The organism is Moorella naiadis (nom. illeg.) (assembly GCF_051020825.1).
GTDB lineage: Bacteria > Bacillota > DSM-521 > Neomoorellales > Neomoorellaceae > Neomoorella > Neomoorella naiadis.
Genome location: NZ_JAXGFQ010000028.1, coordinates 1 through 44,356 on the forward strand (window position 1 = coordinate 1; position 44,356 = coordinate 44,356).

Consider the following 44,356-nt stretch of genomic DNA (forward strand, 5'->3'; position numbering starts at 1 on the left):
TTTTGCATAGCTTAATGATTCCCCTTTCATCCCACGGCACGAGGCCGTGGGTTTTCAGGGGGCTAATTTTTATAAAATTGATAGGACTTTGGCCGCACACGAGCTCCTGGTAAAGCCGCTGTATTTCAGCAGGCTTTTTTATTTCATGTGGGTTGTAGAAAATTTCGATGTTTTCCCGCTCGTAGGGCCCGTAAGAACAAACAACCCAGGGAACAACATTCTTGCCTGCTTTCAGGAAACCAGATTCTTCGAGATGTTGGGAAGGATGATATTTTTTGTGGGGGACAAATTTTCTAAGTTTCCTCCAGCCGTGTTTTTTGTGCCATTCCCAGATATAGTTGCCCAGCAAAGAAGTGGCTATGCCAGCCACATAAGAAGCGAGGTTATTGATCATGAAATCACCCTTCACGCTGAAAAAATATTTCAAAGCAATTGCGGCGGCTTTGTTCGGAGGGGCAGTTTTGTCGGCAGCAAACCGATATCTATCAGGGCTAATTGTAACACACTTTTTTCCTTTCCTGATAGGATTAGTAGTTGGTAAGATAATTTACGATAATCTGTTATGATGTTGTTAAAAATTATGTCAAAAATTAACAGAAGGGATGGTAATTTTGTCTAAGAAAGCAAAAAAAACTGAGATAAGAGAGCCGGAAACAAAAAAACAAGAGCCGGTAAAAGATGGGAAGGAATTGGCGGAAGGATGCCAGATGTTTTTCATTTTTGGCACCAAGAGGGAGTGCGCGCACTGCCTGTGGCTCAGGCTGCAGACCTGCCAAAGAGGACTTAGATATGTCCGCGTGGCGATGCCGGATAAATTGGCAGAAAAGATGCCGGAGGCTGTTTCAGCTGGCGATGGCGCTGCAGATATAGGAAGAGAAATAGTTGCCGGTTCTAATATAGTTGCTGCGGCTTCGTAAAGAAGGGGAGACAAAACGGTGCAAACTCAGGAATTTTCCTGGCTGGAAGGCTATCTCGGGCCGGACGGCCGCCGGCGCAAGATATGTCCGCTTTGCGGCCAGGAGACTGTAAACTGGCAAGGTGTCTGTCTAGCCTGCGGGTGGCGGGGCCGGCCGGTATGGATGCGGTCGCTGCGAAGGCACCACCGGCAGCGCGTAATAAGAAGGCGGTTTGGCATCCGGCGGTGGTCGTGGTGGCTGCCGCCGGGCAAAGACCCGCTGGTTAAAAAGCCCGGCAAGCTGGCCAAATGGAATATGTCCTGCAACTGCTGGTTATGCAAATGGAAAAAGAAATCCGGCAAAGAAAAGCCCAAATATGCTTTCAGGTTTGACGGGGAAGGGGAATCGTAAGAAATTATGTTTAAACGGAGCAAATCCAGTACGGCGCTGAAGCCGGAAGCCAAAAGCGTCGAATCCCGCAGTGTTAACTATAATACGGGAACTGACAAAAGAGTAAAAATTATAGGCCGGGAAGACGAACTTAATTTTTTTGCTAACATGGTATCCCCGACGGAATTGTTTACCCCGGACGGCATCAGGTTGTTTGAAAGGCACGTCCGGGTGAACGGCGTTTACCGGAGGAATTATATAATCAAAGCAATGCCGGAATACACCCAGGTCGGCTGGTTAGACGGCTTGTGGAACAGCGGCAACATAGACGTCTCGGTGCATTTTGTCCCGCCGCCCAGAAGGCGGGTTATAGACCAGCTGACCAAAAGACTCGTAGAGGCCAGTTCTCAGTACAAGCTGGAAGTCGTGAAAAGGGGGAACGTGTCTAACGAGCCTGACTTAAGGAGGGCTATAGAGGAAATCCAGGCATTACGCGATTTGCTTCATTCCGGCAATGACCGTATGCTTTACGCCTGTATGTTCGTAAGCGTGACGGCCAATAACGAAGAAGAGTTGAGGATACGCTGCCAGCAAGTAGAAGACGCCCTGGCGGCGGCCAACTGTAAAGCTGTCGTGTTAGAATTCTGGCAGGACGAGGCTTTTAAGCATATATTGCCTTTAGGGATAACGCCTTTAGGGGGGATAGAACGCTACCGGTACCACAATCTCCTGTCGGGTGGGGCTTCGACCTTGATGCCTTTGTTAACGGCTGATTTTAGCCATCAGGCAGGAGTATTTTGGGGCTATAACAGGCACACCCAGGCGCCGATTTTTTTTGATCCCTTCAGGAAAGACCTCTTCAACTCCCATATTTTCATCTTGGGGCAAAGCGGTTCCGGAAAGTCGGTGACGACCATGCTTTTAGCGTTACGGCAGGCCGTCCGGGGCATGACGGTTATTTTTTTGGACCCGGAAGGAGAGTATTACAGGCTTCTAGAGCGCTTCGGTGGGCTTTACGTCCGGCTGGATCCTTCAGCCGAAGCGGTCTTTAACCCTCTGGATATAGAGCCGGAATGGGACGAACAGGCGAAGACGGAGTACGTAGACGTTCCGGGAAAAGTGCGGGAGATAGCCGCGCTGCTTAGTTCCGTAGTCGAGCAGCGGGGCGAAAAGCTTAACATAGACGACGTGACCTATATTGAGGAGGCGATAAGGGAGGAATACGAAAGCAGGGGGATAACCAGGGACCCGGAAAGCCTGTACAACCCCGGCGGAAAAGAAACCGAAGAAGGGTTTGCTATAGGGAAAACCCGGAAAGAGATGCCCACCCTTTCAGATATCGCCAGGAGACTGGAAAGCAAAAAGGCGGACCACGTGGCGTTTTTGTTTAAGCCTTTCTTGAAAGGCGGCACGTTAGGATTTTTTGACGGGCTTACGAAAGTCGACCCGCAGGAAGCGAGGTTGATATGCTTTGATCTGAAGCCGACCGAAAAGGATGCCTTTTTACGGTATTACGCCACGCAGGTAATTTTTATGTGGATATGGGAACATTTAGTAAAAGGGCAGAGACAACGGTACAAGGCTCTGGTGGTGGACGAGGCCTGGACTTTCATGCGGCACCCTAATTCGGTGACCTTCCTGTTGAACGCCACTAAGCGTGGGAGAAAATACCGCACTTCCATGACGCTTACCACTCAATCTTTTAGGGATTTCAACACCGACGAAGGCAAGAACATCCTCGACCAGTGCGCGGCGGCCTTTTTGATGCGGGCCAAACCGGAAGAAGCGAGGCTTTTGGCCAATGCGTTAAACCTTTCGGAAGGCTGCGTTGATTTCGTCACAAGTAACGAGTGTGGGAAAGGCGACGGCATCCTTTACGTGCAGGGAGAGGTAGCGGCGGTGCACGTCAACCTTTCCAGGTGGGAAGCAGATATGCTGGGCGTGCCATTGGAGGAAGGATAGATGATCAATCCTGCGTTATATTCCAGCAAAATTTCCGAATGGGAGACTCCCGTGGAATTTTTCCGGAAGTTAGACAAAGAGTTCGATTTTACCCTGGACGTCTGCGCCCGGCCGGAAAATGCAAAATGTCTCAGGTTTTTCAGCTTGGAGCAGGACGGCTTGCGCCAGCGCTGGGCGCCGGAGGTGTGCTGGATGAATCCGCCATATGGCCGGGAAATTGGCCGCTGGGTAGAAAAGGCGTTTTTGGAGACGCAAAATGGCGCCGTTGTGGTATGCCTTCTTCCATCCCGCACGGATACCCGCTGGTGGCATCGATACGTCATGCGTGCAGCGGAGATAAGGTTTGTCAAAGGCAGGCTCAAATTTGGCAACTCAAGCAACGGTGCCCCGTTTCCATCATGCGTAGTAGTGTTTCGGCAAGGAATACTGGTACCAAGGATATCCTCCATTTTAAATCCCTAAAAGTTTAAAATTATTCAGAAAGGAGACCTGGAAATGTTGCGGATCAAAAATGCTTATAAAGCTTATCTAATGCTAGCCGTGCTGGCAGTATTTGCGGTTCTGGTGAATTACCTGCCGGCACCAGTGACTTTGCCTCGAAACTCTCAAGCTGAGATATTAAACCCTGACTGGCGGCCGGTGCCGGGCGAGAAGTTACTGCCTGCGGCCGGCCCAACCTGCCAGAGCGCGGGATTATTTTTTTGAGGTGAGACAGCATGTTTTCGCGAATACTCGCCGCGCCGATAGACGCCATAGTGCACGCCCTCCAGTATCTGTTTGGGCTGGATAAAGTGAGTACCTTGGTATATAACCTTGATCCGGCCAGCGGCGATGTTTTGACGGGCAATATCGGACCTTTTTACCCTTACGAATGGACGCTTATCGGCAGGTGGTACTTCGCGCTGGCGGGGTTTCTGGGCGCGTTTATTTTGCTTGCCATAGCGATCTCGGCGTATAAGATGGCCGTTCCCGGAAAAGATAACCCAGGCGAGCGAGCCGAGGCCAAGATGGGTATAGTTTATTCTGTCGGGGCCATCCTTGTAGTCATGGCCACGCCCCTATTCTTCCAGTTATTTGCCGCTATAAATAACAGCCTGGTAAATTTCTTTTATATGCTCGCCCACGGCGTGTTAAAAAACGAACTGGACCTGGTGGGGACTTTTGATGCATTGATTACTAACGATTGGAACCCCCTGGTGGCGGCGATAGTCAAATTTGCGGCCTGGGGGGCGGTGGTCGGCGTCAACATTTTGTACGTCATCCGCAAGATGATGCTGGTGGTGCTCTTGATCAGCACGCCGGTCCTCGCCGGGATGTGGGCCGCCAGCAGGTCAAAATACGTGATTGAAATGTGGGCCGGGGAAATATTAACCAACCTTTTCATGCAGACCGCCCACGCTATGGTTTGGACGCTGCTGCTGGTGTTTTTGAAAGTGTGGACTTCCTAAAAAGAAAAGAAAGGAAGAACAAAATTGCATGAAAGATTGTTTCAATTATCTTCAAAAGTGGCTGGCCGTTGGTATGGCTTTGCTGGTTGTAGCTTCTGGATTTGCGGTTGCCGGGGCCAGAATTTTGGCCCTAACAGCCGGAAGCACCGCATTACTAATTTTTTTAGCGATAGGGCTTTTAATGGCATTAACGGAATAATTATGTCAACTCTGCCCCATTTTAACCGGCAAAACTATTACCCGGGGGAGAAGGGCCGTTCAGGGGCCGAATGTGGGGCTTTGGGAGGCATTCTATGCGCGGGCGATAAACCCGTGGGTCTAAAAACATTTTTGCTTGACTTAATTAGTCATATGGGGTATAATCGAAGCGACAACAAAGAATTAGCCCCAGGGGGGGTAACAAAAAATCTTAACAAGTTGCCCCTCTGGATTAAGCATTGCCTGAAGCAAAATAAGGAAGGTGGTACGCGCATACCAGGATAAGGTTGTAGGGGGATGTCGTCGATCATCGGGGATTTTTGCATCATTGGGGGTCGACGACAAAAATAGCTACCAGAGCGACTAAAAATCCAGGAAAGACGCGGGTTTCAGGATGAGTTTGACGACTTCCTATGGTGGGATTGAAACGGAAGTAGACCGGGGACACAAATTCCCAGCCGCAATGGTTTGACGACTTCCTATGGTGGGATTGAAACGGAGGTAGGTATCCGTGTTGGCCCGGCCCTGCGGCAGGTTTGACGACTTCCTATGGTGGGATTGAAACACGCGGAAGGCGAGTACGAAAGCCAGGCCGGCAGGGGTTTGACGACTTCCTATGGTGGGATTGAAACACATCCATAAAGGTTTCGTATACCAAAAGGGCACTTTCGTTTGACGACTTCCTATGGTGGGATTGAAACAAACGCAGTAGCCATTGGCCGGATTGTGGAACCGGAGTTTGACGACTTCCTATGGTGGGATTGAAACCCTAACTGGCTGGCCTGGGGGATCAACGCCCGAGGCAGTTTGACGACTTCCTATGGTGGGATTGAAACAATATCCGCGCCGGTTCCCTGATCCGGGGTGTTGAAGTTTGACGACTTCCTATGGTGGGATTGAAACGCTGTATCTAACCCGCCGCCTTTTTCCATTTGCTGCATGTTTGACGACTTCCTATGGTGGGATTGAAACCCGAGCGGGGCATGACAGAGGAAGTATATAAAATGAGTTTGACGACTTCCTATGGTGGGATTGAAACTGGTGTATGACGACCTTACGGAAAATGATAAAAAGTGTTTGACGACTTCCTATGGTGGGATTGAAACAGGGCGAAGAATGTAGCATCGTCGAATACCCCTGGGTTTGACGACTTCCTATGGTGGGATTGAAACCGGAATACGCCGTGATAGTCCCTCCTTTCTTTCGTCAGTTTGACGACTTCCTATGGTGGGATTGAAACACCTGCCGCCAGAATACAGCGAAGGAGCGCTGCGGCGTTTGACGACTTCCTATGGTGGGATTGAAACCTGGCCTTTACCTGCGCTACCCAGGGTACACTGGTGGTTTGACGACTTCCTATGGTGGGATTGAAACTTATATTATCCCCTACCACCTCCCGGCTACCCCTGCAGTTTGGCAACTTCCTATGGTGGGATTGAAACCGAAGTTCGGCAGCAGGCCGCCTCAGGGGCATATACCGTTTGGCAACTTCCTATGGTGGGATTGAAACGCGCTGAACTTCGTAAACCCCCACCCCAGCCAGGATGTTTGGCAACTTCCTATGGTGGGATTGAAACTCGACACGGGTAGGACGGGGGCAGGCTGCGGCACCTGTTTGGCGACTTCCTATGGTGGGATTAAAATGCAGCAATGTAGGCGTAAAGCTCCCTGGTTGTGGGCCGTTTGGCGACTTCCTCTGGTGGGATTAAATAAACCCGCACGATTAACAAAATGACGCTTGACAAAATTGGTCGCAACGAGTATACTGGAGATAACAAACAAAGGCCAATGACCCAGGGGGGGTAACAAAAATCTTAACAGAAACCCTACCTGGGTTAAGTGCTGTCTTGGTGCTGGAGCGCGGGTCTAAAAAGCCCGTGTTTTTTTGTAAATAGCTAAAAGAAAGGGGGCGTGCGTAGAATGTTGTTCGGACTAAATTTGAACGAGATGCCCGAAGATCTGCAGTATGTCATGCAGCACGGGGGATACCAGGATATCGCCAACCAGGCGGGATGCGGTTTCGCATTTAGGCCGTTTGGGGGTTGGTGGGATGACGGCGAAAGCTGGTGGTAGTTGCGCCAACCGCGGTCGGGCCCTGGAAGAACTGATCGAGATGAGCAACGAATACTACCGCCGTGCGGGCGTGGCCGTCGTCCACCGCGTTCCGGCGGCATGGCTACCGATACGGGACGGCCGGGGCCGCATCGTGTCAGCCAAAATAGAGAAAAAGGCGGCCGTGGATTTCATCGGCCACGTCCTCATGCCGGGCGGGCGCGCTTTGCCCGTGGCGTTCGAAGCCAAAGAAGTGTCGAAGGGACGACGGTGGCCGCTGTCCAGGCTGGAAGATCACCAATACCAATACCTCGTCGATTGCGCCCGGACGGGGGCGGCGGCGTTTGTAATTATCGCGTTTTGGGAATACGACAGGTTCTTTATATTGCCTTTTGCCGCTTTGGAAGAGAAGGTACGCGCGTACCATTTTGGAAGGGCGGCTTCGGTAAAGATAACTGATGCAGCGCTAGAAGAAGTTTCTTTTCCTGATTACCTGCGGTCGATAATGGAAAATCCTGCAGATTTTCTTTTGGTTAGAGAGGCGCACGAGAAAAATTCGGCCTAAAAGGGGGATAGAAGTTCCGGGTTGAAAAACCCGGGGCTGAGGTTTTATGTCACGGTCGGTTTTAAAATCTTTGGCCCGGAATATATTAAAGTTATGCCTTTTGCTGGGTTTTATCCTGACGGCGCCGAATCTCGCAAAGGCGCTGGACAATGCTGCGGGGACAAATTTATTGAATCCCGACTGGCGGCCGGGACTGGTAGACGCGGGCCAACCGCCCGGTAATACTGACGATAGCAACTATCGGGTTGATTCAAGCCAACCTGCGGGTAATGTCGTTAATGACGCGAGCGGTAAAGCGCAGCAGGCTGCAGGCAATAAATATTTTGATCCTAACGCCGCTGGCAGTTTACAAAATGAAGCCCAGCAAATGAAGACCCAATTTCAAGGGAGCCAGCCGTCAGGGACAGGCAACGCTACAAATTCAAGTCTCGATTTTAACAATTTGATGAAAGATGCCCAGGGGAACCCCATCAGCGTAACCCCGGCAGGCAACAGCAATTTGCCGGACAGTTCAAGCAATGGGAACAGCTCCGGTGAAAGCGGCATCCATATCCAAATGCTGGACGCCTCAGTCGATATCCCCGCTTCTTCCCAGGCGAACGACAATAAAAAAGCCAAATTCAGCATGATTGCGACGCTGACCTGCATGTATTTATTTTTCCCCCTCGCTTCTTTCATCCGGAATATCATGATGGGCTTTTTGAATTTTCTGGGCGTGCCGGAAGAAAAGATAAGTAGTAAAGTAGGAGAAACCTTGTCCAGCTTATCCAATGTGACGGGCGCTGGGTTGAGAGGCGCGAGCAATTTTAAAAGCGGGACAAGCGGCGGTCCCCAGGCGCCCAAAGTGAACCCTGTCGGCGGAGGCGTGGTTGCGGCAGGCGGCATGCCCGGCGCATCTGACAGCGCAGGCCCGATAAAAGGCCCGGCTTCCGGAGGAGGCATATCCGCCGGCCCGGTATCCGGCGAGAATTCTGCAACAGGGTCATCTCAGATTCCTGGAGCCGGAGCGCAAGATGCAAGAGAAAAAAGCGACATATCGCCAGACATTGCGTCAGGAGCTAAAGTGCCCGGTATTGAAGAGCCGGGCAAACTTGCAGAAAAGTCGCCGGAAGAGAACCCTCTGCCTCCTGTCGCGACGCAAGAAATCGACGGCACCGGGCAAAAGCCCTGGGACGTGCCCGACCCTTCGAAGCTTACTCAAGACATGACCGCTGTCGACGATAAAAGCCACAAAATTTACAACGGCATATCGCAGCTGACGTCGATGGCCGACGGCTTTATGCCCGGCGCGGGAAAACTGGCGGCGACGGTAATGGCCAATGCGGCCACCGTGCCGCTTGCAGTAAAAGAAATAGGTAGCGGTATTAAACAGTTCAGGCAGGAAGGCGGCATGAGCTTCGGGGATGCGGTAAAAGCATATACGAAGACAAATGACGCCTTCGTGGGGACGGCGAAAATAGCCGGCGGTGTAGCCGGTTCCGCATTCGGCGTCGGGCCGCAGGCCCCGGTCGTCACCGGGATGGCGGGACGTGGTATGGTTGGGACTTATCGATACGGACGGAAAATAGGTAAAAGGTTGGGATTATGGGATGCCTAGTTAACCTTAAAGAATTTCCAGGAGTTGTTTGGCAACGAGGTAAATGAAAACTAACAGAACGCTAATTCGGATTAGCCAAACAATGCTTGTTAAGATAATAGAATTTTTAGCTATTAACTTCATAATTTCTAATAAGCCCCAGATGCCAGCAAGAATTAAATAATCGCGTATTGCTTGTTGTATAATAAATATAGCAAAATTATACAAAGTAGTTATTATAAGGTTTATAATAAAATCACCTGTTATCATTGTTAAAATCTCCTTTAAGAAAAAGAGGGATATAAAATTATGATTAATAATAGACCTTTTGTTAAAATATTATTTCAAGTGGCCGAATGTTTAACTGCCCTTTATTTTATGGTTATTCCTTTGTTTTTGTTTTACTGTACTTTAATATTACAGAAATATATATTAGACGCGGTTGTTGTTTTGATTATAAATTTTACCGCACTAATTTTGCGGTATTATCGCTCAACATATAAAAAAGCATTTCTATATGGCATAATAATGGGGTTAATTTTTAATGTATTTATAGTTATAGCCATATTTCATTTGCCTCTTAAATAAATAGAGATAGTGAAAGATAATTTTGCACATCAATTATACTATTAATTTGCAACAAAACTTGTTGAAATTTGTCGATATATAATCGTTTGCTGCGATTATTTTTTGGGGGGCGTTAGCGCCTGAAAAGGCAAGCATAGACGTGATATTTTATGGTTATCGGCGATAAAATACGCAATTTTTTAAGGTAAAAAGCAGAGAGCTGCAATTAATTAAAAACCTATGGTGAGATTGGAATGAGGATGCGGAAATATTTTCCTTCTCCGCCACTGTTACAATTAATTAATGGGCGTATCGCTGATACGCCTTTTTTGTTTGTTGGGATTTTAAGTTAGAAAGGGGAGCCTTGTTTTGCTGGAACGATTTTACCGGGCGGGGAAGTCGTGGGCCAAACGGAAACTGCTAAAAGCAATCCTTACCTTCCTTTTACCGTACTTACCAGTGCTCTTGCCGGTAATCGCCGCGTTTTTGGTAATCACCATGCTGGTGGCGGCGGTCTACGGTGCAATGGCCCCGCAGAAAGCGCTGGCCGGGTTAGACCCGAGCCCCCAGGATAAGGTTATGCAGGAGCAGTACCAGAAGTTATGCGACAAGTACAATATAGCCGATACCTGGGTGGTAAACGGGAAGATGGTCATGCCGGAAGACGGCGACGCCTACGAATCCTCGCCGCAGAAACCTTTTTACCCGGGCAAAGGCGCGGAAAATATTCATACCCTGGCCGACAGGTACGGGAACGACAAGAGAAACGTCTTGACCTGGGGTATGGTCCATTCGGCCGGTTTGTACTGGACTTTCATAAACGGCAAGGACGAGATACCCGATAAGGTGAAGGAGCAGGTAGCCAAAGACCTTCACCCTTATTTTTACTACAAGCTTTCGGCGGTCATAGTGTCGAGCATTGACGAAGACGGCAAAAGCCATACGGACATATCACCGGCGTATCTTCTGGTAGAAGCGTACACAATTCAGGGGCATTACCAGTATCATTACCAGTGGGTTTCGGAGACTCACGGCGAAGGTAAGAACGCCGTGACGATAACCTACGAGAAGTTGTCCGACACAAAACAAATTTTGCCTAACCCCTACCAGCGCCTGGACGACTATCTGAAGCAGCTGTATAATATTTCCGGGGACAGCATAACGGAGGATAGGATGGCTGTATGGGAAGCCAGCAGGGGGTTTAACAACCAAAAGGAATGGCTCAATTGGCTTCTGGGTGACCGGCCGATAGACGACTTCATATCCGGCGCTATGGTGCCGCCGGAGCTGATGGGTTATTTTCAAGAAGCGGAAACGAAATACGGGATACCCTGGTGGTTTTTGGCGGCGGTGGCTTTCAAGGAATCCTCCTTCGACCCGAAGGCGGAAAACCCCGACACGAAATGCTACGGCCTGATGCAGTTAAGCCCGTCGAACTGGAAAGAGAAAGCCCCCAAGCTCGGGTTCGATCCCGTCCAGGACAGGGACAACCCCCGGGCGCAAGTACTTGTAGGGGCTTTTATGCTGCACGAACTGGGTTTGGGAAGCAATGTAAACTGGAAGGGTAACTGGCAGGAGCAGGCGCTTCCGGTGCTGGCGTTTTACGGGGGCTACCGGGGGGCGAACGCCCTGCAGAGGTGCCTGGTTGATTACGCCCGGCCGATTTACGAATACGCGGCACAGTTTCAGTCTTTTACTTCCACGTGGCCCGTCCCTTCTTCCAGGCTGATAACCGACACTTACCACCCTGTAGCGACGGCTACGAGGAGGGCGCACCACGGTATAGACATCGCGGCTAATATAGGGGCGGAGGTGGTGTCCGTCTCGGCAGGCAAGGTGGTCTTCACGGGGTATGACTCGATTTACGGCAATTATATCGACGTGACGGACGGGATGCACCTTTACCGTTACGCCCATTTATTGCGGATACTTGTCAATCAAGGAGACAGCGTTACGCCGGGGCAGCTGATCGGCCTGGTGGGTTCTACTGGGAATTCTACCGGGCCGCATTTGCATTTTGAGGTGCATATTTTGCCTGGCGGGGGTACGATAGACCCGCTGCTGGTGCTGACGTCCGGGAGTCAATAAACTCAAATTAACAAATTTTAGAAAAGAAGGGGGCAGCGATGCCGTATTTAGCGGCGTTCATGTTGGCGGCTGCGGCCGGGGCGCATTATTTTCCCGGGCAGCCCTGGATAGGAGTGTTCTGGGGGGTGGTGAGTGAAGTTGTTTTTATGTTTTTCGTAGCTGAAGAGCGGGGGGTAAGCCTACCGTTGGTCGTGGCTTATTACGGGCTCACCCTGGTTTTGTTCCCCGAACACCGCTGGGTGTTTCTAGCGTCGCCCTTTTTGGCCACCGTTTATCTTATGGTTTTTGACATTTTTATGCTGCAGATAGCAGAGGAAGGCTTTTCTCTTCTAGGGTTAACCAAACCTTTGCCCTTCGCTGTATTGGTCGGCAATTATTTGTGGGTGTCTCCCGCATTCAGGAAATTTTTAGCGAAAACTAAACTGGTCACGGTAGTCTCCTCGTTAGTGTGCGTGGGATGCGCTATCTATTTGCTGGAGATGATCGCTCGATGAATGCCAACCAAAAACAAGATGAAACTTATCAATTTTGGGTTAAACTGGTTTTAGCGCTGGTGCCGTTCGCCTATTGGGGCTTTTATCTGAGTATGGAAGAAATATACAACCGCCCAAATATGCCGTTTTTTCTCGAACCCGCCAAATGGTATATAGTTGGCGGGTTGGCGTCGGTTTTCCTGAACGGGCCAACTACAGGCAGCGAATTGATCGCCGGCGCCGGGATAATGCTTTACCTGGGGGCTTATTTTTATTATCGCTGGATAATCCTTTTTTGCAAGGCCATCTATTCTTACCTGCCGCATTTGGCGGCAGCCCTGGCATCGCGCAACACGGGGTGGGAGGCGTTCCGGTTTGTTATCGCGATGATATTGAGCGGCGCGGCCGCCTTTTTGGCTGTGAAAATCGCGGCTCGTGCCGGCGGCTGGCATAAACGGCCCGCGGAAGCGGTTTTGGGCCGGCCGGCGTCAGAATACGCCGCTTCTCAAGAAGGCCAAAACGTCCAGGCGTCCAAAAAGGCCCCTGAGCCGGCCGCCCCGAATTACCAGATCCCCGGGGTGGATATATACATGAACCCCAGGCCGAACCCGGCTGCTTTAGATAAAGTTATAGGCCTAGAAAAAGCGAAGCAGATAGCTGTAAACGCCATCAAGATGGCGATGGACAGCAGGATTTACAAAGAGTACGGGCTGACGCCGCCGGGAGGGATGCTTCTCTACGGACCCCCGGGGACAGGCAAGACTTCCTTTGCCAGGGTGTGCGCCGAAGCTCTGGGGTGCGCTTTTTATGTAGTTAACGCCTCTTCTCTGACGGCTTCCCTGGTGGGGCAGAGCGAGCAGGCGGTGCGGAACTTGTTCGCGCACGCCAGGGCGCACCGGCCGGCGATAATCTTCTGGGACGAGATAGACGCGGTAGGGCAGAGAAGAGACGGCATGAATCTAAACCGCCCCAGCGATTTGATTTTGAACATACTTCTAGCGGAGATGGACGGTTTCAACGCGAAGGGAGAAAAGGGGGTCTTGGTGATAGGGGCGACTAACCGCATAGACGTCCTGGACGAAGCCCTTTTAAGGCCGGGCAGGTTTGACTTCAAAGTAGAGGTCGGCCTGCCGGGTTTTGAAGACAGGGTGAAGCTCCTGGAGTTCTTCCTGAAAGGCCGCAAGGTAGAAGGGATAACCCGGGAAGGGCTGAAAGAGATAGCCGAACATACGGAGGGATGGTCGCCGGCGGATTTAAAGGCTCTGGTGGACGAGGCTGCCTGGAGGGCGTTGGAGAGAAATGAACCGATCACCGTGGGCACGCTGAGGGTTGCCCTGCAGGAAGCTGCCGGGGAAGGCGGGAAAGGCAATGCTTGAGGCCAGAGAAAAACTTGTGTCGGTTTCGCCGAAAGATATTGAGCAACCAGTAGATCTGGGAAACAGATGTACTTTGCTAAATCATTTCGGGATGCAGCCATACTGGCACACAGAAGAAGAAGTAAGCGAATTTCTAAAGGACGCTTTCACCGATAAGAATACGTTGCCGTTATGTTTAAAAAGCCGCTGCGGGGAGTTTTACCAGAGGTTTTTGAGAGACGAAACCCCGTTTTTTGAACGCGATCCTATTTTTTTGGTCGAGTTTCAAGGGAAATTTTGGGTAGAAGAAGGCAAGCATAGGGTATGCCTGGCAAAGCGGATGGGAATTCAGCGTATACAGGCTTTCGTGCAAGATTTGGATAAAAATTATTACGCGCTGCTTCCCGGAATAGGGCAACCAGACATTTTCAGAAGCGAATATTTTTTTGTTGTGGAGAATACCCTGAAAGAAATAGGCGGTGACGTGTTGTTTTTGTGGGCGCCGGAAGTATCGCCTCTCAACTCTTTTGCCGACCCTTTCATGCGGCTGGATGTCATGAAGGACACGGGCGGGAAATGGGTACAAGTACTGCCTGGAGTAGAATATTCGGTTGCAGTTAGACGGGAAGAGCGAAGGCGTTGGTTTCGGGAAGCTGTAAGAAGCGTTTTTGTCAGCACAGAAGCAAAGGTAAAAGCAAATCACAAAAAAACCAGGATATGGTTGTTTCAAGCCCCAGCAGAAGAAACTTTAGGGATACAGTTCAAGTCCCCAGCGTATCTAACGCTTTATCGCTACGGCAGGTGGCGGAAATACCATGAGGATAGACTGGGGCGAAATTTTGAGAGGATTTTTTAAAAAAACGAGAGGGGGTTAAGGCGCGGCTGTGATCGCGCTGTTTATTATGTGGTTGGACGATTTAACGAGAGACGATACTTATGCTTTTTTGGTGATAGTGACCGATAACGAGGCTTTTGTCAGACCGATAATTGTAGGTGACGGCGGCATTTGCGAGGCTGTCAGAGAAGCATCTGAAAAATATCCCGGCTGCCGGCTGCGGCTGTTTACGAGAGACCACGACAGGAGATATTTTGAGCCTTATGTGCCGCCCAAAAGGATTTTTTAATTTAGACGGGGATTTTTCGACGCAAAGAAAGTTAAAAAGTAGAGAACAACTTTGCTCTGAAGCACTACATTGGCCCAAAAAAAGAACGGGAAAAACCCCGTTTTTCTTGTGGGCGAGAAAAGGCTGGATGACGTTTAAAGACTGCCCTTAAGGACAGCCTTTTCGCAACAAGTTTTAAATTAGGCTTAAAAAGCCACTAGTTTTTCTGGTATAAAACTAGGTGTATAAGAAAGGGGGAAGGTAGAAGCATGGATAATATTACCAAAGTTGCGAAAAACATTTTGTTCGGGATAAAAGATCCGGCCATATTAATAGGAACGTTATATGTTATTAGTTTTCTATTATTATGGCCTTTTTTGCAAAACTTTCATTTTGGCCCGCTAAATGAATATAAACTATTGCTTGTAAGTGTAATAGGAATAGTTTTGGTCCATTTGTTTTTGAATTGGGTTTATGTTTTAACTGTAGCGATCCCGATGACGATGGTCGTGATTTTATTTGTAGCAGGTGCGGCTATTTGGATTTTTGCTCCTACTTATACAGGGTTTATAGTAGGCGCTTTTTCTGTATGGGACTTTTTTATGGCCGGATTAAGTTCATTACCTTCTAACATAGTTTCTGGATTAGGCGAATCAGTTTCCAGGATAGGACAATTTATGATGATGTTGGCTGGTGGATTATGGTGGTTAGTGCAGAAAGCTAAAAGCATTGAGCAAAATGCTTTAGTTGTTTACCTTATCGGATTAGGAAGTTTTGGTTTCTTGTCAAGTTTAGTATCGACAGAAGCTTTGTTCGCCTTTCTTTTCTTTTGGATGATAGTCAACGCAAAAGTGCAAGGAAAAGAAGCGCCAAACATAGCCAATATATTTCGCATATTAAGCACTATCGCAGTGGTTTTTAAGGTTCCTTTTTTGCCTGTTCATTACCAGGGAATGGCTGCGGGCATATTGTGGCTATATAAAGCTGGATTAACAGGCACAATGCTTATGGGGATATGGAAACCAGAAAAATTGCTAGAATTTTTGCCGGAACAGTTCAAGCAATACGGGACAGTTTTGGTTAATACAGGAAAAAGAGCAATTAAAATTTAAATAGCTGCTGGCGCAAAAAAGTCATCAGCAGGATATAAGCTCAGGGCTGGTAACAAACCGGCCTTTTATTTTTTGAGGGGGTGGCCATCAAAGGTACGCGCATACCGTTGCCATAGTAGGGACAATTTGGTAAACTGTACTTGTCGCAAATCCAAGTAAGGGGGGTATGTTTTTTTGCAGGAAGTCCTCACGGAGGAAGAAGTGCAGGAAATTCTGGAAGAATTAAGGAAAATAGAGCAGCGGAACAAGGACGTAAATCAAAATGACAAGGAGGAATTTTTACATGAAGAAAATTAGCGTATTAGCCTTGCTTGCTATGATAATGACATTTGCCCTGGCTTTGCCGGCCCACGCTGAAATGGAGTACCGCTTCAGCGACAAAGACACCATCACGAAGGACTTTTCTTGGGGCCAGGACGACATCATCGAGGCCATCGACTTCGAGCTTTACGGTGGCTACCCTGACGGCACTTTAGGGCTAAACAACAACATGACCCGGGCGGAGTTTGCGGCGGTATTGAGCCGAATCGTGGACGCTGGCGGCACTCCGGGACTGAACTGGTACGACGGGGCGGTAGACGGTTTAGTTAAAGCTGGAGTTATCCCCGACAGGTCCGGGGACTGGGACGCGCCCATCACCAGGCTGGAAGCCGCTAAGTGGCTAGGCAGGCTGGCCAAAGTCTACCAGGTGGCGGTCAAGGACCAGGGGGCGACCTTTACAGACACTTCCGACCCGGACGCCATTTACGCCAACCAGACGGGATTAATGAAGGGCGTCAGCCCGGGCGTCCTGGGGGCCGGCCAGAACCTGCTGCGGGGCGAGGCGGCGGTCCTGCTGCTCCGGGTGGCTCGAAGTGTAGATAATAATTTGCCTTCTGACGACGAACTGATCCAGGCCCAAAAGGAAGCCATTGAGGACGTAAATGCCGACGCTATGGATTTCGAAGCCCGGCGTAACGTGGATTTGAGTTTCTATGATAAGCTCCCTTACAAGCGGGTGACCAGGAATTACTTTGAAGGTGCTCGGAAGGCTTTATATGCCGACCGAAATGATGGGAGAAAAAGTTACCAGGTAGAGGTTAAAGAAGCAAAAGTGGCGGAAAAACATAACTCTATAGCTATTGTCGTAAATAGGTTATGGAACAAAGAAAAAGGTTATGATATTGGAGTTGGGATATCTCGATTTAAAAAAGTTGATGGTCGTTGGATGATGACTCAAGGCGGAATCCCTGAAAATAGGGATTTAAAATACCTGCAACAAGTAGGCATAATAAAATAACTTCAGAGGAGTGAATTTTCCATGCTACGCAAAGCCTTTTTCAGGGCTTTTTTCTTTTTGCTGCTCATTATGGCATTAGCCAATCCGGCTTTTGCTTTTTATGAAGATGGACAAGATAAACGAGCTCCGAACGACTCCCAGGCCCCCCTTTCCAACGGCATGACCTGGTTTGTCCGCCGCGTCCCGGTGCTTTTCTACGACCCATCCCCTAACGGGACGGAGTATAACACCGAGACTAACGCCTTTAGCCTGAAGAACCCCGACCTGGTTTGGGGCGAACTCTGGACCAAGCCGGAATGGGCGCAGGAGAGTAGCCGGTTCGGGCTAAATGAGTTATATATACCCATCAATCCAGCCATGACCCCGGCGCCGGCGACTACCACAGGGGAAGTGGCGGTGCCTTTGGACGATAAAACCGTCCAGACGGCGAACTGGATAGACCCGAAAGTGGTCGCCCACTCCCAGGGGAAAGATTGGGGCGCCGATATGTCCGACGGGGTTTATTTGAACATGCCTCTGCCTTCCCGGGAAGCCTTTCTGAATCAGGCCGCAGGGATGAATGACGCCCAGGCGGCCAAGTACCAGTCCATATTCGGGCGGCAGATACCGTCGGCTGATAGTAGCGTAAGCTATTACCGTGCTTTAGACGCCTTCGCCCACGGCTCCACCTATTACTACCACCTCTTTTTGAACGAAGGCCCGCAAGAAAATAACTATGCCGTAGCGGCCGACGCGATGCCGCGGTATGACGAGAGGACGCCTACCGGCATCGGCTTCTACCGCGGCAAAGATTGGGCCAGCAATTTACAGAGCGACCCCGGCTCAGTACCGGGCTTTATTGGGGCCATCACGCCCTGGTGCAACCTGAAGCTAACCGGGCCGAATGAAGTGACAGGGGTCCCTGGAGAAGAGAAGGAAGTCGAGTTTACGGCGGTGAGCGAAGTCGGTTCCGACGTGACGACGGACGTCGGCACTAAAAGGGACGGCCAGGGGCAGTTCGACCTGGCGGTGAAGGATTTAACCCTCCCCGCCTGGGGGAAAGTGCCGGTTAAGTTGAAATTCAAAGTTGAGAACCAGCCCTATACCGTCCGGGTGATGATAGATCCCAATGAGAGCATTATAGAAACTGGGTACGACGATAACTATATTGACGTTACCGTTAAACCCATAGCCCCGGATATGTACGTTAAGACCCTGGACCCCGGCGCTTCGGCCGTAACCCCCGGCAGTTCCTACAGTGGAACGGTAATTTTTGGGCTGGCCAATGATTACGCGCAGCCTGTCCAGGGAGCTTTGAGCCTGACCAATAACGGCCAGCCGGTAGCCGGGGTGGACGGCCAGGTGGTGGAGTTCAAACCCGGGGAAGAAAAGAGCTATAATTTTACCTTTGCCGGCGCGGACGGGGGCAACACTTTAGTCGCGAAGATTCACCCGGTTAACCCGCCGGACGACCGCGACTGGTCGAACAACTCCAAGGAAGTGTACGTACCACCGGTAATACCGCAACCTTCAGGGGGGAGCGGTAATTTAACGCTGCAGGCTTACAGCCAGGCCGGGCAGGATATATACGGGAATGAAGTGCCTTCAATGGCGCGAGAGCCGGGGACAGCGAAGTGGACGGACACGGTGAAGGCGACGCTTACTATCCCCCAGCCGGACCTGAACCAGATACTGCCGGAGTCGATACTGAAATACAATCCCCGGATAACGTCTTGGCAGGTCCTGGGCGCGACCATCACCTACCCGAAGCGAGCCGACGACTTCACTTTCGGGCATTTCGTGCCCCCGGACGGCACGGTGACCGTAAACATGGATTATCCTGGGGATGAGATGACGCCCGACGTGTCGAGCGTAGAAGCTAGAGCGAGCTTCCGAGAAGATTGGAGTACGGCAGGGGCGCCGATATACGACATGGAAACCAAAGAAATGGTCCCCGGCCCGACGGAATATCCCATTGCGGTAAAATATCAGATCAAAGTGAAATACGAATACTGCGTGCCGGACCCAGACAGCGGCAAGTGCGATCTGGTCCAAGCTGAAACAGCCGTTAACGGCAGCGCGGCCGATAACCTTTTGGTCAACGGCACGGGGGTAAATAGTTTATGATGCGGTGCATGAGGTGTTTAGCCAGGAAGGAAGATGGTTTTATTACCATCTTCCTCCTGGTAATAACTTTGATAGTGATGCTGTCGTTAATAACGATGGTGGTGGGGGTGGCTTTAGGGGCCTACAAGCTGGCCTGGGCTACGTATATGTGGTTCGGGGAAGCGGCAAATTTTAGTGCGGCTAATGCAAATATGATGGGAACAATGGATAATGCGCCTGTAAGGTTTCAGGAAGCGGAAACAAAATTCATATTAGCCTTCACCCAGATGACCAACACCACTTTTACCGGAAACCAGTTCGCGCCCGGCCCCGGGAGCCCTTACCCCGGGCCGATAACGCTGGACAGCTTCACGGCGGTAAACCCGGGCGACCCCATCCCCTACGGCACGGCCAGGCAGCCGGGATTTATGGCCGCAATCACCGTGCCGGTGTGGGGAAAGAGCCTGCCGTTTATTGGGCCTCAATACGTTACAGTGCCTATGCGATATTTCGCGCCGGTTAAGAGTACGCAGTTGATGCGTTGATTTTTTGTTTTTAATGATAAAAATTTTTAATGATAAAAAAAGGGGGTGAACATTGTGAATGGGAAAGTATCTTTAGTGAGGATGCTGGCTATGTCTTTTTGGAGAGAACGCGACGAAAAGGAGCGCGTAATCGTGCTGAGTGACGATAGAGAGTTGAGTCTCCCTAGGGAGTATCCAGCGACGACGGAGGAATTGGAGACCCGAGGACTGTCACCAATGAAAAAAAACAATAAGAGTGCAGATGAAATTAAAACTAATAACGAAAAACGAAGTTCTATGGGTTTCAATTTTTTTAACCTCCTATATTATGGAAGAGGAAGTTTGGCAATAGAAATTTTAGGTGAGCTTTTTTTGTTAATGCTAATATTGGTAGCATATTTCACTGGAAATTTTTTTCGATGATTAAATTATATTGCTAGCTTGCAGCAAAACCTGTCGAAAATTGTCAATAGTTTACCGCTCAATGCGGTTTTTTCTTTTTTTTGGGGGGGTGGTTAAGATTGCATTAGAATTCCAAACTCACAACTGGTTGGTCGAGGTCGAGCGCCAGCGCATGAAGATCATCGACGAGCTGGCGGCCCAGATATCACGGGAGCACCCCGAGATATTTTCCGACCAGTTAGTAGGCGAAAGTTATACTGCGGCAGAGACGGTCGTAAAGAATTACGTCCTGACCCGCAAAGACCTGGCTCCCAGCGAAGTTGAAGGGGTAGTAAAAGCGATCATGGGCCAGGCCACGAGCTACGGGCCCTTGCAAGAATTTTTTGTGGGCAGAGAAGCCGAAGAGATAACGGAGGTGATGGTAAACCCGTCAAAAGACGGCCCCAGGGTGTTCTACGGCAAGCACGGCAAACTGCATGATGCGGGGAGGGGATATTTTAAGGACAACGAAGAGGTGACCCGTTACTGCCAAAAGATATGTGAGGACGTCGGCAGGCCATTCACTGAAGACGCGCCCATAGTGGACGCCTGGCTGAAGGACGGCAGCCGGGTGGCGGTGATGGGCTTTAAGGTAAGCCCGTTGGGGACGGCGTTGACTATCCGCAAGTCGCCTTTACTGCGGCCGCCGATGCCGCTGGAAAAATTAGTGGAGTATGAAATGCTGCCTTCGCTGGCGGCTTCCATGATGGTGGACCTTTTGGTGAAGGGGCACGCCAACATAGGCATCTTCGGGAGGACGGACAGCGGCAAGACCACGTTTGCCCGTTCTCTTGCCCAGCATATCAACCCGCGGGAAAGGATATTTATCGCCGAGACGAGTCTTGAGATGTACTTGCCGAACCTGCCTAACTGCATAAATCTGGTTGAACTGGTTTATGGCGACAGGACGATAGTAGACATGACCCAGCTGTGCAAGACCATGAACAGGAACAACCCCGACCGGAGCATAGTGGGCGAGATCAGGAGCAAGGAAATAATAGCGGCGTCCCAGATAGCTTCTTCCACGTCCGGGGGGTTCTGGACTACCGGGCACGCCGGCGATGTCAATGATTTACGGACGCGGTTATTTGGTATGTTTTTAGATGGCGGCGTCCAGCTCCCGGTTGAATTTCTCGACGAGATCATCAGGTCGATGTTCTATTTTCTTGTTTTCCTGGACAAGAGTTTCGACGGCAGGAGGACCTTGATGGCCCTGGTGGAGGTGACAAACGAAGGGTACAGGACGATCATCAGGTACGACACGGAAGCTTTTGCGGCTTCGCGCGGCAAAGAGCGGCGCTGGATTTATGAGAACCCCGTCACGCCGGAAAGGCTGGGAAAACTGGCGTTCAGCGGCGCGGAACTGAAGCCGGAATATGAAAAGGTGTCCGAAAAGTACCTGGGATAAAAAGGGGGGGTGGCAGTTTGCTGGCTGCAGGGTTATTTTTGAGCTTGGCTGTGTTGTTTTACGGTTTGACCGTGGGCGAGTTTCCCGAAGTGGAGAGGACGAAGGATTTCTTTAAAGTCTATGGGAGCGCAGCCGTCGGGGCGGCAGTTATGTTCTTTGCGGGCAGCGTCTTGTGCGGGACAGCCCTGGGCGGGATTGTCTGGGCCGTGCCGGGGTGGCTTTTGCCCGGATGGTTGATGAAGCTGGCGGAAAACCGCCGGAAAGAAAGGCTGCGGCAGGTGGCCAAAGATATGATCGTCGCGGCCGGGGGCATGTTTGCCGCCAATTTGATGACGGGAGAGGTGATTAAAACTCTGTCCGAGCGCATCCCTGAGCCGTTGGGAAAAGAGCTTCAAGAAATCAGGGGTAAGCGGGAACTTAACGCCTACAATACTTACCCGCAGCTGCTCAACGGCCTGGCGGACAAATACGGTTTGATAGAAATAAAAGCGATGGCGGCCGTCCTTGCGGCGGCAGAACGCGCCGGCGGCCCGGCTGCCGCCGCAAAAGGGTTAAAACAACTGGGAGTTGCTTTGCGGTTGAAAGACAGGTTGGTCCGAGAGCGTAAAGTCGCCACCTACGAATCCAGGCTGGCGGCAGTAGTCGTGATTATAATCTTAGTCGTAGGGTTGCTGTTTGACGCGACGGCCTGGCGGGAAGCTTATGCCGGGTCCGGGAAACTGGTGCTTGCCGCCGTTTCGGCCCTGATAGTAGGGATGGGGTTATTCGTCGCCAAAACGTCGGAATCGCGGGATTTAGATTAGCAAAGATAGCAAAGAAAGATAGCAAAGAATCGGAATCAACTACCCCCTACTGAAGTAGGGGGCATGCGGCGAGGAACTGCATAAGCCGATGTGGAAACCGGACAAGGCGGCGCTCCCCTCCTGACTGAAGTCAGAAGAACCCGCGCCGCAATATTTTTCTTGGAAAGGGGTGGTACTACGTTAGCTCTGGGTTTGTTTGCGTCGTTGTTGTGCCTGATGCTTTTTTTATTTGTGCCCGGCAAAGAAGCGGTAACTCCTGCTGAAATAGCAGCCGGGAGTATAAAAAGGCATATACAGGGCGGGCTGGCTGAAGGTCGCCGGGGGCAGATGCTTGAAGCCATAGGCCGCGGCGCCGCGGATGTGGTCAAAACCGGCATCTTAAGCGGTGCCGGGTTGGGTGTCCTGGGCTTCTTTCTCTGTTACGGTTTTATAGGCGCCTGGGCGGCATTGCCGGCCCTGGTCCTGTTTGCCGTCGGGGTATTTTTGACAGGGTTGCTGGTAGAGAAAGAATTTAAAAAGTGGCAGGAAAAAACACTTGAAGGCATCCCCAGTTTATTAAATTTTATCCCGGCATTCCGGGAAGTTGAAGGGGTGACGCCGCGGGAAGCCCTGGCCTTAAGTCTGCCTTTTACACCCAGGCCGCTCCGCGACGAGCTGAAAAAAGCTTTGGACAGGATCGCCAGGACTGGCGACGTGACGGGGGCTTTCGACGAGCTGGCGGGGAAAGTCAAGCATCCCTTGATGGACGCGATATGTTTCCGGCTCGCCACCAGCTGGACGACCGCGGCAAAAGGCGATATTTTTGCGGACCTCAGCGACCAGCTGGCAGGGTTAAAAGAGGAGATGGCCGCCCGTGCTACTGCGGGAAAGACGGCTATTTTCGCTCTGGTATGCGTCCTGGGTTTAGTCGGCGCGGCTTTAGAATTTGGATATCCTGGCGTGAAGCTTTTGCTGTTAAGGCTGTCCGGGGTTTTCGGGGGATAGTCGTTTTTATTAATTTAATGGGGGGGTGAGGCAATCATAGGCAGGGCAATCGGCGCGTTTTTGGCTATACTGTTACTTCTGGTGATTCTTATCATGCTGTTCTGGATAGTGCATTCAATCAAGCTGTGGTTTATTTAGGATACCTAAAATTATGTTTTATCTTTATTTTATCTTTATTTTATTTTTAAGGGGGAATTAACAAATGTTTGTTGCAAAAGTTAAAAAAGCTGTTCGGTTGGGTTTAAAAATAGCCTGGGACGAACGCGGCAGTTTAGACCAACTGGCATGGACCGCTGGCGCGGCGGTCGTCGTCGTGGCGATCATACTTATATTGAAATCCGTTGCGCCGGATACCGTCTCTAATCTCTGGAGCGCGGCTACTAACTGGATTAAGACAAGCTTTGGTTTTTAGCGAGGCGAAGGATGTATGCTGGAAAAAGTGATAGCCCTGATAGGCGGGCTCTTTTTTTTGCTGGGGTTCGCGCTGAGCGCGGGATTATTTATAGCCATGATCGGGCAGTGGTATATGCTGCAGAGCGAGGCCCAGTTTTTGGCCGCCAGCCAGGGGCGCTACGGAGGCTATACGGTCGAGGCGGACACGCAGCTGAAGCAGTTTGTACAGGAGCATAACCTAAACAGGTCCGAATTGAAGGTGAGCGTGTCCGCTCCCAACGCCCCCAAACCCTGGGGGCAAGCGGTGACCGCGGAGGTGTCGTATCCCTTTGACTTCAGGGTAGGCAGCTTTATCAAACCTTTTACCGTAACCCTGACCGGCAAAGGGGAAGCGGTGAGCATGTATATTCCAGGCACTTTGAATGTGGTTTACACGTCGCCTTAGTGCAGATGTTTTTAAAAAAACATTTTAAAAATAAATGAAAGGGGCAAAAAATAAATAATGAAGAATCCGGGCGTAGCAGCCGTATTGAGTTTCTTTATTCCAGGCTTGGGCCAGATTTACAACGGGGAACTCAAAAAGGGGTTTTTGCTTTTGGCTGCAGCAGCGGTAAGTGTGTTATTAACGGCAGTGGCCATAGGTTTTTTGACGGATATAATTATTTGGGTATATGCTATCTATGACGCTTACAAGACGGCGGATAATTATAACAAGAGGCTGGCCGGTCAAAAACCCGAAGAGAACAGGCAAATATCCGGTTAAGGCTTATGGGCGTCAAAGGTCGCGATTTGTTTTCATGGCTTTTCTGGGCCTTAACTATGATGAGCCTGGTGTGCCTGCTTGGCGGGCGCATCAGGCCAGGTTATATTTTATTTGTCGGCCAGCTAATCTTAGCTGCAGTGTTGTTTCGCTGGCGGTGTTTGACCAGGAAGACGGCGTCTAGGACGAGTCGCAATTTGGGGCTTAAGACTGTAGGTTTAGTCCCGTTGCGAAAGGGGTGGGTCAAGTTTTTAATCGGCTTGAGCGGGCACCGCCTTGAAGGGACGTGGATAAATGCCTATGAGGTACATCTGCTCCCCGGCAGGAAGAAAACTTCTTTGACCCCTTTTTTGGAAGAAATGGCTTTAGACCTGGAGCTGTTGAGGGAAAAGATGCCGGGATGCCTTTTCCTGTGGGAGACTTCCGCACCGCTGCCTGCCTCTATCCGGAAGTACGTCCGGGAGCAGGCAGATAGAGGGATGGCTTTTTGGGAAAAAGGCAGGTGGTTCCCGGGGCCTCCGGGGGCTGGAAAGGATATTAACAAAAGCAAATGCCGCTATGGGTGTGTTGTTGTAGCATAAGTCTTTAGTAAGGCCGAAGAAACTTTAAGAAGGAGGCTTAACGTGGCGCTCCTCCCCTGGAGGTATCCGCGTCGCAATTTGATCATGAGCAGGAAAGTAGGCATAATCGTATCTTTGGTTTTAGCACTGGTATTTACCGTCGTCATTCTTGCCGCCGGGAACGGCAAATACCGCCAGGCGACAAAGACGGTGGAAGTGGTCAAGGCGGCCAAGTTTATCCCGGCGGGAGAAAGGATAACGGCCGACAGCATTACGACCATCAAGGTGCCGGAATCTGTTGCGACAGGTTTGGCGGCCAGCCTTAAAGACGTCGAAGGCAAAGAGGCGAAAGTGTCGCTTCTCAAAGGCCAGTACGTATGGAAAGACGCTGTAGGCGAGTTGGGCGCAAAGCCCGGGATGGTGGAAATCCTGCTCCCGGTCGACCTGCCATCTTCAGGGGCGGTATGGCCAGGAGAGAAGGTCAATATCCATATTGCGGTCAAAAATAATAATCAGAGTGGCAATAACGCTCAGTCGCCCAAGGTTTGTGAGAACGTCTTGGTGACGAAGGTCCTGGGGCAAGACGGTATAGAAATCGAGCCCGGGAAGGCGAGCGGCTTGAACCCCGCGGCGAACAAGGTGCCCGTGGCGATAGGGGTGGAAGTGTCCAAAGACGTGGAGGATATGCTGGTGCAGGCGGCGGCTAACAAGAATGTGTATCTGGTGAAGGTGCCCGGGAGTGCGTAAATTGAATTTGGTTTGCTGGCAGGTTTTATCCCCAGCGAAATTGTTGGGCCTGAAGCCTGAAGGCGATTTAACAATAGAATGGCCGGGATACGAAGACGGCCAGTACCGGGACCATTTGACCGATTTGCCGAACCGGAGGGCCTTTGACGACGCCTTATCAAGGGCGGTAAAAGAGGCGTGCCGCCAGTGGGCGACCTTCGGGTTAATAATGATGGACATAGACCATTTCAAGAAGGTCAATGACACCTACGGGCATCCTGCCGGTGACAGCGTTTTGAAAATATTCGCGGGCAGGATATCTGCTTCGGTGAAAAGCGGCGACTTTGCCGCTCGTTACGGGGGCGAAGAGTTCGCGGTGATTGTAACAACAAGGAAAGTTTTCGAAGTTGGGGAAAGGGTGCGCCTGGCCGTAGCGGGGGCGCCCTTTTCTTTAGGAGAAAAAATGGCCATAAACGTCACCTGTTCTTTTGGGTGCGCCTTGTTCCCTGAAGACGCCGACACGGGTGAGAAGTTGCTGGAAGCCGCGGATAGAGCTCTCTATGCGGCCAAAGAGGCCGGGCGAAACCGGGGAAAAAATTATCAAGGGGAGATGGTTAAGTGCGGTGCTTGATCTGCGCTGAAAACAGCACGGCGGAATTGATTAAAGAAGACCTGCTTAAAACGGGTCTGTATAACGGCTGGGAGTTTTCGACCTGCAACAATGCCGAGGAAATGTTGGGATATTCCGGCAAAAGGCCGGATGTGCTGGTTGCGAGCCGGTTTCTGCCGGGAATGGACCCGGTGGAATTGCTAGGCCGGATACCGGTAATGTTCCCGGCCAGCCATATAGTGCTGCTGGTGGGGAGGGTTGACGAAAAAGGTCGGGCTTATATCAACGCTGCCATGAAGCGGGGGCTGGCAAATATAGTGACTGGAAAACTGCCCGGTGACAGGCCATATAATTTGCTTGAAGCCTTGACCAGCAGTCGTGACGGCTTAAGCATTTTAGAGGACGAGGAAATATCCGGCTCTGACGGTGAATGCGAGGGAAATAGCTATAATATATCTGCCTTGGCCGAAAAGCCAGAAGAAAGGGGAGCCTGTCCGCCAGAGAAACGCCCGGAAAAAGAGTCTTATTTTAATGTTTCGCCGCCGTCCGGGACATTTAACCGGCAGGCAAACGTTTCGGCCAATAAACCTGAAGTTAAACCTGAAGTTGGCGGTTCTTCAGAAAGAGACGATTTCGCGTTGATACTTTCCAGCGTATACACAGGAGAAGGGCCAGAATCCAACCGCGTTCCCGGCAGGCAGAAGGCCGTTCCGGATACTTCAAAAGGTATGCGCGTGCCATCCCCGAAGCCGTCTTTAGAACGCAATCCGGGGTTAGCGAAGCAGGCTGCAGGAGGCATTTTGGGGCGCAAAAAAGATCTTGGAGACAGAGAATATCCCACTGGAGATTTCTCAAGAGATTTTCGTCTTAAAGAAAACCGTAAGGGTTTGCTGGTCCTTACCGCAGCCAACAAAGGAGGCGTAGGAAAAACGACGGCGGCTATAACTTTAGCGGTGGCTTTGGCGCGTTCGAGGATACCGGTTGTATTGTGGGATCTGGATTTGGGAGGCCCGGACGTCGCGGCTTTTTTTGGCGTACAAGAAGTCCCGGGTATAGAAACCCTAGCCGGCAGGGGCATTAAGCTGAAGGCCGTAGAAAACCTGCTGGTCAATGTAGAAGAAAATCTTTATGTTCTGCCGGGGCCGATGGACAAGACGCTGCCTGTGTTTGAGCCGGGCGAGATAGCGGAAATTGGCAAAGTGCTGTTATCCGTGTTCCCGGTCGTCCTGGGCGACACTGCGCCTGAGTTTTGGACCAAGCCGTGGTTAGAAGAAATATTTCCTATGGCCGATAAGGTTTTGGCCGTGGTCGACCAGTCCAAGTTTTCCGAGCAGGAGACCGCCGCCTACGCTCCTTCCCTGTTAAGCATGGGCGTGACGCCGGAAAAAATAAGCATAATTCTAAACCGCTTCAGCTCTAGGCTTCATAATGCCCGGACGGTAGAGAAATATTTTTGTTCCGGCTTCAAGAAAGAAATCCCGGTTAAGATACTGCCGAAGGTGGTCGCGACCATACCGGAAGACTGGGAAACTCACGCCCAGAAAGGGTACAAGAGCGAGGTCGCCGGCCTGGAAGACGCCTACAGCCAGTGGCATAACCTGGCGGCTGAAATAGCTTCTATGGCCGGATATAATTACAGCTGGCCCGAAGTGGAAAAGCGTGGGCTATTTAAATTTCTCAAAAAGCGCTGAGGGAGAGATAGAGATGGCCGGTGCAGATTTAGAAACCCGTGTCAAGAAAATGGCCGAATACCTGGACGTCGAGGCCATCGCCGCCGCTTTAAAGATGCCTGTTGAGACGATAAGCGATATACTGGATGGCAAGGCGGAAATCAAGGCTTTACCTGCGGGAAAGCAGCTCGCTTCGCCTGTAGTGCAGGTCAACACCGCCAGGGTGGCCTACCGGCAGAGGGTTATTGCCGTGTGGCGCGCCAAAGGAGGCGTGGGCTGCACGGCGGTCGCCCTGTATCTGGCCTGGCTTCTGAAAGACATGCTCAGGGTGTTATTGATCGACTTGAACTTTGCCGCTGGCGGCAGCGACCTGTCTTATTACCTTAACCTGCCGGAGTATCCCCATATCGGCGGCGCAGAATATGACCTGGAGCAAAGCCTGATAAACGTCGAGGAGGGTTTTTATGTCTTACAGGCGCCGCGGCGGCTGGAAGAAGTGAAGACGCATGACGGCCTGGTAACCGGAATAATAAACTACGCCAGGCCGGCTTTCGATGTTATTATCTTTGATCTCCCCAACAGCAGAGACATTTGCGTGACGGAAGCTGTCCTCAACGCCACGACTGTCATATTCGTTACTGCCGGGAGCGAGCAAGAGGTAGTGAGGGCGGCCTTGCGCGCCAGGAATTATCCTGGCAAGGAGTGTTTCTTGCTGGCGAATGGGAGCAAGCTCAACATGCGGCTGGCCAGGGACTTGGGTTTTGAAAGGATAATCGAAATACAGCACGACCCGGGGCTCAGGGAAGCCCTTGAAAATGGCGACGTGTTGAAGAAAAATTCTCCTTTCATGGCCGGGATGACGGCTTTGCGGGACAGCCTTTATGAGAACCCGGAACGCAAAGGGGGGATTTTTAAAAAGTTGCTCGCAAGATAAATTTAGAAAAGAAGGCGGTTTTGCTGGAAGCATTAGTATCCAGGCTCACGGTAAAGATGCGCGTCGCCTATGCTGGGGCTTTGTTTGTATTCTTATTTGGGCTGGCGCTGGGCATCATATTCCCGGCCTACTTCACCTCTGTGGTTGTTCCAGTAGTGGAAAAGACATTTGACCATGTTGGGGCGATAAACTCTGACTTTGAATTGCTGGCGTTAATTTTCGCCAAAAATTGTCTGGTGGCGGTATTGGTGCTGGCGGCAATGCCTGCAGCGGCATTGCTGGCCCGCCGTGCTGAACGTTGCTGGGTTTTAAAGTGCTTGGCGGGGATGGGGTGGTTTTTTGGCAAAGCGCTGCCGGTTTTGGCCCTGGCGATCAACGGGGTTTTCATAGCCTGGATATCAGTTATCCTTTACCAGGACGGCCTGCCGGTTGCGGTCCTGATCGGAGGATTGGCGCCGCACGGAGTATTCGAGATAACGGCTTTAATCCTGGCCTGCGGTTATGCTTTTGCCGGGCCAGCGGATATTAGTTCCCGGGCCAGGTTTTTTGTCAGGAATGTAACGCCGCTTTTGGCTTTGGCGGCGCTGCTTGAGGTTTACGTTACGCCTGTGGTGATGCAGTATCTTTTGAGATGATTAATCAGGGAGCAATGCAAAAATGTTTTCAGGCTTAATCTACTTGCTGTTAGCTGCAGGTTCTTTTTTTATGTTGCTGGCGGGTTTTGACCCCTACAATTGCGCTTCTTCGTCCTGCGGCGCTGTAAGTTATATCTTCGGCCGCCCCCTGCTCCAATGGGGAGCGGCTTATTATTTTCTTGTTTCCTCATTTTGTCTCGCCGGAGTCGCCAGAAAAAAATTTTTCTTAGCAGTCATTTATTGCGGGGTTGGCATCCATGCTTTTCTGTTGATGCGGGCCTGGAAAGCAACGGGGGAATTATGTTTTGCCTGCCTGGAGTTTCTTCTGTTAGAAATACTTCTGGCGGTATACATAACTGCCAGGCCGCCGGCACGCGCCAGCATAGCCCCGGTTTTTATAGCGCTGGTGGGGTTGTTGTCCGTGGGCGTCTTGTTATATCCTGTTCCAGGTTATTTTAGGCCTGCAGGAATTAACCTGGCTTCTGCAGGTGCTGCCGGCGTTAAAACGGAGGCGATAGGCCAGGCGGTTCTCCCGGTCCAGGAAAAAGTCCCAACAAATGAAACAGGAGAAGAAAACGTATATAGAAAAAGACTTTTTGCAACCAGCACATCTGGTGGAGTTATAAATAAGGGAGAAGGCAAAACGGGGCAGGCATCAAATACGGAAACTGCCTCAAATAAAATGGCCTTGGAAGTTAAAGACACCGACGGGCGACGGGTGACGCTTGATCTAAACAAGAGACCGGCGCTGTTCTTTGCCTGGTGGTGCTCTCATTGTACGGATGTTCTAAGAGAATTGGTTGGGTTACCAGAAGAAAAAAGGCCCTATTTGGTAGGCGCTTTTTTGCAGGGGAATGACATATCAAGGTTTCAAAAAAAGTTGGCGGAAGCAGGGTTGGCCGGGGGAAAATTTTACCTGGCCGATAACCCGCCTGACGGGGTTAAGGGGGTGCCGGCCCTGGAAGTTTGCGATGCAGGGACAATAAAGTTTGTGCAGGGAAATGTGGCGATAGCCAAAGTATTGAAGGGGGGTGGCTCGTTTTGATGTGGCTGTTTTTCATAGCCGTTATAGCCTGCGGGGCAACGGATTTCTTTAAGCATATCATCCCCAATTACATTACCTTGCCGTTGTTAGCGGCGGGGCTTTTATTTAACCTGTCGGCAGGGAATTTTAATGCGGGGCTTAGGGGTTTTCTGGCCTGTTTCTTGTTGGGGTTTGTTTTGTTTGCCCTGGGCGGTTTGGGAGGGGGAGACGTCAAATTGATGGCCGCCGTGGGCACTTGGGTGGGGATTTATGACGCTTTTTATATTATTTTTATAGCCCTTTGCTTTGGTGTCTTGTGGGGCTTTATCAAGATGGCCAGACAGGGAATATTATTGGGCCGAATCTTATATTTAGTCCGTGGGGCTGCTTTGTTCTTTGCAGGATGCAGGGGATGTCTGGCTGTCGATAAAATACCCGAGAAAGCCGGAGAAAAAATTCCGGCAAACGTTATTCCTTTCGGGACCTGCTTGGCCGTAGCGGTGGTTGTTTTTATAATAACTCAACCAATTATTTTTAAGATTATGTTAACCTGGCTCTATTTTAACCGGCAGGTATAAAAACTATTACCCTAGGGGAGAAGGGCCGTTCAGGGGCCGAATGCGGGGCTCTGGGGGCATTCTATGCGCGGGCGATAAACCCGTGAGCCTAAAAATATTTTGCTTGATTTAATTAGTCATATGGGGTATAATCGAAGCGACAACAAAGAATTAGCCCCAGGGGGGGGTAACAAAAATCTTAACAAAAATCCCCCCGGGGTTAACTATTGTCGTAAAACACAAGCGCGGGCTGAAAAACTCGCGCTTAATTTTTTTTTGTTTAAGGTATGCGCATACCTTTTATGGGTTTTTTAAAAAAACCTTTAAAAAGAGTTAGAAAGAGGGGGGATAAATTGCGTTTCGGCAACAGAAAGTTTTTACAGAAGTGGCCTTTGGTGGTTGCGATTATAGTAAGCCTTACGGTAGCGTTGTTTTCGGCCAAACAGTTGAAAGCGTATGTGAATGCCCATCAAGAAACGGTGCGGGTGGTAGTAGCTAGCCGGGACATCCCGCCGTATACGGTACTGAGCCAGGAAGACCTGTCCTGGCGGGCAGTAATTAAAGGCGGCGAAGAGCCCGGCACAATTAAAGACCCTGCGGAGGCGGTCGGGAAAATGACTTTAAGCCTTGTACCAAAAGACCAGCAGATAGCCAGGGCGTATCTGGTCGACGCGAAACTGGCAGGCGATAGGGAGGTCATATCGCTGAATGTCGACGTTACCAGATGTGTGGGAGGGTCGTTAAAAAGCGGCGACCTGGTGGACGTCTGGTGGGTGGTGCCGGAATTGGCGAACAGCCCTGGCGGGGGCCGGTATCTGGCAGCGACGGACGCGATTGTTTTAGATATCCGGGACAGCAACGGAAAATCTACAGTCCAGCAGGCAGGCGGGTTTTTGAACGTCGGGAACGCCCAGGCGGCCCCGCCTGCGGTAGCCGTGCTGGCGGTAAAGCCGGATGACGTGCCTAACGTCGTAGCCGGCGCCTCGCCCAAGTCGCAGAATATCGTCCTGGTGAAAAAATATGTCCCGGGTAACAAACAGAACGTCCAGCAGCAGGCGCCGGAAATTTCGGGGACAAATGGAGGTGTTGTAAATGGCGGTAGCGTTCCTCAAAAGCAATAAGAAGACTGTTGAAGAAAGCAAGGCAGCAAGGCAAAATGTCAGGAAGCAGGGAGAAAAACGTGAGAAGATGGGCCGCATGGACCTGAAAGGGGCCACGCAGTTCATCCAGGAGACCATACAGGAAGCGGAGATGATAGGCCAAGAGAGGGCGGCGCGCAACCAGGAGCTCGTAGAGGCGGTGATGGCCGGGGAACCCGGGGCGCGCCCCCGCGTGATCGAAGAAATTATTAAGCTGCTAGAAGAGTACGGGATAGAACCCGAAGGCATGGACCGCGGGCAGTGCGCTTATGAGATATATAAATACGCCTGGGGTCTGGGACCGGTAGAAGAGCTGTACCGTAACCCGGAAGTCAACGAAATTAGGGTCAACGGTCCGGATGAAGTCTACGTGCTGCGGAATATAAAAAACGAAAAGGTAAACGTAAAATTTAAAGATGACGAGCACGTGATGAAAATAGTCACCAGGATGACCATGCACGACCGGGGTGTGGCCCTGAACAAGTCTTCGGGCATCATTGAGTCAATGCGGAAGGACGGCACGCGGATTACGGCCACATGCCCGCCGATAACGGAAAATACGACGTTTGTCCTGCGGAAGCATACCCCCAGGGTCTTAACCCCGGAAGAATTGATAGCTTCGGGGACGATGGACGAAAAGACGTGGGTCATATTGAAAACCCTCGTCAAAGGAAGGGCGAATATATTAGTTGCCGGCGGGGTGGGGAGCGGCAAAACTACTTTTGTGCGGACGCTTTTCTCCCAGTCTTCCGAGAACGCCCGGACGGTCGTGCTGGAGACCGACAGGGAACTGTTTTTGCGGAGGATGTTCCCAAGTTGGGATATCGTCGAGATGGAAGAGCACCCGGAGATTGGCAAGACGTTAGAAATTCTTTTCCGGACGGCGCTCAGGTATTCTCCCAACATGGTCCTTGTCGGGGAATTCCGGGGGGTAGGCGAGGCGAAAGAAGCAGTGAGGGCGTGCCTGCGGGGGCATAACTCGATTGCCACGGCGCACTTCGGTTCGCCCCAGGAAGCTATCGAAGGCACGGGCAGGCTGCTCCTGGAAGAAAAGATCAACCTGCCCGAGCGGACGGCTATCGCAATGGTGGCCAGCGCGTACAACATTGTGGTGCAGATGTTCGGCGATTCCACCAGGGGCGTCATCAAAGTCGAGAGCGTTACCGAGGTGGTGCCGCATCATGGGGTAATGGAATATATAGACTTGATAAGGTGGATCCCCGAAGAAGACGATTACCTGGCAGGCAGGTGGCATTGTAAAAACAAACCCAGCGAACGCCTTATAAGAAGGCTGCACAAATACGGCGTAGTTACCAAAGAATTAGAAGAGGCGTGCCTTATATGATCGTTATGTGGCTGGTTCTGTTCTCGGCGGGGATATTTGTCTTTGTATATCTGATTTCCAGGGAAATGATAGCCTTGATGGCGGCGGGGAGGCGCCGCATAGAGAGGGTGGCCAGCCTGAAGTCTATCGGGCTCAAGGATTCGCTTAGGGAATGGGTGGTCCGGGCGGAGAAAGGCATGGGCGGCTTCAGGCTGCCGCGGCGCAGCGTAGGTTTTTTTATGCTGGCATGCATCTTATCCGCAGCGGGGTTTTACTTCGGCTCGGTAGTGATGGTTAACCCCCTGGCCGGTATTATCCTGGCCGCGAGCGGGATAATTTTTCCCGAGCAAGTAGCTTATTACCGCGAAAAAACGTATCGGATGAAGATAAATGAACAGCTCGGAGCTGCCGTGAGGGTTTTCGCGGCAGAATATGCCGACACGCCCCACGCCGTCCGGGCTTTAACTATCACGGCCGGGAGGTTGCCGGATCCTATAGGCAGCATACTCAGGCGGGCCGCGAAAGGTCTCACCTCCGGCAGGAATTACGACGAAGTGTTGGTAGAGCTGGGGCGAGAGCTGGATAGCGAATACGGCCGCATGTTCGTGCAGTTGTTAAGGCTTTCGCTGGAGGACGAGGCGGTGAAGCCCTTGTTTGCCAGGCTGGCGATTAGGATAAGCGCCCAGCAGGACTTGATCCGGAAAAACCAGGTTACTTTGTCGGCGGACAGGCTGTTGATGCTGGTGCTGAATATAGCGGTGGCGCCGCTGTATTTTTTCGTCCACCATATAATTCCCGAAGCGCATGAATTTTTTACCGCGACGGTAACCGGCCGGGCGGTGGTCGTTTTATGTCTTTTGTCCGCGTTAATAGGTATTGTCTTGGACCGGGTAGCGGGGGGCGAAAACGTTGGCTGAGACATTGTACTACGGGTTATTTGTCTTAAGTGTCGCTGCAGGAGTTTTTGCAGTATTGCTACCAGTATTAAAGGAGGTGACGGGTCAGGGTTACAGGAAACGCATAGATTTGGAGGCGTTAAAGGCAGGGGTGGGTTTCTGGGGGAAAAGGCTGGCAAGAAACGCTAGGGCGAAAGGAGATGATGAGTTTAAATACGTCGTGGCCGGCATGGCGGCAGGAGGGATGGCAGGAGCCATGTTGGCTTGGGGTACGGCTTATCTAATAACCGTCGCGGCGATATGCAGCGTGTTGGGAATGGCGGCCGTGCTTTTTTTAGCCAGGAGCATGAAGGAAACCGGTAGGATGATAAAGGTGCGCGAACTGGTGGCATTATACGAGGCGTTGAATTTTTACACCAACGCCGGTTATACCATCCAGCAGGCGATGCGGCTCGGGGCCGTCGTCACGCCGCATTTGCGGCCGGCCGTCGAAAGATGTCTTGCGGCCTGGCCTTACGGCCCGGTGCGGGCGCTGGAGAGGTTTGCCGACGAGGTTAACCTGCCAGAAGCCGTCATGCTTTCGACTATTTTGATGCACGCTGAAGAGGCGGGGATGCAGTTCGGCAAGGTGGCTATAGAAGAAGAAGCCAGCAATTTGGAAAAGCTGCGCCAAACTTTAGCGGAAGTAAGAATAATGTCTAAACCGCTTTATTTTGCCGTTTACCGGGGGTTACCGCTTTTTGCCGCAGGGGGGGTGATAGCCGGGCCTTTAGTTTACAGGTTGGTCAGCATGATGAATATGTTGATCCAAATAGGGCAGTAACATAACGTTGTTTTTTTAGAATCAAAAATTAAATTATCAAGAAAGGGGACTTTGGATTATGCTTAACACTTTCAAAAAGACTTTGAAGGCGTTTTTGGCTGATGACCGAGGGATGGGCACCGTTGAAGTGATGGTCATAGCGACTATCCTGGGGGTGTTGGCTTATGCGGCGTACTCACAGCTGAAAACGCCTGCGACCGGGGCGGCCGGCACGCTCGGGAACAAGGTCAACAATTTAGCAGGCGGCGCGGTCATCAACTGGTAAAAAAGGCGGGGGGACCCCGCCTTTTTTTTGCAGGGATAAGGATTTCCTGGCGGCGATTTTTCTATAAAAGCAATTGGGAGATGGTTGTTTTATGTTAACAAAAATTTTAAGAAAGCTTTTGAAAGATCAGCAGGGGGTGATGACGATAGAATGGCTGGTACTAGCGATATGCGGCAGCGTGTTGACTTTTGCAATTGTGAAGAATATACAACCGTCTGCGGCCAGCCTGCACAATACGGTAGTCAACCGGGTGACTTCCGTGACAGGTTCCGGTTGGTAAAGAAGCTAAAAAAGCTAAAAAAGGATGAGCGCGGTTCCTCGCTCGATTTTCTCATTGCGGCGACGCTGATATTTTTTATGCTTTTCGCCGGGGCGGATTATTATACCGCTTTAGTTCAACACCAGATTGCCGAACACATTATGCATTATTACCTTGAACGCATCAGGATAGAAGGCTGCCTGATTCCCCAGGACCAGACCGATATGGTTAACAAATTCGCTGCCGTCGGGTTAACCGTAGAAAATATTAACGCACCATTATTGTCTGGGGGGAGGGTTTTAAGAAATCCCCAAGATCCTGACGGGAGCAGGATAACAGTGACGGTCACATTGAAGCCAAAATACCGGCCGTTTCTTTTCGGCGCTCTGGTGGGCGGGGCAGCGGCGCCAAATAACTACAGGATAGTGGTGGGAGGGAGTGTCTTGAGTGAAAGGGTTACCCCGTAAATATTGTTTTTTTCGAGATGAAAAAGGATTCGCGATTCCCTTGATGCTGATCATAATCCTGCCCATGCTTTTGCTCTTTATGGTCGGGATTGTGACCTCAACCCAGGTCGTTACAGAATCGGATATTAGCATCCAGGAAGGGGTAGCCCTGGCGGCCAAAGCGGCGGCGGAAACGGTAAATCCAGTATCCCAGGCCAACGGAACGCCGAGGATAAATAGCGATGGGGCGCACAACGCCTTCAGGTACGTGCTTGCCAGGAATCTCGGGTTGGACCAGAATACTCTAGCTCCTCTGGCGAACTCTCCTTACGCCACGCCGCCGCGCTACTGGCTGGTAGTGTATAACGGCGACGACACTTACAGCTCTTCCGGAGCGCAGGGCGCCAGGATATATGTCTTCGACGGATCTAACGCCGCTTCGTCATCTCTTCCTTATACAGGTTTCCCTGCTTATTTTTCCATAAACAGTTCAGGGATAACGACAGGGCAAGGGGGCATAGCGACCGTCATGCTGCCCACTCCCGGCGTGGTGGCCCTGGTGGAAATAAAAGCGAAGAATATTTTAGGGCAGACGCCGCTGATAACCCAGCGGTGGGCGGCAGCGAGGATCCACCTGCAGGGGGGTATCTAAAATTGCCGGCAAAATTCTGGAGGGTATTTTTTATAACCTGCTCAAGCCTTGCGACAGCAGCTTTATCGTTATGGACCGTAGACCCGGACCTCTTCTGGCACCTGAAAGCCGGGGAATGGATAGCCGTCCATAAAACTATACCTGCAGCGGACATCTATTCCTGGAGTTCTTATGGGCAGCCGTGGACGGACCACCAGTGGCTGTGGGAGTTAACAAATTATTTGCTTTACCGGAAAGCCGGGTATCCCGGCCTGTGGCTGGTGACTTTGCTTTCTGGCATATTAATCGGGATGTTGATATGGCTGGGTACAGAAAAGCGGTCCGGCGTTACAGGCGCTGCAGCCGGGGGGCTGGCGCCTTTTTTGTTATATGGCTGGTTAAGGCCGTGGCCCCAGGAATGGGTTTACGCGCTGTTCGCGGGTTATCTGTATATATCCTTGCGGCGGGATTGGGGCAGAAAAGAAATTTTAAGCCTGGCTTTAATTGCGGCCCTCTGGGCAAATATCCATTCGTCGGCGGTCATGCTTCCCCTCTTGATCCTGTTGGAGGCTGGCTGGGAAGCGGTGGTGTTGCGCGTAAAGGAAGGGCTTCCCGCCCGGCTGCTTGCGGCGTTAAGCTGCGGCATTGCGACGTTATTTACCCCCCACGGCGCAGGGTTGTGGGCATACGCTGTAAAGGAAGGGCTTTTGACCAACGCTTACCGGCAGCATATAGCCGAGTGGATGCCTTTTGTTTTTGGGTTTCACGAGCAGAGCTTTATTTTCTTCGCCAGCCTCGCAATCATTTTAGCGGCGGCCTGGCAGGGGCGGAAAAGAGATATTGTTATGGCCAGGGCGATTTTTTTCTGGGTCCTGGCTTTAAATTCTCGCATTTATACGCCTTATGCGGTATTGAGCACGGCTTTATTGTTTGGTACACTGGAATGCAAATTCAGCCTGACAACGATTAAACTGCTTGCCATCCAGTTTATAGCGGTCGGGATATTTATCTTGACCTTAAAGGGGATTCCGATGAACTTGCAGGAAGCGGCCGCTAAGGATAATTACCCTGTTAAAGCGGTAGAAGTAATAAAAGAACGCGGCTATGATAAGGTGTATAACGAGTACGGCTGGGGAGGATATTTGATCTGGTCCGGTATCCCGGTATATATCGACGGCCGGGCGGATCTCTACAGCCACGGGGGAATTTTCGATGGTTACATGAACCTTATTCAGGGAGACAAGCCGGCCGGCGAGGCGATAGAGGATACCGGGGCGAAGACTGCCCTGGTGGCCGTTAACGATATTCGCGACGCTGTTTTAAAAGAAGCGCCGGGATGGGTAGAAGTTTACCGGGACAAGACGGCTGCGATTTTCAGAGTAAAAGATTAATTAACCGCGAAAAGCAGTTTTTTACGAGGGGGAGATTTTATAAAAACATTTCTCAGCATAGTAGGCTTTTTGTACGGCGCGACTTTTGCCAGCTACGCTTGCATGCTGGCCTACCGTCTGCCTGAAGGCAAATCGACGTGGGGCCGGTCCCGTTGCGAGAGTTGCGGCCGCACTCTTACCTGGCTGGAAGTGCTCCCGATCTTTGGTTATTTTATTGCCGGGGGGCGCTGCCGCGCCTGCGGCTATAAGATACCCTTAATTTATCTCCTGGTAGAAATGCTATTTGGCATCTTATCTGTCTGGCTGCTTGTAAATAGGCCTTTTTGGTGGTATCTGCGGGATATTATTATTCTTACTTTAATCCTGGCCGCCGGCTTAAGCGATCTGAAACAGGGGAAAGTCCCCCGCAAGCTCTCTTTTGCTCTGGCAGTCGTCGGGGTATTTTGGTGGTTCCTAGCAGGGCAGTGGCTCGTGCCTGTATGGGGTTTTTGGGTTTCGTTGCCCGTTGTGATTATGATTATTTTGGAATCCTGGCAACTTGGAGAAGGAGATGTGTTATTTTTAATTGTTTTGACAATTGCTTTGGGTTTGTCTTTGAGTATTAAAGTTTTGGCTATAGCAATAATCTTAGCGGGAATTTTTGCGTTTGCTTTAAGGATGCGCAATTGCTATTTGCAAAGTTTTCCTCTGGCGACTTTTCTTTTAGCTGGTGCAATCTTGTCTTTGTTTTTCTAAGGGGGGCTAAAAATCGTTGCTTATAATGAGCACTGGGCACCTAAAAGCTGGACGGCTGCGAGAAGATATCTGGTAAGCCGTTTATTAGAGCGCTATAAAGCCAAATCGCCCTTGCTGGATATAGGCTGCGGCAGCGGCTATCAATGGCCGGGGTATGAAGTTTGGTGTGTGGACGCGGACGGCCTTGCCGTAGCCCGGGCGAAAGAAAAAGGTTTATACGCCGTAAAAGCCAGCGCCTGCGCCTTGCCGTTTGGAAAAGAAAAGTTTAGGACTGTGTTGATGCTTGACGTTCTGGAGCATGTTGAAAATGACCTGCTGGCCCTTCAGGAAGCGTCTAGGGTGCTAGAGAATGGGGGATTGGCAATAATTTCCGTCCCTCTTTACCAGTCGTTGTGGAGCGAGCACGATGTCAAGATGGGGCACCGGAGGCGGTATGGAGTTAAACAAATAGCCTCCTTGCTTCAGCGAGCAGGTTTCAAAATAGCATATTCGACGCGGTGGAATTCAATGGGGCTACCGGGAGCATGTTTGCGAAAAATGGGATTTGATATAAACGGGGCGGCGGGAAAAGCCGGCCCGTTGATGTTTTTTGAGGCCCGGCTGGCAACCTTTTTTCCTTTCCCTTTGGGACTTAGTGGGTTCTGGGTTGCTGTCAAAACATGAGAAAGGCTTTACTGAAGGTGTTGTTGTGGTTGCCGTTATGCTGGCGAAAAAAGAGTTTGTGTTTTAATTTAAACGAAAATTAAAAAAAGGAGATGGTGAACCGGTGAAATACAGTATCATAATACCGGCGTACAACGAAGAGGGCAGGCTGCCGGAATGTTTGAATACCCTTAAAAGGGTTTTTGCCAGCGAGGACAGCGAAATAATCGTTATTGACGACGGGTCGACTGACAGGACGGCAGATATAGCCGGGAAATACGGGGTCAGGGTTGTAAGTTTTAAAGAAAACAGGGGCAAAGGGGCGGCTTTGAGGCGCGGTTTTAAAGAAGCCCGAGGGGAAGTCATATTAACCACGGACGCCGATTTGCCTGCTTCGCCGGAAGAAATGGTCAAGCTGGGAACCCTGGTCCGGGAGGGATACGACATTGCAATAGGTTCCCGCAGGATAAAAGGGGCCAAGATAAACCGGAGCGCGGGCAAGCGGTTTATGGGGTGGGCTTTTAATATGCTGGTCCGGTTGATGACCGGGCTTTCTTATAAAGACACCCAGTGCGGCGTAAAGGCGCTTAAAAATGCGGCGGCGAAAAAGGTTATCGAATACTTGTCTGAGGAAGGGTTTGCGGTTGACGTCGACGTTTTGCTGGCGGCCAAGACGTTAGGGTTTAAGGTAAAAGAAGAAGGAATCAAATGGTCGGACAGGCCGGGTTCTAAAGTGCGTCTTTTGCGGGATTCCTTGCAGATGTTCCAGGCGCTTATCAGGCTTAGAAAAAAATATATGGCTTTAGAAAGGGCCATAGTGCGCGAGGGATTTTCATGTATGGCAGGGAGATAATTTTGCCGGCGGCAGGGGCGGCGGTAGCGAGCGTTTTGTTCGGCCTTTGGACTTTAAACATGCCCAACCAGGCAGAGATGTTAAAGTTGCAGGCAGTCTGTTCTTGTTCAGGGATTGCTGCTGCTGTAGCGGTCTATCAGATTTTAGAAACGAAAGGAGAGAAACGAATGTTTAGAAAAAGGAATAGCAATATAGAGGTTAATGCAAGCAATTTTGTAACTGAAGCCAGGGAAATTGCTTTTAAAGAAACGAAGGCTAATATGGTTGAAGCCGCTTCGGTGCTGGAGGCAATCAAGGCACTGATTGAAAGCGTCAAACTTGCCGATGAAAATGTACGGGTGGAGGCTGCTAATAAGGTAAGGGCGGCGCATGACGCCTTGGAAGTTCTGGAAAAACACCTGGAAGGCATGCTGGAGGCTGCGGCTCAGTTAAGGACGGCGCTGGACGATCTGGCGGCGATTGAAAGTTGAAAAAGGCAGTCGTTTTTATCGCTTTATTGCCGGCTGTAATCTTGCTGGTGCTGGCAGTTATGCGAATAGCTGAAGCTGGACCGCCCCAGCGGGCAGCCGACACTTACATTCATGCCCTGGCTTCCGGGGACGTGGATGGGGGTAAGGCGGTATCTTCGGGCAAGGCGGCGGAGGCTGCCGGGAAGCTGGAAGGTCAAAACCTGGCCGCCAGGGTGGATGAGGTATCTACTTCCGTCCAGGCCCTGGGGCGCGGCTGGGCCAGGGTGGAGGCGACGGTGGAGTTGACACTCCAGGACGGCACGGCTGACGTGGGGTGGTATGATCTGGACGTCGTGAAAGAGGCTGGCGGCTGGAAGGTGGCGTCTTTCCGCGAGTATGCGCCGAACCCGTCTGGGTGGAGTTTACTTTGGGGCAGGAGCAAGGACGTAGCAGCGGCTAAGGAAGTTTTTGCCGGCTACCTGTACGCCCTGGCAGCAGGCAAGTGGGATGATGCGGTCAAGTATCTCGCCGGCCCGGCCAGGAAGAGCATGGAGGCCAGCCGGGATGTATTGAGTAAAGGGAAGATAATTGGCAAAGTGGATGACTTGCAGGCAAAACTGGTATGGGCGAGGGGGAAGGAGATGATGATTAGGTTTAATTATAAGATTGACGGAAGGGAAACTGGCGTAATGGCTGTATTTTACGAAACGAAATATGGTTGGAGGATATGCCATATTTTTAATTTTGGGAGGTTTTAAAATGATAAAGTTAAAAAAGCTTATGGCTAATGTTAACAAACGAGGCTTTTTTATATTAATTTTAGGGTTGATATTTTTCGGTTTTTCCGGGCGAGCATGGGCTTCTCCTTTGACAATTAATTTATCTGATAATGCCGATACCTATGTTGATAATTATTATCCCAATAGCAATTATGGTTCGGCAACATGCTTACAAGCTTCGAATGAAAATGGAAGAATAAATAATATATATATAAATTTTAACTGGAATCAGTTGCCATACGGCGCTGTAATTGTTGATGGCAATCTTGGTTTTGCAGATAGTGGTTATGGCAATCCAGCAATTGGATATATAACAAACGTAATTGATCCATGGAATGAAGCAACGTTAATTTGGGGAAATCAACCAGGCACCGCTGGTCCTACTTTTAGTTTTTATTTTAGCGGTAATTGGGTAAACAAATACTTACCGAATCTAGGCAGCCTTGCCCGTTACTGGAATTATACAAAAAATGGAATTCAAATTTCTGCTGGATATAATTCTTGGGGATATATTGTTTCAAGAGAAGGTACTTCAACTTCGGGGTTTTACAATCCCGGTATTTTGGTTTATTACTATAACATGCCGGGTCCTTTAAGTTTTTCATCAGCAACGCAAACTTCTGTCACAATATCTTGGGGAACTAACGGTAATCCGCCTAACGAGCCAACATATCAACTTTATAGAAATGGAATTTTGATTTATACCGGCACGGGCAATAGTTTTAATGATACAGGTCTGCAACCTGGAACTTCGTATACTTATACTGTTTATACGGTTTATAATGCTGATTCCACGACCTATAAAAGTGCGGGACAAACGGCAGTTTTTACGACAGTTCCGCCCGCACCTGTTGCTCCAACCGGGACCATATCGGGGCTGAGCTGGTCAAACACCACTGGTAGGAGCCGGGTAGTTTTAAATTGGAGTCCTGTCCAGGGGGCCACTGGCTACAAGGTATATGTTTGGGACGGCAACGCCTACCGGGGTTTTGACGTAGGAAATGTTACTTCTTGGGATTCTCATGCGGCCCTGATATATCCTGACCCGACCTGGCTGGCCAGCCAGCCTAACAACAGCATCAGCTCGGACCCTTTTAACCATGCTGGTGGAGGATTTGACCTGCAAGATGACCCGAATATCTTATACGTTAAAACCATAGGGACAGCCTACGATACTGCCCATAATTACTGGTTTAGGGTAAGCGCCTATAATTCCGCGGGAGAATCGCCATATAGCGACGCTTATATGCCCACCTTGCCCAATCGGACTGACAATACTGCGCCTTCCGGTTCGGCTAGTGTTCTATCACCGGCAGGGCTAAAGAAAACGTATGATCAAAATGTGAACGTAACGGTTAATGCATCCGATAGCCAATCCGGTATTTACCAGATATTTTTATCCAACGACAACAACGTCTGGACGCCGGTCTACACCGCCACGAAGAATGCTGATAATAGCACCAGTATAACTAGCTTAAACAATACCTTTAGCTGGACAGTAACTCCCGGGGCCGGAACGAAAACGGTTTACGTGAAAGTAGTAGACTCGGTGGGTAATGCATCAGTTTTTTCGGACAGCATCGCCCTGGCCGACGACATTTTGCCTCCCAGTGTAAGCATTCTTATTAACGGGGGAGCAAGCAATACTACTTCCACCATTGTTACCTTATCCGTAAACGCTGAAGATAATGCCAGCGTTGCTTCCCAAATGCAGATGGCTTTTTCCAACGACGGCAACCTGTGGTCACCTTGGGAGCCGTACAGTACTACCAAGACTTGGGACTTAAGCAATGCTGCCTACGGTGGAAATAGTAGCCAGGGCATAAAGACCGTTTACGTCCGGGTATGCGATGCGGCCCAGAATATCGGCCTAGCGAAAGCCACTATAGGTTACAGCACTTCGGTAATATCAGGTAACGTTACCCCTGCAACAGGCACTGCGGGCTCATTTAACGGCCTCCAGGCCCAGTTTACGAATACGCCGGCCGTCATATTGAATCTGAACTACCCCGGTGCTACTCAGATGCGTTTCAGTCTTGACGGTGTAACCTGGAGCCCCTGGGAGCCCTATGCGGCAACCAAGCAAATTACCTTACCCAAGGGTGACGGCCTCACTACGGTTAGCGTGCAGACGCAGGATGCCTACGGGTCAATAAGTATTTCGGTCCAGGTAAATTTTGTATTGGATACCACGCCGCCGGTCATAACTAAATTCCGAGGTTATAATGGGGCTACCGCGTCGACTACCAATGTTATCAACCTGGAACTTATAGCCTACGATAATTTGCCGGGACCATTACAGTATAATATATCGGTTAATGGCGGCACTTGGAGCGGATGGAGCAATTTACCTGGCAGCCAGATTAGCTATGCGGGATTGGCAAGTGTAGTTAATAATATAGAGGTAAAAGTAAGGGATTTGGCGGGAAATGAGGCTAGCAGCAGTGTGGTTATATGGAAGCTATAGAAGGAGGTGTGTAGCAGCTACCAACAGATTAATAAATATTGACAAAACATAACAAAAAGCGTACTATAGAGTCATGGAA

46 protein-coding genes and 1 CRISPR repeat array are annotated in these 44,356 nt (G+C 50.6%); of the genes, 45 read left to right on the plus strand and 1 reads right to left on the minus strand.

Annotation, left to right across the window (positions count from 1 at the left end):
* A partial coding sequence (locus SDD30_RS14165; protein ID WP_434075585.1) for a hypothetical protein occupies positions 1-394 on the minus strand: 394 nt, incomplete at its 3' end.
* A 217-nt stretch (positions 395-611) separates the two neighbouring features.
* Between SDD30_RS14165 and SDD30_RS14170 the strand changes: the two genes are divergently transcribed.
* From SDD30_RS14170 to SDD30_RS14390, 45 genes are all read left to right on the plus strand, one after another.
* Positions 612-917, plus strand: a complete 306-nt coding sequence (locus SDD30_RS14170; protein ID WP_434075586.1) for a hypothetical protein — start codon at positions 612-614, stop codon at positions 915-917.
* 396 nt (positions 918-1,313) lie between these two features.
* Entirely contained in the window at positions 1,314-3,248 is a 1,935-nt protein-coding gene (locus tag SDD30_RS14175) for a VirB4 family type IV secretion system protein (RefSeq protein WP_434075587.1), read from the plus strand.
* Positions 3,249-3,710 (plus strand): DNA N-6-adenine-methyltransferase, encoded by a 462-nt coding sequence (locus SDD30_RS14180; RefSeq protein ID WP_434075588.1) that lies wholly within the window; start codon positions 3,249-3,251, stop codon positions 3,708-3,710.
* A 254-nt stretch (positions 3,711-3,964) separates the two neighbouring features.
* Positions 3,965-4,696 carry a hypothetical protein gene (locus SDD30_RS14185; protein ID WP_434075589.1) on the plus strand — a complete coding sequence of 244 codons (732 nt, stop codon included), beginning with the start codon at positions 3,965-3,967 and terminating at the stop codon, positions 4,694-4,696.
* A gap of 24 nt (positions 4,697-4,720) precedes the next feature.
* Positions 4,721-5,179, plus strand: coding sequence for a hypothetical protein (locus SDD30_RS14190; RefSeq protein WP_434075590.1), 459 nt, complete (start codon positions 4,721-4,723; stop codon positions 5,177-5,179).
* 113 nt (positions 5,180-5,292) lie between these two features.
* A CRISPR array of direct repeats spans positions 5,293-6,606; the repeat unit is 31 nt; unit sequence GTTTGACGACTTCCTATGGTGGGATTGAAAC.
* 338 nt (positions 6,607-6,944) lie between these two features.
* Positions 6,945-7,511, plus strand: a complete 567-nt coding sequence (locus SDD30_RS14195) for a Holliday junction resolvase RecU (protein ID WP_434075591.1) — start codon at positions 6,945-6,947, stop codon at positions 7,509-7,511.
* Positions 7,512-7,557: 46 nt separating this feature from the next.
* The gene (locus SDD30_RS14200) at positions 7,558-9,108 is read left to right on the plus strand and encodes a hypothetical protein (RefSeq protein ID WP_434075592.1); all 1,551 of its coding nucleotides are present in this window, start codon (positions 7,558-7,560) and stop codon (positions 9,106-9,108) included.
* A 915-nt stretch (positions 9,109-10,023) separates the two neighbouring features.
* A complete protein-coding gene (locus SDD30_RS14205; RefSeq protein WP_434075593.1) occupies positions 10,024-11,742 on the plus strand; it encodes a M23 family metallopeptidase in 1,719 nt (572 codons plus the stop codon).
* A gap of 38 nt (positions 11,743-11,780) precedes the next feature.
* Complete coding sequence (locus SDD30_RS14210; protein ID WP_434075594.1) at positions 11,781-12,236, plus strand: hypothetical protein; 456 nt, start codon at positions 11,781-11,783, stop codon at positions 12,234-12,236.
* Complete coding sequence (locus SDD30_RS14215) at positions 12,233-13,591, plus strand: ATP-binding protein (RefSeq protein ID WP_434075595.1); 1,359 nt, start codon at positions 12,233-12,235, stop codon at positions 13,589-13,591. Before SDD30_RS14210 ends, SDD30_RS14215 begins: the two co-directional genes overlap by 4 nt.
* On the plus strand, positions 13,584-14,426 hold the full coding sequence (locus tag SDD30_RS14220) for a hypothetical protein (protein WP_434075596.1): 843 nt from the start codon (positions 13,584-13,586) through the stop codon (positions 14,424-14,426). Before SDD30_RS14215 ends, SDD30_RS14220 begins: the two co-directional genes overlap by 8 nt.
* A gap of 28 nt (positions 14,427-14,454) precedes the next feature.
* Entirely contained in the window at positions 14,455-14,694 is a 240-nt protein-coding gene (locus SDD30_RS14225) for a hypothetical protein (protein ID WP_434075597.1), read from the plus strand.
* 248 nt (positions 14,695-14,942) lie between these two features.
* On the plus strand, positions 14,943-15,785 hold the full coding sequence (locus SDD30_RS14230) for a hypothetical protein (protein ID WP_434075598.1): 843 nt from the start codon (positions 14,943-14,945) through the stop codon (positions 15,783-15,785).
* Between the two features lie 174 nt (positions 15,786-15,959).
* Complete coding sequence (locus SDD30_RS14235; protein WP_434075599.1) at positions 15,960-16,082, plus strand: hypothetical protein; 123 nt, start codon at positions 15,960-15,962, stop codon at positions 16,080-16,082.
* Entirely contained in the window at positions 16,069-17,064 is a 996-nt protein-coding gene (locus SDD30_RS14240) for an S-layer homology domain-containing protein (protein ID WP_434075600.1), read from the plus strand. Before SDD30_RS14235 ends, SDD30_RS14240 begins: the two co-directional genes overlap by 14 nt.
* Before the next feature lie 21 nt (positions 17,065-17,085).
* A complete protein-coding gene (locus tag SDD30_RS14245; RefSeq protein ID WP_434075601.1) occupies positions 17,086-19,170 on the plus strand; it encodes a hypothetical protein in 2,085 nt (694 codons plus the stop codon).
* Positions 19,167-19,694 (plus strand): hypothetical protein, encoded by a 528-nt coding sequence (locus tag SDD30_RS14250; protein WP_434075602.1) that lies wholly within the window; start codon positions 19,167-19,169, stop codon positions 19,692-19,694. The genes SDD30_RS14245 and SDD30_RS14250 overlap by 4 nt, the downstream gene beginning before the upstream one ends.
* Positions 19,695-19,748: 54 nt before the next feature.
* Positions 19,749-20,096: a hypothetical protein gene (locus tag SDD30_RS14255; RefSeq protein WP_434075603.1), complete on the plus strand. Its 348-nt coding sequence runs from the start codon at positions 19,749-19,751 to the stop codon at positions 20,094-20,096.
* An 88-nt stretch (positions 20,097-20,184) separates the two neighbouring features.
* Complete coding sequence (locus tag SDD30_RS14260; protein WP_434075604.1) at positions 20,185-21,522, plus strand: ATPase, T2SS/T4P/T4SS family; 1,338 nt, start codon at positions 20,185-20,187, stop codon at positions 21,520-21,522.
* Between the two features lie 38 nt (positions 21,523-21,560).
* Positions 21,561-22,325 (plus strand): type II secretion system F family protein, encoded by a 765-nt coding sequence (locus SDD30_RS14265; protein WP_434075605.1) that lies wholly within the window; start codon positions 21,561-21,563, stop codon positions 22,323-22,325.
* A gap of 327 nt (positions 22,326-22,652) precedes the next feature.
* Positions 22,653-23,309 (plus strand): type II secretion system F family protein, encoded by a 657-nt coding sequence (locus SDD30_RS14270; RefSeq protein ID WP_434075606.1) that lies wholly within the window; start codon positions 22,653-22,655, stop codon positions 23,307-23,309.
* Positions 23,310-23,511: 202 nt separating this feature from the next.
* Complete coding sequence (locus tag SDD30_RS14275; RefSeq protein WP_434075607.1) at positions 23,512-23,721, plus strand: hypothetical protein; 210 nt, start codon at positions 23,512-23,514, stop codon at positions 23,719-23,721.
* Between the two features lie 15 nt (positions 23,722-23,736).
* The gene (locus SDD30_RS14280) at positions 23,737-24,147 is read left to right on the plus strand and encodes a hypothetical protein (protein WP_434075608.1); all 411 of its coding nucleotides are present in this window, start codon (positions 23,737-23,739) and stop codon (positions 24,145-24,147) included.
* A gap of 57 nt (positions 24,148-24,204) precedes the next feature.
* On the plus strand, positions 24,205-24,465 hold the full coding sequence (locus SDD30_RS14285) for a DUF5683 domain-containing protein (protein WP_434075609.1): 261 nt from the start codon (positions 24,205-24,207) through the stop codon (positions 24,463-24,465).
* 692 nt (positions 24,466-25,157) lie between these two features.
* Entirely contained in the window at positions 25,158-25,769 is a 612-nt protein-coding gene (locus SDD30_RS14290) for an SAF domain-containing protein (RefSeq protein WP_434075610.1), read from the plus strand.
* Position 25,770: 1 nt separating this feature from the next.
* Positions 25,771-26,379 carry a GGDEF domain-containing protein gene (locus SDD30_RS14295; RefSeq protein ID WP_434075611.1) on the plus strand — a complete coding sequence of 203 codons (609 nt, stop codon included), beginning with the start codon at positions 25,771-25,773 and terminating at the stop codon, positions 26,377-26,379.
* A complete protein-coding gene (locus SDD30_RS14300) occupies positions 26,367-28,049 on the plus strand; it encodes a CpaE/TadZ family protein (protein ID WP_434075612.1) in 1,683 nt (560 codons plus the stop codon). The genes SDD30_RS14295 and SDD30_RS14300 overlap by 13 nt, the downstream gene beginning before the upstream one ends.
* Before the next feature lie 13 nt (positions 28,050-28,062).
* A complete protein-coding gene (locus SDD30_RS14305) occupies positions 28,063-28,962 on the plus strand; it encodes a CpaE/TadZ family protein (RefSeq protein ID WP_434075613.1) in 900 nt (299 codons plus the stop codon).
* Between the two features lie 20 nt (positions 28,963-28,982).
* On the plus strand, positions 28,983-29,597 hold the full coding sequence (locus SDD30_RS14310) for a stage II sporulation protein M (RefSeq protein WP_434075614.1): 615 nt from the start codon (positions 28,983-28,985) through the stop codon (positions 29,595-29,597).
* Positions 29,598-29,619: 22 nt separating this feature from the next.
* Complete coding sequence (locus SDD30_RS14315) at positions 29,620-30,642, plus strand: hypothetical protein (protein ID WP_434075615.1); 1,023 nt, start codon at positions 29,620-29,622, stop codon at positions 30,640-30,642.
* Complete coding sequence (locus tag SDD30_RS14320) at positions 30,642-31,199, plus strand: prepilin peptidase (protein ID WP_434075629.1); 558 nt, start codon at positions 30,642-30,644, stop codon at positions 31,197-31,199. The genes SDD30_RS14315 and SDD30_RS14320 overlap by 1 nt, the downstream gene beginning before the upstream one ends.
* A 374-nt stretch (positions 31,200-31,573) precedes the next feature.
* Positions 31,574-32,299, plus strand: a complete 726-nt coding sequence (locus SDD30_RS14325) for an SAF domain-containing protein (RefSeq protein WP_434075616.1) — start codon at positions 31,574-31,576, stop codon at positions 32,297-32,299.
* Complete coding sequence (locus SDD30_RS14330) at positions 32,271-33,662, plus strand: ATPase, T2SS/T4P/T4SS family (protein ID WP_434075617.1); 1,392 nt, start codon at positions 32,271-32,273, stop codon at positions 33,660-33,662. The genes SDD30_RS14325 and SDD30_RS14330 overlap by 29 nt, the downstream gene beginning before the upstream one ends.
* Positions 33,659-34,558 carry a type II secretion system F family protein gene (locus SDD30_RS14335; protein WP_434075618.1) on the plus strand — a complete coding sequence of 300 codons (900 nt, stop codon included), beginning with the start codon at positions 33,659-33,661 and terminating at the stop codon, positions 34,556-34,558. The genes SDD30_RS14330 and SDD30_RS14335 overlap by 4 nt, the downstream gene beginning before the upstream one ends.
* Positions 34,551-35,360, plus strand: coding sequence for a hypothetical protein (locus SDD30_RS14340; protein WP_434075619.1), 810 nt, complete (start codon positions 34,551-34,553; stop codon positions 35,358-35,360). Before SDD30_RS14335 ends, SDD30_RS14340 begins: the two co-directional genes overlap by 8 nt.
* Before the next feature lie 58 nt (positions 35,361-35,418).
* Entirely contained in the window at positions 35,419-35,625 is a 207-nt protein-coding gene (locus SDD30_RS14345) for a hypothetical protein (protein ID WP_434075620.1), read from the plus strand.
* A 150-nt stretch (positions 35,626-35,775) separates the two neighbouring features.
* Positions 35,776-36,351 carry a hypothetical protein gene (locus SDD30_RS14350; RefSeq protein ID WP_434075621.1) on the plus strand — a complete coding sequence of 192 codons (576 nt, stop codon included), beginning with the start codon at positions 35,776-35,778 and terminating at the stop codon, positions 36,349-36,351.
* A gap of 40 nt (positions 36,352-36,391) precedes the next feature.
* Positions 36,392-36,982: a hypothetical protein gene (locus tag SDD30_RS14355; protein ID WP_434075622.1), complete on the plus strand. Its 591-nt coding sequence runs from the start codon at positions 36,392-36,394 to the stop codon at positions 36,980-36,982.
* A 2-nt stretch (positions 36,983-36,984) separates the two neighbouring features.
* On the plus strand, positions 36,985-38,352 hold the full coding sequence (locus SDD30_RS14360; protein ID WP_434075623.1) for a hypothetical protein: 1,368 nt from the start codon (positions 36,985-36,987) through the stop codon (positions 38,350-38,352).
* Positions 38,353-38,421: 69 nt separating this feature from the next.
* The gene (locus SDD30_RS14365; RefSeq protein WP_434075624.1) at positions 38,422-39,087 is read left to right on the plus strand and encodes a prepilin peptidase; all 666 of its coding nucleotides are present in this window, start codon (positions 38,422-38,424) and stop codon (positions 39,085-39,087) included.
* A gap of 69 nt (positions 39,088-39,156) precedes the next feature.
* Positions 39,157-39,750, plus strand: a complete 594-nt coding sequence (locus tag SDD30_RS14370; RefSeq protein WP_434075630.1) for a class I SAM-dependent methyltransferase — start codon at positions 39,157-39,159, stop codon at positions 39,748-39,750.
* 103 nt (positions 39,751-39,853) lie between these two features.
* Positions 39,854-40,582: a glycosyltransferase gene (locus SDD30_RS14375; RefSeq protein WP_434075625.1), complete on the plus strand. Its 729-nt coding sequence runs from the start codon at positions 39,854-39,856 to the stop codon at positions 40,580-40,582.
* On the plus strand, positions 40,564-41,052 hold the full coding sequence (locus tag SDD30_RS14380) for a hypothetical protein (protein ID WP_434075626.1): 489 nt from the start codon (positions 40,564-40,566) through the stop codon (positions 41,050-41,052). Before SDD30_RS14375 ends, SDD30_RS14380 begins: the two co-directional genes overlap by 19 nt.
* Positions 41,049-41,789 carry a hypothetical protein gene (locus SDD30_RS14385; RefSeq protein WP_434075627.1) on the plus strand — a complete coding sequence of 247 codons (741 nt, stop codon included), beginning with the start codon at positions 41,049-41,051 and terminating at the stop codon, positions 41,787-41,789. The genes SDD30_RS14380 and SDD30_RS14385 overlap by 4 nt, the downstream gene beginning before the upstream one ends.
* A gap of 1 nt (position 41,790) precedes the next feature.
* Positions 41,791-44,277 carry a DNRLRE domain-containing protein gene (locus SDD30_RS14390; protein WP_434075628.1) on the plus strand — a complete coding sequence of 829 codons (2,487 nt, stop codon included), beginning with the start codon at positions 41,791-41,793 and terminating at the stop codon, positions 44,275-44,277.
* The last annotated feature ends 79 nt before the right edge of the window (positions 44,278-44,356 follow it).

What these genes read in the sequence shown, in the direction of transcription:
- SDD30_RS14320 (WP_434075629.1), top strand. Translation starts at nt 30,642, where the DNA reads ATGTGGCTGTTTTTCATAGCCGTTATAGCCTGCGGGGCAACGGATTTC.
- SDD30_RS14175 (WP_434075587.1), top strand. Translation starts at nt 1,314, where the DNA reads ATGTTTAAACGGAGCAAATCCAGTACGGCGCTGAAGCCGGAAGCCAAA.
- SDD30_RS14280 (WP_434075608.1), top strand. Translation starts at nt 23,737, where the DNA reads ATGCTGGAAAAAGTGATAGCCCTGATAGGCGGGCTCTTTTTTTTGCTG.
- SDD30_RS14245 (WP_434075601.1), top strand. Translation starts at nt 17,086, where the DNA reads ATGCTACGCAAAGCCTTTTTCAGGGCTTTTTTCTTTTTGCTGCTCATT.
- SDD30_RS14220 (WP_434075596.1), top strand. Translation starts at nt 13,584, where the DNA reads ATGCTTGAGGCCAGAGAAAAACTTGTGTCGGTTTCGCCGAAAGATATT.
- SDD30_RS14230 (WP_434075598.1), top strand. Translation starts at nt 14,943, where the DNA reads ATGGATAATATTACCAAAGTTGCGAAAAACATTTTGTTCGGGATAAAA.
- SDD30_RS14285 (WP_434075609.1), top strand. Translation starts at nt 24,205, where the DNA reads ATGAAGAATCCGGGCGTAGCAGCCGTATTGAGTTTCTTTATTCCAGGC.
- SDD30_RS14195 (WP_434075591.1), top strand. Translation starts at nt 6,945, where the DNA reads ATGACGGCGAAAGCTGGTGGTAGTTGCGCCAACCGCGGTCGGGCCCTG.
- SDD30_RS14345 (WP_434075620.1), top strand. Translation starts at nt 35,419, where the DNA reads ATGCTTAACACTTTCAAAAAGACTTTGAAGGCGTTTTTGGCTGATGAC.
- SDD30_RS14350 (WP_434075621.1), top strand. Translation starts at nt 35,776, where the DNA reads ATGGCTGGTACTAGCGATATGCGGCAGCGTGTTGACTTTTGCAATTGT.
- SDD30_RS14250 (WP_434075602.1), top strand. Translation starts at nt 19,167, where the DNA reads ATGATGCGGTGCATGAGGTGTTTAGCCAGGAAGGAAGATGGTTTTATT.
- SDD30_RS14275 (WP_434075607.1), top strand. Translation starts at nt 23,512, where the DNA reads ATGTTTGTTGCAAAAGTTAAAAAAGCTGTTCGGTTGGGTTTAAAAATA.
- SDD30_RS14200 (WP_434075592.1), top strand. Translation starts at nt 7,558, where the DNA reads ATGTCACGGTCGGTTTTAAAATCTTTGGCCCGGAATATATTAAAGTTA.
- SDD30_RS14240 (WP_434075600.1), top strand. Translation starts at nt 16,069, where the DNA reads ATGAAGAAAATTAGCGTATTAGCCTTGCTTGCTATGATAATGACATTT.
- SDD30_RS14185 (WP_434075589.1), top strand. Translation starts at nt 3,965, where the DNA reads ATGTTTTCGCGAATACTCGCCGCGCCGATAGACGCCATAGTGCACGCC.
- SDD30_RS14315 (WP_434075615.1), top strand. Translation starts at nt 29,620, where the DNA reads ATGTTTTCAGGCTTAATCTACTTGCTGTTAGCTGCAGGTTCTTTTTTT.
- SDD30_RS14215 (WP_434075595.1), top strand. Translation starts at nt 12,233, where the DNA reads ATGAATGCCAACCAAAAACAAGATGAAACTTATCAATTTTGGGTTAAA.
- SDD30_RS14335 (WP_434075618.1), top strand. Translation starts at nt 33,659, where the DNA reads ATGATCGTTATGTGGCTGGTTCTGTTCTCGGCGGGGATATTTGTCTTT.
- SDD30_RS14270 (WP_434075606.1), top strand. Translation starts at nt 22,653, where the DNA reads ATGCTTGAAGCCATAGGCCGCGGCGCCGCGGATGTGGTCAAAACCGGC.
- SDD30_RS14180 (WP_434075588.1), top strand. Translation starts at nt 3,249, where the DNA reads ATGATCAATCCTGCGTTATATTCCAGCAAAATTTCCGAATGGGAGACT.
- SDD30_RS14380 (WP_434075626.1), top strand. Translation starts at nt 40,564, where the DNA reads ATGTATGGCAGGGAGATAATTTTGCCGGCGGCAGGGGCGGCGGTAGCG.
- SDD30_RS14330 (WP_434075617.1), top strand. Translation starts at nt 32,271, where the DNA reads ATGGCGGTAGCGTTCCTCAAAAGCAATAAGAAGACTGTTGAAGAAAGC.
- SDD30_RS14390 (WP_434075628.1), top strand. Translation starts at nt 41,791, where the DNA reads ATGATAAAGTTAAAAAAGCTTATGGCTAATGTTAACAAACGAGGCTTT.
- SDD30_RS14305 (WP_434075613.1), top strand. Translation starts at nt 28,063, where the DNA reads ATGGCCGGTGCAGATTTAGAAACCCGTGTCAAGAAAATGGCCGAATAC.
- SDD30_RS14210 (WP_434075594.1), top strand. Translation starts at nt 11,781, where the DNA reads ATGCCGTATTTAGCGGCGTTCATGTTGGCGGCTGCGGCCGGGGCGCAT.